44 protein-coding genes and 1 pseudogene are annotated in these 51,893 nt (G+C 62.5%); 32 read left to right on the top strand and 13 right to left on the bottom strand.

All coding sequences use genetic code 11. The features are described 5' to 3' along the window. The first annotated feature begins 23 nt into the window (after positions 1-23). The 13 genes from VKR55_RS30885 to VKR55_RS30945 all read left to right on the top strand — a co-directional run bounded on the left by VKR55_RS30885 (position 24) and on the right by VKR55_RS30945 (position 12,204). A complete protein-coding gene (locus tag VKR55_RS30885; RefSeq protein ID WP_324409185.1) occupies positions 24-827 on the top strand; it encodes an FAD binding domain-containing protein in 804 nt (267 codons plus the stop codon). 76 nt (positions 828-903) lie between these two features. After that, positions 904-1,812, top strand: coding sequence for an AAA family ATPase (locus VKR55_RS30890; RefSeq protein WP_324409186.1), 909 nt, complete (start codon positions 904-906; stop codon positions 1,810-1,812). Positions 1,813-1,943: 131 nt separating this feature from the next. After that, on the top strand, positions 1,944-3,143 hold the full coding sequence (locus VKR55_RS30895; RefSeq protein WP_324409187.1) for a vWA domain-containing protein: 1,200 nt from the start codon (positions 1,944-1,946) through the stop codon (positions 3,141-3,143). 36 nt (positions 3,144-3,179) lie between these two features. Then, positions 3,180-3,503 carry an XdhC family protein gene (locus VKR55_RS30900; protein WP_324409188.1) on the top strand — a complete coding sequence of 108 codons (324 nt, stop codon included), beginning with the start codon at positions 3,180-3,182 and terminating at the stop codon, positions 3,501-3,503. Positions 3,504-3,507: 4 nt separating this feature from the next. Next, entirely contained in the window at positions 3,508-4,209 is a 702-nt protein-coding gene (locus VKR55_RS30905; protein ID WP_324409189.1) for an XdhC family protein, read from the top strand. Continuing rightward, positions 4,206-5,810: a molybdopterin-binding/glycosyltransferase family 2 protein gene (locus VKR55_RS30910; RefSeq protein ID WP_324409190.1), complete on the top strand. Its 1,605-nt coding sequence runs from the start codon at positions 4,206-4,208 to the stop codon at positions 5,808-5,810. Before VKR55_RS30905 ends, VKR55_RS30910 begins: the two co-directional genes overlap by 4 nt. 256 nt (positions 5,811-6,066) lie before the next feature. Next, positions 6,067-6,456, top strand: a complete 390-nt coding sequence (locus VKR55_RS30915; protein ID WP_324409224.1) for a DUF4189 domain-containing protein — start codon at positions 6,067-6,069, stop codon at positions 6,454-6,456. A 156-nt stretch (positions 6,457-6,612) separates the two neighbouring features. Continuing rightward, the gene (locus tag VKR55_RS30920; protein WP_324409191.1) at positions 6,613-7,023 is read left to right on the top strand and encodes a DUF2000 family protein; all 411 of its coding nucleotides are present in this window, start codon (positions 6,613-6,615) and stop codon (positions 7,021-7,023) included. 283 nt (positions 7,024-7,306) lie between these two features. Beyond that, positions 7,307-7,987, top strand: a complete 681-nt coding sequence (locus tag VKR55_RS30925) for a TetR/AcrR family transcriptional regulator (RefSeq protein ID WP_324409192.1) — start codon at positions 7,307-7,309, stop codon at positions 7,985-7,987. Next, positions 7,984-8,769, top strand: coding sequence for an HlyD family secretion protein (locus tag VKR55_RS30930; RefSeq protein ID WP_324409193.1), 786 nt, complete (start codon positions 7,984-7,986; stop codon positions 8,767-8,769). Before VKR55_RS30925 ends, VKR55_RS30930 begins: the two co-directional genes overlap by 4 nt. Further along, a complete protein-coding gene (locus tag VKR55_RS30935) occupies positions 8,766-9,698 on the top strand; it encodes an ABC transporter ATP-binding protein (RefSeq protein ID WP_324409194.1) in 933 nt (310 codons plus the stop codon). The genes VKR55_RS30930 and VKR55_RS30935 overlap by 4 nt, the downstream gene beginning before the upstream one ends. Before the next feature lie 2 nt (positions 9,699-9,700). Further along, positions 9,701-10,864: an ABC transporter permease gene (locus VKR55_RS30940; RefSeq protein ID WP_324409225.1), complete on the top strand. Its 1,164-nt coding sequence runs from the start codon at positions 9,701-9,703 to the stop codon at positions 10,862-10,864. A gap of 29 nt (positions 10,865-10,893) precedes the next feature. After that, a complete protein-coding gene (locus tag VKR55_RS30945) occupies positions 10,894-12,204 on the top strand; it encodes an adenylate/guanylate cyclase domain-containing protein (protein WP_324409195.1) in 1,311 nt (436 codons plus the stop codon). A gap of 90 nt (positions 12,205-12,294) precedes the next feature. Here VKR55_RS30945 and VKR55_RS30950 read toward each other — a convergent pair whose 3' ends face one another. Beyond that, on the bottom strand, positions 12,295-12,801 hold the full coding sequence (locus tag VKR55_RS30950; RefSeq protein ID WP_324409196.1) for a DUF488 domain-containing protein: 507 nt from the start codon (positions 12,799-12,801) through the stop codon (positions 12,295-12,297). Positions 12,802-12,863: 62 nt separating this feature from the next. Then, positions 12,864-13,688 (bottom strand): DUF72 domain-containing protein, encoded by an 825-nt coding sequence (locus tag VKR55_RS30955; RefSeq protein ID WP_324409197.1) that lies wholly within the window; start codon positions 13,686-13,688, stop codon positions 12,864-12,866. 282 nt (positions 13,689-13,970) lie between these two features. Here VKR55_RS30955 and VKR55_RS30960 point away from each other — a divergent pair, with 282 nt between their 5' ends. The 4 genes from VKR55_RS30960 (at position 13,971) to VKR55_RS30975 (ending at position 17,622) form a co-directional block, all read left to right on the top strand. Then, a complete protein-coding gene (locus VKR55_RS30960) occupies positions 13,971-14,324 on the top strand; it encodes a hypothetical protein (RefSeq protein WP_324409198.1) in 354 nt (117 codons plus the stop codon). Positions 14,325-14,517: 193 nt separating this feature from the next. Continuing rightward, positions 14,518-14,703, top strand: a complete 186-nt coding sequence (locus VKR55_RS30965; protein WP_324409199.1) for a hypothetical protein — start codon at positions 14,518-14,520, stop codon at positions 14,701-14,703. Between the two features lie 256 nt (positions 14,704-14,959). Continuing rightward, complete coding sequence (locus VKR55_RS30970) at positions 14,960-16,105, top strand: glycosyltransferase family 2 protein (protein WP_324409200.1); 1,146 nt, start codon at positions 14,960-14,962, stop codon at positions 16,103-16,105. 8 nt (positions 16,106-16,113) lie between these two features. Beyond that, positions 16,114-17,622, top strand: coding sequence for a glycosyltransferase family 39 protein (locus tag VKR55_RS30975; RefSeq protein ID WP_324409201.1), 1,509 nt, complete (start codon positions 16,114-16,116; stop codon positions 17,620-17,622). Positions 17,623-17,684: 62 nt separating this feature from the next. On the opposite strand, the gene VKR55_RS30980 is transcribed toward VKR55_RS30975, so the two are convergent. Beyond that, positions 17,685-18,503 (bottom strand): FkbM family methyltransferase, encoded by an 819-nt coding sequence (locus tag VKR55_RS30980; RefSeq protein WP_324409202.1) that lies wholly within the window; start codon positions 18,501-18,503, stop codon positions 17,685-17,687. A 386-nt stretch (positions 18,504-18,889) separates the two neighbouring features. On the opposite strand from VKR55_RS30980, the gene VKR55_RS30985 reads away from it, so the two are divergent. Continuing rightward, positions 18,890-20,023, top strand: coding sequence for a DUF2778 domain-containing protein (locus tag VKR55_RS30985; RefSeq protein WP_324409203.1), 1,134 nt, complete (start codon positions 18,890-18,892; stop codon positions 20,021-20,023). Between the two features lie 112 nt (positions 20,024-20,135). Here the strand turns inward: VKR55_RS30985 and VKR55_RS30990 are convergent, their stop codons facing one another. Beyond that, positions 20,136-20,765, bottom strand: a complete 630-nt coding sequence (locus tag VKR55_RS30990) for a glutathione binding-like protein (protein ID WP_324409204.1) — start codon at positions 20,763-20,765, stop codon at positions 20,136-20,138. 122 nt (positions 20,766-20,887) lie between these two features. Here VKR55_RS30990 and VKR55_RS30995 point away from each other — a divergent pair, with 122 nt between their 5' ends. The 7 genes from VKR55_RS30995 to VKR55_RS31025 all read left to right on the top strand — a co-directional run bounded on the left by VKR55_RS30995 (position 20,888) and on the right by VKR55_RS31025 (position 28,496). After that, positions 20,888-21,730, top strand: coding sequence for a LysR family transcriptional regulator (locus VKR55_RS30995; RefSeq protein WP_324409226.1), 843 nt, complete (start codon positions 20,888-20,890; stop codon positions 21,728-21,730). A gap of 151 nt (positions 21,731-21,881) precedes the next feature. Next, complete coding sequence (gene lepB, locus VKR55_RS31000) at positions 21,882-23,051, top strand: signal peptidase I (RefSeq protein ID WP_324409227.1); 1,170 nt, start codon at positions 21,882-21,884, stop codon at positions 23,049-23,051. A gap of 396 nt (positions 23,052-23,447) precedes the next feature. After that, positions 23,448-24,821 carry an ABC transporter substrate-binding protein gene (locus VKR55_RS31005; RefSeq protein ID WP_324409205.1) on the top strand — a complete coding sequence of 458 codons (1,374 nt, stop codon included), beginning with the start codon at positions 23,448-23,450 and terminating at the stop codon, positions 24,819-24,821. Between the two features lie 18 nt (positions 24,822-24,839). Then, positions 24,840-25,757 (top strand): carbohydrate ABC transporter permease, encoded by a 918-nt coding sequence (locus VKR55_RS31010; RefSeq protein WP_324409206.1) that lies wholly within the window; start codon positions 24,840-24,842, stop codon positions 25,755-25,757. Positions 25,758-25,828: 71 nt separating this feature from the next. Then, positions 25,829-26,635 carry a carbohydrate ABC transporter permease gene (locus tag VKR55_RS31015; RefSeq protein WP_324409207.1) on the top strand — a complete coding sequence of 269 codons (807 nt, stop codon included), beginning with the start codon at positions 25,829-25,831 and terminating at the stop codon, positions 26,633-26,635. Positions 26,636-26,676: 41 nt separating this feature from the next. Then, complete coding sequence (locus VKR55_RS31020; protein WP_324409208.1) at positions 26,677-27,594, top strand: carbohydrate ABC transporter permease; 918 nt, start codon at positions 26,677-26,679, stop codon at positions 27,592-27,594. After that, the gene (locus VKR55_RS31025; RefSeq protein WP_324409209.1) at positions 27,591-28,496 is read left to right on the top strand and encodes a carbohydrate ABC transporter permease; all 906 of its coding nucleotides are present in this window, start codon (positions 27,591-27,593) and stop codon (positions 28,494-28,496) included. Before VKR55_RS31020 ends, VKR55_RS31025 begins: the two co-directional genes overlap by 4 nt. Before the next feature lie 54 nt (positions 28,497-28,550). On the opposite strand, the gene VKR55_RS31030 is transcribed toward VKR55_RS31025, so the two are convergent. Together VKR55_RS31030 and VKR55_RS31035 are read right to left on the bottom strand one after the other, a co-directional pair. Further along, on the bottom strand, positions 28,551-30,161 hold the full coding sequence (locus VKR55_RS31030; protein WP_324409210.1) for an acyltransferase family protein: 1,611 nt from the start codon (positions 30,159-30,161) through the stop codon (positions 28,551-28,553). Between the two features lie 5 nt (positions 30,162-30,166). Then, positions 30,167-30,787, bottom strand: coding sequence for a TetR/AcrR family transcriptional regulator (locus VKR55_RS31035; protein ID WP_324409211.1), 621 nt, complete (start codon positions 30,785-30,787; stop codon positions 30,167-30,169). Positions 30,788-31,882: 1,095 nt separating this feature from the next. On the opposite strand from VKR55_RS31035, the gene VKR55_RS31040 reads away from it, so the two are divergent. Then, complete coding sequence (locus VKR55_RS31040) at positions 31,883-34,849, top strand: adenylate/guanylate cyclase domain-containing protein (protein WP_324409212.1); 2,967 nt, start codon at positions 31,883-31,885, stop codon at positions 34,847-34,849. A gap of 68 nt (positions 34,850-34,917) precedes the next feature. Here the strand turns inward: VKR55_RS31040 and VKR55_RS31045 are convergent, their stop codons facing one another. From VKR55_RS31045 to VKR55_RS31065, 5 genes are all read right to left on the bottom strand, one after another. Further along, positions 34,918-35,889 carry a hypothetical protein gene (locus VKR55_RS31045; RefSeq protein ID WP_324409213.1) on the bottom strand — a complete coding sequence of 324 codons (972 nt, stop codon included), beginning with the start codon at positions 35,887-35,889 and terminating at the stop codon, positions 34,918-34,920. Positions 35,890-35,927: 38 nt separating this feature from the next. Then, positions 35,928-38,168, bottom strand: coding sequence for an NAD(P)-binding protein (locus VKR55_RS31050; RefSeq protein WP_324409214.1), 2,241 nt, complete (start codon positions 38,166-38,168; stop codon positions 35,928-35,930). A 39-nt stretch (positions 38,169-38,207) separates the two neighbouring features. Then, positions 38,208-39,200 carry an ABC transporter substrate-binding protein gene (locus VKR55_RS31055; RefSeq protein WP_324409215.1) on the bottom strand — a complete coding sequence of 331 codons (993 nt, stop codon included), beginning with the start codon at positions 39,198-39,200 and terminating at the stop codon, positions 38,208-38,210. A 252-nt stretch (positions 39,201-39,452) separates the two neighbouring features. Then, positions 39,453-39,644, bottom strand: coding sequence for a hypothetical protein (locus VKR55_RS31060; protein WP_324409228.1), 192 nt, complete (start codon positions 39,642-39,644; stop codon positions 39,453-39,455). Then, a complete protein-coding gene (locus tag VKR55_RS31065) occupies positions 39,641-42,988 on the bottom strand; it encodes a HEAT repeat domain-containing protein (RefSeq protein ID WP_324409216.1) in 3,348 nt (1,115 codons plus the stop codon). The genes VKR55_RS31060 and VKR55_RS31065 overlap by 4 nt, the downstream gene beginning before the upstream one ends. 164 nt (positions 42,989-43,152) lie before the next feature. On the opposite strand from VKR55_RS31065, the gene VKR55_RS31070 reads away from it, so the two are divergent. Then, a complete protein-coding gene (locus VKR55_RS31070; RefSeq protein WP_324409217.1) occupies positions 43,153-43,320 on the top strand; it encodes a hypothetical protein in 168 nt (55 codons plus the stop codon). 8 nt (positions 43,321-43,328) lie between these two features. Here VKR55_RS31070 and VKR55_RS31075 read toward each other — a convergent pair. Further along, positions 43,329-43,758: pseudogene (locus VKR55_RS31075) on the bottom strand (TCP-1/cpn60 chaperonin family protein); the annotation flags it as partial. Between the two features lie 1,432 nt (positions 43,759-45,190). Here VKR55_RS31075 and VKR55_RS31080 point away from each other — a divergent pair. From VKR55_RS31080 to VKR55_RS31100, 5 genes are all read left to right on the top strand, one after another. Continuing rightward, the gene (locus VKR55_RS31080; protein WP_324409218.1) at positions 45,191-46,576 is read left to right on the top strand and encodes an ABC transporter substrate-binding protein; all 1,386 of its coding nucleotides are present in this window, start codon (positions 45,191-45,193) and stop codon (positions 46,574-46,576) included. A 10-nt stretch (positions 46,577-46,586) separates the two neighbouring features. Beyond that, positions 46,587-47,513: a carbohydrate ABC transporter permease gene (locus tag VKR55_RS31085; protein WP_324409219.1), complete on the top strand. Its 927-nt coding sequence runs from the start codon at positions 46,587-46,589 to the stop codon at positions 47,511-47,513. Positions 47,514-47,575: 62 nt separating this feature from the next. Then, positions 47,576-48,400 carry a carbohydrate ABC transporter permease gene (locus VKR55_RS31090; protein ID WP_324409220.1) on the top strand — a complete coding sequence of 275 codons (825 nt, stop codon included), beginning with the start codon at positions 47,576-47,578 and terminating at the stop codon, positions 48,398-48,400. 82 nt (positions 48,401-48,482) lie between these two features. Further along, a complete protein-coding gene (locus tag VKR55_RS31095) occupies positions 48,483-49,343 on the top strand; it encodes a carbohydrate ABC transporter permease (RefSeq protein ID WP_324409221.1) in 861 nt (286 codons plus the stop codon). Beyond that, positions 49,340-50,230 (top strand): carbohydrate ABC transporter permease, encoded by an 891-nt coding sequence (locus VKR55_RS31100; protein ID WP_324409222.1) that lies wholly within the window; start codon positions 49,340-49,342, stop codon positions 50,228-50,230. The genes VKR55_RS31095 and VKR55_RS31100 overlap by 4 nt, the downstream gene beginning before the upstream one ends. Before the next feature lie 103 nt (positions 50,231-50,333). On the opposite strand, the gene groL is transcribed toward VKR55_RS31100, so the two are convergent. Beyond that, positions 50,334-51,893, bottom strand: a 1,560-nt coding sequence (gene groL, locus VKR55_RS31105; protein ID WP_324409223.1) for a chaperonin GroEL, incomplete at its 5' end; no start/stop codon positions are given.

A 51,893-nucleotide genomic window follows, 5' to 3' on the forward strand; every position in this document is an offset into this window, starting at 1 on the left:
CTTCACGCGCGCGAGGGAACCTCATGTACGAATTCAAATATCATCGTCCGGGCACGGTGCGGCAGGCCGCCAATCTGCTCGCCAAGAACGAGGACGCCAAGCTGATCGCGGGCGGGCACACGCTGGTGCCGGTCATGAAGCAGCGCCTTGCCAGCCCGCCGCATCTGGTCGACCTCTCCCACATCGAAGGCCTCGACACGATCGAGATGAAGGGCCGCTCGCTCGTGATCGGCGCGACCGCGAAGCACGCCGACGTCGCGAGCTCCGCTGTCGTCGGCGAGGCGATCCCGGCGCTGGCCGAGCTCGCCGGCGGGATCGGCGATCCCGCCGTGCGTCATCGCGGCACGATCGGCGGCTCGCTCGCCAACAACGATCCGACCGCGGACTATCCGGCCGCGGTGATGGCGCTGGGCGCCACTATCGTCACCAACAAGCGCAAGCTGAAGCCGGAAGAATATTTTCAGGGCCTGTTCACGACCGCGCTGGAAGCGGATGAGATCATCACCAAGGTGATGTTCCCGCTGCCGAAGAAGGCGGCCTATATCAAATTCCGCAACCAGGCCTCGCGTTACGCGTTGGTCGGTGTGTTTGTCGCCAAGCGCCCCTCCGACGTGCGCGTCGCCGTGACCGGCGCGGGCTCGGGCGGCGTGTTCCGCGTCACCGCGTTCGAGGAGGCGCTAAAGAAGCGTTTCTCGCACAAGGTGCTCGACGGCATGACGGTGCCGGCGGATGGGCTGAACAGCGACCTGCACGGCAGCGCCGAATATCGCGCCCATCTGATCGCGGTGCTGGCGCAGCGCGCGGTGGAGGCCGCAACCGCCAAGTAGGCCGCTACGAGTGAGCCGCTACATGTGAACCGCCACAAATCGGCGGTCAAGTGAGCGTACCAGGACTGGATCCTTCATGACTGCATCGGCACTGCCTGCATCGGTCGATGCGCTGCTTGAACTTCTTGCCTCGCGTGGCTATCTCGCGGAGCGGTCGCTTGCGACCGTGACCTATCTGGCGCTGCGCATGGGGCGGCCGCTGTTCCTGGAAGGCGAGGCCGGCGTCGGCAAGACCGAGATCGCAAAGGTGCTGGCGGCGGCGCTGGGACGGAAGCTGATCCGCCTGCAATGCTATGAAGGCCTCGATGTCGCTTCCGCCGTCTATGAGTGGAACAGCGCCGCGCAGATGATCGCCATTCGCCTGGCGGAAGCCGCCGGCGAGACTGACCGCGAGCAGATTTCGGCCGACATCTTCGCCGACCGCTATCTGATCAAGCGTCCGCTCTTGCAGGCGCTGGAGCCGGACGTCGGCGGCAGCCCCGTGCTTCTGATCGACGAGCTCGACCGCGCCGACGAAGCGTTCGAAGCGTATCTCCTCGAAATCCTCTCCGACTTCCAGATCACGATCTCGGAATTCGGCACCGTGAAGGCGCCGAAGCCGCCGATCGTCATCATCACCTCAAACCGCACCCGCGAGATCCACGACGCGCTGAAGCGCCGCTGTCTCTATCACTGGGTCGATTATCCTTCCGCCGAGCGCGAGCTTGCGATCGTCAAGAACCGCGTGCCCGGCATCTCGGCAAAGCTCTCGCAGCAGGTGGTGCGCTTCGTACAGGCGCTGCGCGACCAGGATTTCTACAAGTCGCCGGGTGTTGCCGAGACCATTGATTGGGCGACCGCGCTCTCCGAGCTCGACGCGCGCTCGCTGACTGCGGAGGTGGTCGGCGACACGCTTGGCGCGCTCTTGAAATACCAGGACGACATCGCGCGAATGCAGGGCGAGGGGTTGCAGAAGGTCTTGAAGGAAGCGACGAGCGAGGTGTGATCGATAATAACAACGCTCGTCATTCCGGGGCGCGCGAAGCGCGAGCCCGGAATCCATAACCCCCAACCGTGGCTATAGATTCCGGGCGTGGCCCTTCGGGCCATCCCGGAATGACGAAAGGTGCGGTACCGATGGCCATCAATCATCTTGCACCTCCGACCGGCAATATCGCCGACAATGTCGTGGGCTTTGCCCGTGCGCTGCGCGCGGCCGGCCTTCCCGTGGGGCCGGGTGCCGTGATCGACGCGATGAATGCGCTGCAGCTGATCGAGATCGGCAGCCGCAGCGAGGTCTTCACCACGCTGGAATCGATCTTCGTCAAGCGCCGCGAGCATGCGCTGATCTTCAAGCAGGCGTTCGACCTGTTCTTCCGCGCCGCGGAGGAGTGGAAGAGCATGCTCGACTCGGTGCCGCTGCCGGCTCATGCCCGCAAAAAGCCGCCGCCCGCAGCGCGCCGCGTGCAGGAGGCGATGTCGCAACCCTCCTACCATGAGGAGCCGCAGGCCCAGGAGCAGGAGCTGCGGCTTGCGGTCTCCGACAAGGAAATCCTGCAGAAGAAAGATTTTGCCCAGATGACCGCGGCGGAAATCGCCGAGGTCACCCGCGCCATCGAGAAGATGCGGCTGCCGCAGGCGGAGCTCGAAACCCGGCGCTACCAGCCGGATGCGCGAGGCCTCAAGCTCGACATGCGCCGCACCATTCGCGGCTCGCTACGCACCGGCGGCGAGATCATCGATATCAGAAAACTCGGCCGGATCGAGAAACCCGCGCCGATCGTGGCGCTCCTCGATATCTCGGGCTCGATGAGCGAATATACCCGCCTGTTCCTGCATTTCCTGCATGCCATCACCGACGCCCGCAAGCGCGTCTCGGTCTTCCTGTTCGGCACCCGCCTCACCAATGTGACAAGAGCACTGCGCCAGCGCGATCCGGACGAGGCGCTGGCGAGCTGCTCGGCCTCGGTCGAGGACTGGGCCGGGGGCACCAGGATCGCGACCTCGCTGCACACGTTCAACAAATTGTGGGCGCGGCGGGTGCTGGGGCAGGGCGCAGTCGTGCTCCTGATCTCGGACGGGCTGGAGCGCGAGGCCGACGCCAAGCTCGCTTTCGAGATGGACCGGCTGCACCGGTCCTGTCGCCGGCTGATCTGGCTCAACCCCCTGTTGCGGTATGACGGCTTCGAACCCAAGGCTCAGGGCATCAAAATGATGCTGCCGCACGTTGACGAATTTCGTCCGGTGCATAATTTGAGTTCGATCGAGGGGCTGATCAAGGCGCTGTCCGTGCCGTTGCCGGTGCATCATCTGAGCCTGATCCGCTCCGTGGCCTGAGAACAATAAGTGGCCTGAGAACAATAAGAGGCGCCCATGCTCAATCGCGACGAGGATATCCTGAAGGCGGCCGAGGACTGGCAGAACGCGGGTCGCGGCGTGGCGCTGGCGACCGTGGTCGAGACATGGGGCTCCGCACCGCGCCCGGCCGGCTCAAGCCTCGTCATCAACGATGAGGGCACGTTTCTGGGCTCGGTCTCCGGCGGCTGCGTCGAGGGCGCGGTCGTCACCGAGGCCATGGACGTGATCGAGACCGGCAAGCCGAAGATGCTGGAGTTCGGCGTTGCCGACGAGACCGCCTGGAATGTCGGGCTGTCCTGCGGCGGCACGATTCGCGTCTTCGTCGAGAAGGTGGGGTAAGCCAGTGAAGCTGCAAACCCTCGCAGAGCTCAATGCCGAACGCGCCGCGCGGCGGCCAGCCATCGTCGTCACCGATACGGCGAGCGGCGAGCAGCGGCTGGTGAAGGCCAAGGACTTTGCCACCGATCCCTTGCGCGCCGAGCTCGACAAGGCGCTGCGCATGGGAAAGAGCGCCACTATCGAGGTTGGCGGCAAGAAGCTCTTCCTCAACGTCTATGCCCCGACCGCCAAGCTCGTCATCGTCGGCGCGGTTCACATCAGCCAGGCGCTGGCCCCGATCGCGCAGGCGCTGGGTTATGACGTCACTATCGTCGACCCGCGCACGGCCTTTGCTAGCCCCGAGCGTTTTCCCGACGTGCCGCTGGTGGCGGAATGGCCTGACGTCGCGCTGCCGCCGCTCAATGTCGATCACTACACGGCCTTTGTCGCGGTGACGCACGATCCCAAGATCGACGATCCGGCGCTCATGCACGCGTTTGAACGCGGCTGCTTCTATATCGGCGCGCTCGGTTCGCGGAAGACCCACGGCAAACGTGCCGAGCGGTTGCGCGCGCAAGGTGCGAAGGAAACCGACATCGCGCGCATCCACGCGCCGATTGGTCTGCCGATCGGCGCGGTATCGCCGTCGGAGATTGCGGTCGCGATCATGGCGGAGATCACCGCAGAGTTGCGGCTGCCTCCCAAAGAAAAAGAAGCAGCGGCATGAAGTTCGGTCCTGCCAGTCCGGCCGAAGCGGTTGGCGGGGTGACCGTCCATACCCTGCGCCAGGGATCGCTGGTTTTGAAGAAGGGCACGACGGTCGGTCCGGCCGAGGTCGAGGCGCTGCAAGACGCCGGCGTCAAAGAGATCGTCGTGGTGCGGCTGGAGGAGGGCGACGTCTCCGAGGATGCCGCGGCTGCCTCGATCGCCGAGGCCATCACCGGCGAGGGCGTCATGCCCGAGCGCGCCTTCACCGGCCGCGCCAATCTGTTTGCCGCTCGTCCCGGCGTGCTGGTGATCGACCGCGCCGCGGTCGACCGCATCAATGGCGTCGACGAGGCGATCACGCTTGCGACGCTGCCGGCCTTCAAGCCGGTGGTCGAAGGCGAGATGATCGCGACGGTGAAACTCATTCCCTTTGGCGTCGAGGGCAAGCTGCGGAACGCCGCGGTGAAAGCCGCCGGTCACGGCGCGCTGCGGGTTGCGCCCTACGTCATCAAGCGCGTCGGCGTGGTCTCGACGATGTTGCCGGGGCTCGCATCAAAGGTGATCGACAAGACGCTGCGCGTCACCGCCGAGCGGCTGGCGCCAGCCGGCGCCGCCATCATCGCGGAGCGCCGTGTGCCGCATGACGAGAAGGTGCTCGCCACCGCCATCAACGAAATGCTCGCGCTCGGCGCCGAGCTCGTGATCGTGTTCGGCGCCTCCGCCATCGCCGACCGCCGCGATGTGATCCCGGCTGCGATCTCCGGCATCGGTGGCGCGATCGAGCATTTCGGCATGCCGGTCGACCCCGGCAATCTGCTTCTGATCGGCAATGCCAAGGGCGTGCCGGTGCTGGGCGCGCCGGGCTGCGCGCGTTCGCCGGTTGAGAACGGCTTCGACTGGGTGCTGATGCGGCTCCTCGCGGGATTGAAGGTCACCCGCGCCGAGCTGATGGGCATGGGCGTCGGCGGGCTCTTGATGGAGATCGTCACGCGGCCGCAGCCGCGCGCCAAGCCCGAGGTCGAGGACAACCGCACCGTTGCCGCGATCATCCTGGCCGCCGGCCGCTCGACCCGGATGGGCGGGCCCAACAAGTTGCTCGCCGAGATCGAGGGCAAGAAGCTGGTGCGGATCGCAGCCGAGCAGGCGATTGCCTCGAAGGCGAGCGAGGTCATCGTCGTCACCGGTCATCAGGCCGAACTGGTCGAGCAGGCGCTCGAAGGGTTGAACGTTAAATTCGTGCGCAATCCCGACTTCGCCGGTGGTCTGGCAGGCTCGGTCAAGGCCGGCATCTCGGCCGTGCCGGCCAATGCCGACGGCGCCATCATATGCCTCGGCGACATGCCGCTGATCGATGCCCATCTGATCGACCGCCTGATCGAGGCGTTTGCGCCGGATCGCGGCAATCTGATCGTGGTTCCGGTCGCCGACGGCCGGCGCGGCAATCCGGTGCTGTGGTCGCGCCGCTTCTTCAGCGAGTTGATGACGCTCGACGGCGACACCGGCGCGCGGCACCTGATCACCAAGCACGGCGAGGCAGTCGCCGAAGTTCCGGTAGAGGGCGACAGCGCCTTCCTCGACATCGACACGCCGCAGGCACTGGAAGCGGCGCGGCGGGGATAACAGCGCTCTCGTAGGGTGGGCAAAGCCAACGGGTCCGCGCGAGCGCGCGGCCCGATGACAGGCTGCGCGTGCCCACCATTCTTCTTCACGAATGAGAGACCTGGATGGTGGGCACGGCGCAAGCGCGCCTTTGCCCACCCTACAAACGTCCCTGTTGTCACCGTTTTCTCGACTTCGATTTTCAAACCACCGTTCACCAAGTCTCAACGGCCTCTCGGATACAGTCCTTTGCGTTGACCCTGGGGAGGGGCTGTTGATCGTTTCCACCGTTGTCGCGCGGCGTCGCGCGCTGTTTGTGTTTGCCCTGGCGCTTGCGATTGCGGGCACGCACTTTGTCACGCAAGCCTGGGGCGCGGGCGCATTTGCGATCGGTAAATGCGGCGCCTATGGCCAGGCTTACGACTATTCTGGCGAGAGCGAGGCGCGCGCCGCGGCGCTGAAGCAGTGCAAGGGCGATTGCACGGCGATCACGATGAAGCGCGCCTGCGCGTCTCTTTCGATCGACCTGACCAATCCGTGCGGCGCGCACGGTTATGCGGTGCGGCCGCAGATTTCGAGCTCCCTCAACGAAGCGACGCGCGAATGCTACAAATATGGCGGCAAGGAATGCGTGATCCGCGCCTGGGCCTGCGACGCGAAGGGTTAGTCATTCCGGGGCGTGCGTCAGCACGAGCCCGGAATCCATAACCACGGGTGGTGATGATCTAACGCGGTGGTCGACGACTTTACTCAACATGCCGGTCCGTGATTATGGATTCCGGGCTCGCGACTTCGTCGCGCCCCGGAATGACACGGAGCCTTCATGCAATTCGACACCAAGATTGCGGTCATCGTCAGGACCGATCTCGAAGTCTGGCAGAAGCTGAACGTTGCTTCGTTTCTCGCCGGTGGCATCGCCGCCGCGTTTCCGGCGTGCATCGGCGACACCTACGAAGACGGCTCCGGCACCAAATATCTCGCACTGATCGGCCAGCCGATCCTGATCTATGGCGCCGATCGGACCGCACTGACGCGGGCGCTCGATCGGGCCCTGGCGCGGGGCGTCACGCCTGCGCTCTATACCGAGGACATGTTCAGAACCGGCCATGACGCGGCCAATCGCGAGGTGGTGAAGGCGGTCACCCGCGCCGACCTCAATCTGGTCGGGATCGCCATGCGGGCCGAACGCAAGTTGATCGACAAGATTGCGGATGGGCTGAAGCTTCACAGCTAGCCCGCTCGGTTCATCGACGAGTCATTGTCGAGCAATTTGACCCCGATCAAAGGCCGAGGGACTGCGGCTTGCTAAGTTGCGGGGCGAGGTGAGCAAGGCGCCGCTCGCCGATGTCAATGCGATCCTCAACGGGTCGCAGGGTGCTTGATTTGAGCCAGCCGCCTTGAGGCGGGGGGAGATCGCCGGACGGGTCTTTCTGACCGTCCGGCAGCACCGTTCCCAGGCGTCCATCCATGCGAACAACTCGCTTGACAATGACTGACCAGTCAGTCATATTGGAACCATGGCAAAGACACACAAACCATCCACACCCATCGAGCCCGCCAGCAGTGGTGAAGGCCGCGGGGCGCCGCCGGCCGCCTCCTACCGCGCCGAGCGGGCGGCGGAGCGGCGTGCGGCCATCGTGGACGCGGCCATGGACGAGTTCATCGCCCGCGGCTTCACCGCAACCAGGCTCGACGACATCGCCAAGCGCGCGGGCGTCGCCAAAGGCACGATCTACCTGCACTTCAAGGACAAGGAATCGATGTTCGAGGAGCTGATCCGCACCGCGATCGTGCCGCTGGTCGGACGGCTGACCGGGCCGCCGCCGCCGGGCCGATCGGTCCGCGATGCGATCGAGGGATTTGCCCTGACCTTCATCGCGGAGGTCGCGAACACTCGCCGGGCCGACATCGTCCGGCTCATCATCTCCGAGGGGCCGCGTTTTCCGGCGATCGCCGATTTCTACTACCGCGAGGTGATCTCGCGTGGACTTAACGGCATGCGGGCGCTGATCGAGCTTGCGATCGCGCGCGGCGAGATCCGCCAGCCCGAGCTTGCGCGCTATCCGCAAATCCTGGTCGCGCCGGCGATCGTCGCTGTGATCTGGAAAAGCCTGTTCGAACGCCATTCTCCGCTGGATGCGATCGCAATGTTCCGCGTCCATCTCGACCTGATTTTTGGTGAACGGAGCAAGTCATGACTTCGTCACAAACTTTGCTGCGAATATTGGCAGTCTCGCTCATTGCCGTCGCGCTCGCCGGCTGCAATGACAAGCGTGATCCTGGCTTTCAGGGCTGGGTCGAGGCCGACATGATCTTCGTCAGCCCGGATGAATCCGGGCGGGTAACCAAGCTCGACGTGCGCGAGGGCGACGAGGTCAAGCAAGGCGAGCAGCTCTATTCGGTCGATGACGACCTGCAGAAGGCCGACCTCAACCAGAACAAGGCGACGCTCGCCAACGCGCAGCAGACCTATGACCGCGCCGCTTCGCTCAGGGGCACCGGCGCCGGCACGCAGGCCAACCTTGATGCGGCGGTTTCGGCGCTGCGGGTCGCGGAAGCGCGTGTCGCCACCTCGGAAACGCGGCTCTCGCGGCGCCAGGGCTTTGCGCCGGTCGCGGGCACCATCCAGCAGATCTATTTCCGCGAGGGCGAGATGGTGCCGGCGCAACGTCCGGTGCTGTCGATCATGCCGCCCGGCAACATGAAGATCCGCTTCTTCGTGCCGGAGACCGAGCTGCCGAAGCTTGCGATCGGCGACGAGGTGCGCGTCACCTGCGACAATTGCTCAAGTGACCTCACCGCAAAGATCTATTTCATCGCCACCACGGCCGAATACACCCCGCCGGTGATCTACAGCCTCGAAGAGCGCAACAAGCTCGTCTACCTGATCCAGGCACGGCCCTCGCGGCCCGATGCGTTGCGCGTGGGCCAGCCGATCTCGGTCTATCTCAATCCCAAGAACGTTGCGGAACAGCGATGAACCAGGCGTCTCCCATAGCCATCGACGTCAAGGGCCTGACAAAATCCTTCGACGGCCGCGAGGTGGTGCACGAGCTGTCGATGCAGGTGAAGCGCGGCAGCATTTACGGCTTCCTCGGCCCCAACGGAAGCGGCAAGACCACGACCATCCGCATGCTCTGCGGCCTGCTGACGCCCGACCGCGGCGAGGGCACCTGTCTCGGCTACGACATCCGCCGCGACGCCGACAAGATCAAACGCCTGGTCGGATACATGACGCAGCGCTTTTCGCTGTACCAGGACCTCTCGGTGCGGGAGAACCTGGAATTCGTGGCACGGCTCTATGGCGTGCGCGATCCGCGCGGCACCGCGCGCGAGATGATCGATCGCCTCGGGCTTTCCGGCCGCGAGGAGCAGCTTGCCGGCGAGCTCTCCGGCGGCTGGAAGCAGCGGCTCGCGCTCGGGGCCTGCACGCTGCCCAATCCGCAATTGCTGTTGCTCGACGAGCCGACCGCCGGCGTCGATCCCAAGGCGCGGCGCGACTTCTGGAACGAGATTCATGCGCTCGCAGGCCAGGGGCTGACCGTGCTGGTCTCGACCCATTACATGGACGAGGCCGAGCGCTGTCACGAGATCGCCTATATCGCCTATGGCCATCTGCTCGCGCATGGCACGGTCGAGGAGGTGATCGCGAACTCTGCGCTGACCACCTACACGGTGACCGGTGAGGACCTGCAGTCGCTCGGCGAGCAGCTTTCCGGCAAGCCCGGCGTCGACATGGTGGCGCCGTTCGGCACCTCGCTGCACGTCTCCGGCCGCGACCAGCAGGCGTTGGAAGCAACCATCGCGCCCTTCCGCGACCGGCCCGGCCTGCATTGGCAGAAGGGCGCGCCATCGCTGGAGGACGTGTTCATCGAACTGATGGGCCGCTCGAGGGACAATTTCCAATGAGCATGACGCTGGCAGCGAATCAACCGCGCGAGGAGGTGCAGCAATCCCGATTCGGATTCTGGCGGCGTTCGTATGCCATGGTGGTGAAGGAGTTCATCCAGCTTCGCCGCGACCGCGTGTCGTTCGCGATGATCGTGATGATCCCTGTGATGCAGCTCCTCTTGTTCGGCTACGCCATCAACACCACGCCGCACCATCTGCCGACCGCGGTGCTGTTGCAGGAGGACACCGATCTCGGCCGCTCGATCCTGAAAGCGTTGGAGAATACCCAATATTTCAAGTTTACGTACCAGGTTCACGATGTCCACGAGTTCGACGATCTGCTCAAGTCGGGCAAGGTGTTGTTCGGCGTCGAGATCCCGCGCGGCTTCGAGCGCGCGGTCAGGCGCGGCGATCATCCGGCGCTGCTGGTCGCCGCCGACGCCACTGATCCGATTGCGGCATCATCCGGGCTGTCATCGCTCTCGGTCCTGGTGCAGACCGCACTCGCGCACGATCTCTTCACCGGCGATCCGCCGTCGCTGCCGTTCGAGATCCGCGCGCATGCGCGCTATAATCCGGCGGCGTCCTCGCGGCTCAACATCGTGCCCGGCCTGGTCGGCACCATCCTCACCATGACGATGCTGATCTTCACCGCGCTTTCGGTGACGCGCGAGATCGAACGCGGCACCATGGAAAGCCTGTTGTCGATGCCGATCAAGCCGGTCGAGGTCATGTTCGGCAAGATCATCCCCTACGTCCTGGTCGGCTTCATCCAGACCACGATCATCATCGCAATCGGCGTCTTGCTGTTCGGCGTGCCCGTGTACGGCAGCCTCACGCTGCTGGCCGTCCTGTCGACCCTGTTCATCACCACGAACCTGTCGATTGGCTACACCTTTTCGACGTTAGCGCAGAATCAGCTTCAGGCCATGCAACTGTCGATCATGTTCTTCCTGCCCAGCATCCTGTTGTCGGGTTTCATGTTTCCATTCCTGGGCATGCCGGCCTGGGCGCAATATGTCGGCGAGTGCCTGCCGCTGACGCATTATCTGCGCATCGTGCGCGCGATCATGCTGAAGGGCGCCACCGTGCAGAACCTGGAATACGACATGCTCGCGCTGATCGGTCTGATGCTGGTCGCGATGACGATCGCCGTGACGCGCTTCCGCCGTACGCTCGATTGAGGCTATAAGAGGCCCGCAAGGAGCGGGCGATGACGGCAATCACTCAGTTTTGGCACGAAATGTTCGGACCGCGCGAAGCGGTGTCGAAGGAATTCGAGCACTTGCTGATGCGCGAGGTGATGCGCGAGGAGAGGGTGCGGGTTCGCGCGCTGATCATCGTTGCGCTCGTGATCATGCTCAACATCTCGCTTGTCCACCTTTTCTTCCCCGATGTGGTCGAGCACATCTGGCAGGGCGTCAATCCGAACTGGATCTACCTGATCCTGACCTGCTTCGTCCTGTTCGAAATGATGGTCCATCGACTCATCGACCGTCAGCTCAAGCTCGACCGGGACCTCCCGGTCTACCGGCGCTACGTCGGCGTCCTGATCGAGACCAGCGTTCCGACTCTCATTCTTTCGCTGCAGATTCAAAGCATGGGACCGGTGCGCGCGCTCGGCTTCGTCATGCCGCTGGTCTACTTCATTTTCATCGTCCTCTCGACCCTGCGGCTCGATTTCTGGCTGTCGGCTTTCACCGGCTTCGTCGCCGGCGCCGAGCTGTTTGCGATGGCGATGCATTACAAGCCGCTGGCCGATCCCGAACCGGAGGTTTACTTCCATCTCACGCGCAGCCTGGTGCTGTTCTCCTGCGGCCTGCTGGCGGGCGCCGTCGGCCTGCAATTGCGCCGCAGCTTTGCCGCCAGTATCAGCGCTGCGACCGCCCGCGATCGCGTCACCAATCTGTTCGGCCAGCACGTCTCGCCGCAGGTGGTCGAGCGGCTCCTGCTCGAAGGCGCCTCAACCGAAAGCGACATCCGGAAGGTCGCGGTGATGTTCGTCGATTTCCGCAGTTTTACCGCGGGCGCACGCTTGCGCTCGCCGCAGGACGTCGTCGAACGGCTCGACGGCGCGTTCGCGGTGCTGGTCGAAATCCTCGACCGCCATGGCGGCATCGTGAACAAGTTCCTCGGCGACGGCTTCCTGGCGCTGTTCGGCGCGCCGTTCGAGGCCGAGGATCCCGCCCATCGGGCGGTGGCTGCCGCGCGCGACATGCTCGCGGCGATGGAGCGCATCAACGACGGCTCGAGCTGGCCGCTCCGAATCGGCATCGGCATTCACTTCGGCGACGTGGTCGCCGGCAATGTCGGCTCGCCGCGGCGCAAGGAATATACCGTGATCGGCGACACCGTGAATTTCGCGTCAAGGCTCGAGGCGTTGAACAAGGAGTTCGGCTCGCAGCTCCTGATCTCGTCCGCCGTGCGCGACGTGCTGGGCACGGATTGCGCCGATGCGGTCGCACTCGGCGAAGTGCCGATCCGCGGCTACGAACAGCCGATGGCGATCTGGCAGTTGGGGTAGGGCGGGGGTGGTAAGCGCGGATCGTGCCTCTTGGTCATTCCGGGGCGCGCCACTTGGCGCGAACCCGGAATCCATAAGCCCGGGCCGTGGTTATGGATTCCGGGCTCGACGCTTCGCGTCGCCCCGGAATGACGACGGTTGGAGTTGCGGCGCTTCCAAATTCTCCACTTTCACCCCATCCCGCTCCGCGATGATCTCGGCAATCCAGCGGCGGTGGCAGTGCTCGTGGTTGCGCTCGTAGCAGAGCAGGCAGACCGGGCCGGCCTTCTTCACCAGCGCCGAGAGCTCGTCCAGCGCTTCTTTCGCCTGTGGCGTCTTCAGGTGCTTGGAAAAGACCTTTTCCAGCACGTCGTATTGACCGCTCCGAGCCGCCAGGCGCCCTTCCTTCGGCGTGCCGAGACCGGCCAGATGCACATAGGCGATGCCGTGCTCATCAAGCCCGGCCGCGAGCTGGTTCTTGGAAAAGCCGGGCCGGCGCGAGGAGGTGACCGCACGCACGTCGACCAGAAGTTTTACGCCGGCATTCTCGAGTTCATCCAGCACCGCTTTCGACGGTGTCTGCTCGTAGCCGATGGTGAAGAGTTTCTTCGCCTTCATTGCTCTCTTTTGACGCGTTTTCTTCACGCGAACCGGTATCCACTTCGCTTGAAAACGCTACACTACTTTACACGCTCGATCAGCTCCATCGCCCCCGCTGGCGCGCGGATCTTGCCCTCGTGGATGACGTAGGCAAACACGTCGCGCGGCTCCTTCTTGGGCTTGGTCTTGTCGACCCGCGGCAGGTCGTCGGGCTCGCCGCCTTCTGCCCAGAGCTGCAGTCGTTTGGCCCACGCATCAAGCTGCCTCGGCGGGTAGCAGGTCTTGAGGTTGTCGTCGCCTTTCTGCAGCCGGGCATAGACGAAATCGGCGGCAACGTCCGCGATCGCGGGATAGGTGCCGTGCTCGGCGAACACCACCGGCGTCTCGAACTGGCGCAGCAGCGCGATAAAGGAGGGGTTCCGGAAACTGTCGTGCCGCACCTCGACGACATGGCGCAGCTTGCGGCCGTCGATCTCGCGCGGCAAGAGTTCCAGGAATTTGCCGAAATCGGCCTCGTCGAATTTTTTCGTCGGCGCGAATTGCCAGAGCACCGGGCCGAGCCGGTCGCCGAGCTCGAGCACGCCGGTGTTGTAGAAGTGCTTGATGGAATCGCCGGCTTCGGCCAGCACGCGGCGGTTGGTGGTGAAGCGCGAACCCTTGAGCGAAAACACAAAGCCATCCGGCACCTCGCGCGCCCATTTGCGAAAACTCTCCGGCTTCTGCGAGCCGTAATAGGTGCCGTTGATCTCGATCGAGGTCAGCTTCGAGGCGGCGTATTGCAGCTCCTTGGATTGCGCGAGCTTCTCCGGATAAAACACCCCGCGCCAGGGCGCGAAGGTCCAGCCGCCAACGCCGATATAGATATGGCCTGACTTCTTCGAAGCGGATGCGGGGGCTTTGGTCACGCGGCACTCTCTTGTTCCGAAAACGGGAATGCTTTCGGAGCAAGACTATTCAAATCGGCGCCGCGACGCCAGTTGGCGCATGGTGCTGTCCGCCGCCAACTGCTGCCAGCGGCACGGCGCCCACGATTGCGTATCTGTTCACGACCGGCTTCCTCGAAGCCCCATTGGGGAAGAACACCCGCAATTTCGGGCTCTGTTCCGCTCGCATGCTGCCATAAGTTGTGAGGCGCTTAACTCGTCCGCGTGTTGGGGTTAGGGTGGGTTCAAGATGGAGAACCAACGATGCGGATGATCGTGGCGGTGGCGCTGGTAGTGACCGCCTCGGGCGCGCTGGCCGATGAGACCGGCGACGCCCATCGCCTGGCTCTGCAGCGGCGTGATTCCTACTGGAATTGCCTGGCGCGCGAGTACTCGCGCGAGGGCGCCCAGGGGATGTCGGCCGCCGACTTCACCGCCGATATCGCCAGCGTCTGTCCGTCCGAGCGGCAGAATTTCCGGGTGACGCTGATCGGCTATCTCTTGTTGCAATATCCCGATGCGGATTCAAATAGCCACCTGTCGACCGCCAACCGCGCGATCGAGCTCGCGCAAAAGGACATCATTACCGCCTTCATCCGCCACAAGGCCGCGAAGTAGCATTCCCGCCGCCATGCTGAGTCGGCTTGAGCGAACCGGAATGGCCGCCGCGGCGCGGGCGTCCCTGATGCGGGCTTTGGCCGCGCGAGGAACGGAAGCCGGAGGTGACGCGTTAAGCTGCCTCGTTACCCTATTCCCGCAACGGCAACTTCCGTGATATTCATCGCGCACGCAAATGCAAGGAACTGCCGGTATGACATCGCACTCCCTCGCCAATGTGTTGGGCTGGATCGTGCTTGTGGTCGTATTGGCAGCCGCCGTGTTCTATGGGCCGCTTGGCCAGTTCGGCAAACCGCAGCCCGCTCAGGTCGCACAGCCCGCGCAGCCGGCGCCTAGCCCGACCCCAAGGGGGCCGGTGATCAGGGACGTCCCGAACTAGCAATCCGCCGGCCGCCCCTTGCGGAATGTGACGACCGTGCCCATTTCACCGGGGACGGCGATGTCGAGCCTTCCTCCCAGCTCCGTCGCCTGAGGACGACCACGTTAACGACAAGGCAGCGCCGGATGTACGCGCGCCTGTTGTTCGTGGTCGTTGCCATTTCTGCCGGCTCCTTTGGCTGGATTTCCGCTCCGTTCGGTACCTGTTCCTGAACTGTGCCTTGGCAGGTGAGGAGGCGGCGGATATACGCTTGCCCATGAACGAAGCGATCCGGCTTGGCTCTGAAACTGCGTCCCAAAATCCTCAGCAAACCAAGGGTTTGCCGGAGCTTTCGATTGTCGTGCCGACGTTCAATGAGCGCGACAATGTCGCCAGGCTTTACCGCAAGCTGGAAGCGGCATTGACCGGCATTGCCTGGGAGGTCGTGTTCGTCGACGACAACTCGCCTGACGGCACCTGGAATGTCGTGCGCGAGCTCGCCAGGCAGGACAACCGCGTCCGCTGCATCCGCCGGATCGGGCGGCGTGGGCTGTCGGGGGCCTGTATCGAGGGTATCCTGGCTTCCAGCGCGGCCTATGCAGCCGTGATGGACGCCGACCTGCAGCACGACGAGACCCAACTGCCGAAAATGCTGTCGCTGCTTCAGGGAGGGCAGGCCGAGCTCGTGGTCGGCAGCCGCTATATCGAGGGCGGCAGCGCCGACAGCTTTGACAGGCAGCGCGCCGGCTTCAGCGCGCTAGCGACCTCCATCGCCAGGCGCGTGCTCGGCGTCGCCATCGCCGATCCCATGAGCGGCTTCTTCATGATCCGCCGCGACCGCTTCGAGCAGCTCGCGCCAAAACTGTCCACGCAGGGCTTCAAGATCCTGCTCGACATCGTCGCAACCGCGCATGGCGAGCTCAAGACCGTTGAGGTGCCGTTCACTTTCGGTACCCGGCTGCATGGCGAGAGCAAGCTCGATTCCATGGTTGCGCTCGATTTCCTCGGGCTGGTGCTCGCGAAATTCAGCAATGACACGGTGTCGCTGCGCTTCCTTCTGTTCGCGATGGTCGGCGGCACCGGGCTCTTCGTCCATCTCGCCACCTTGTTCGTCGCGCTCGCCTGGCTCGGCTGGTCGTTCCCGGAGGCGCAGACTGCCGGGGCCTTCGTTGCGATGACCTCGAATTTCATCCTGAACAATTTCCTGACCTATCGTGACCATCGGCTGAAGGGCGTCGCGATTCTGCGCGGCCTGTTCGCTTTCTATCTCGTCTGCAGCGTCGGCCTGTTCGCCAATGTCGGCGTCGCCTTCTCGCTCTATGACCAGGAGCCGATCTGGTGGCTCGCGGGTGCGGCGGGCGCACTGATGGGCGTGGTGTGGAACTACGCGATGTCCGGGCTGTTTGTCTGGCGCAAGCGATGAAATTGGCGATGAGCCCTGCAGACGTTAGGCTCGTCCGCAACACCTCCCTCATCATCATGGCGCTGGTGGCGTTGCGGATGGTGGCGGCCGCCTTTACGCCGCTGACCTTCGATGAAGCCTATTACTGGATGTGGTCGAGGCATCTGGCCTTCGGCTATTACGATCATCCGCCGATGGTCGCCCTTGTGATCCGCGCCGGCACGATGATCGCCGGCCGCACCGAGCTCGGCGTCCGCCTGGTATCGATCCTGCTCGCTCTGCCGATGAGCTTTGCGGTCTACCGGACCGCGGCGATCCTGTTCGGCGGCCGGCAAGTCGCGGCGACTGCCGCGATCCTGCTCAACGCTACGCTGATGACGGCGATCGGCACGCTGATCGTCACGCCCGACTCGCCCTCGCTGGCGGCGGCGAGCTTTGTGCTGTTCTTTCTCGCGAAAGTGCTGGAGACGGGGCAGGGGGCATGGTGGCTCGCCACAGGCGTCGCGGTCGGCTGCGCGCTGCTATCGAAATACACCGCGCTGTTCTTCGGGCCGGCGATCCTGATCTGGCTCATCCTCGTGCCTAAGCAGCGACGCTGGCTGCTGACGCCCTGGCCTTATCTTGGCGCGGTGATCGCGTTTGCGATGTTCTCGCCGGTCATCATCTGGAACGCCGAGCATCACTGGGTCTCGTTCCTGAAGCAGATCTCCGGACGCATCCGCATCGAGGATTTCCGCCCCGCCTTCATGGGCGAGCTGATTCCGACCCAGATCGCGTTCGCGACCCCGCTTGTCTTCATTCTCGGCGCCATGGGCCTGCATGCGCTGGCGCGGCGCAAGGTGGGCGCGATGCCGGTGCGCGTCCTGATCAACGCGATGTTCTGGACCATCACCGGCTATTTCATCTGGCATTCACTACACGCGCGCGTCGAGGCGGACTGGTTCGCGCCGGTCTATCCGCCGCTTGTGATCGCGGCCGCCGTCGCCGCCCATCTCGTGCGCTGGGAGAGGGGATCGCAGCGGCTTGCGGATTTCTGCCGGCGCTGGGCGCCGGCGGTCGGCATCCTGATGTTCGTGGGCCTGATCGTGCAGGCCAATACCGGCGTGCTTACCGGCTACCGGCGCGATGCGACCGTCCGCAGCGTCGGCGTCGGCTGGCGCGAGCTGGCCGACGAAATCGAGGCCGTCCGCCAGCGCACCGCTGCCACGTGCGTGCTGGTGCCGGACTACGGCACCACGAGCTGGCTTGCCTTCTATCTGCCGCCTGGCACCTGCGTCGAGCAGCAGAGCCAGCGCATCCGCTGGGTCAACATGGGCGAGCCTGATCCGGTCAAGCTCGCAGGGCCACTGCTCTATCTCGACGAGATCAAGCCGCGCGCGCAGGCGATCTTCAAGGACCGCTTCGGGCAGATCGAGGAGGTCGCTGAGCTCTCGCGCAAGCGCGGACCGCTCATCATCGAGACCTATACGGTCACATTGCTCAGCGATCGGAAAGGCGACGTGTTCGACCGCTCGCCGCCGCCGGAGCTTTTACCTTAGCGCGATGATTTGTTTGCGCATGATCTTCTCGGAAACCGCTTCACACTTTTCCGGATCATGCGCTAGGCAGCCGGCTGCGCCGCTGGACGGACCATCGGCAGCACATCGGCGAGCACGCTGTCGCTGGAATGAATCACCAGCAGATTGATTCCCGCCTCGATGATGGTGTAGCCGCGCGCCTCCAGCCACGCCCGCAACTGCGTGGCATCGGCCTTGATCTTCTCGATCAGCATGATCGGACGGCTGCGCTCGATCGCCTTCGCGGCGCCCGCGAGCACTTCCATCTCCATGCCCTCGACATCGATCTTGATCAGGTCGACGCGCGGCAGGCCGAACTCGTCGAGCGCAAGCCTGCGGACGTTGACGAGGTTCTTGTAGTCGATCTTTTGGCCGATGAACTCGTTGCCGCTTCGCTCGCGCAGCTCCAGGCTGCCGAAGCTGGAGGGCACGAGATAGTTCGGGCTCGGAATCTGCATGACGCCGCTTTCCGAGGACACGGCGCCGTGCACGGCGATCGCGTTGAAGCAATTGTTGATCGCGATATTGCCGGCGAGCGCATAGTAGATGCGCTCCTGCGCCTCGATCGACAGCACGGAGCCCCAGCCCGTCATCAGCTTGGCCCATTCGATGGTGTGAACTCCGATGTTGGCGCCGCAATCGATACCGATGACGCCGTCGCCATGGTGCTTGCGCCGAAGCTGGAGCATGTCGAGCGCGAGCTTGACCTCGTTTTGATCGAAGGAAGAGGTCTCCAGGATCTGGAAGCCGACCCCGTAGCCGCGGTTCTGATCGAGCATCCGGTAGTCGAACCGGTTGACGATCATGGTGCCGTGACTGGATGAAGCGAGCACGAAGGCCAGCTTGCGTCCCACGCTCTGCATCGAAGTCTCCCGAAGGGTGCAAAAAATGAGCGATGGACCGCAATACGAATCGCTTCGCTCCAAGCTTACTGCGACTTGCGCCTCTGAACCATCTGAGGAGGCTCTGTTGACTGTCCGAATTCGAAGCAGATGGCCGAAATTCCCGGAGAACAAACAGCGAGCATTCCGGCAATGTTCGCTGTTATCCCGGAGCACTACGGACAGTTGTGCCGAAATGAGACCATATTTCGGACCATATTCGACTGCCTTACATCCGCCCGAACTTAATTGGCATTTAACGAAAAGTCGCCTTAATGACGCTCCGCCCCTCTGCGAGATGCATCGCCTTGAATCCTGGTTGGCGCGGCATCGAGAGGAAAAGTTGGGGTCGTCCTGGGCGCGGGTGGATGAGTAAGAGTAGCGTTGCGTTAGTGGCGGGGCGGGTCCGCGGGAAATCTTCTGGCAAGGCCGTGGCCAACCGTTTGTTCGGTGGGGCCGCGATCGCGTGTCTCGTGATCGGTTGCGGCTATGTCGTCTACAACAACATCATCGCCGCGAGTGTCTATCCGACACTCGGAAGCGCGGGTTATGACGAGCCCGTCGCCAGGCATCCCGAAGTCGCCTCACGCTCCGCTGCAGAGATGATCGGCGAGGTCTTCGCCGCGCTGCCGGAGCAGAAAAGCGTGATCGCGAAGCCCACATCGGTGGCCGCGATCTCGCCCACGGAGTTCAACGAGCGGTTTGGGGCGGCCGAGCCGGAGAGCGTGGCGTCGAATGCGGCGAGCGCTGCGCCGCCGCCGGAAGTACCGAAACTTGCGGAAGCGCCGAAGCCGGCCGCCGCGCCGAAACTTGCCGAAGCGAAGCCGGCGCAGGCGCCCAAGCTCGCGGAGGCAGCGAAGACAAAACCCGCACCGCAGCAGGTCGCGCTGAACGTGCCGCCGCCATCGCGGTCGGGCATGTCCGTGCGTGCCATGGCCGAGCGCGCCAAGGCCGCGGTGATGTCGATCACGGGCGCCGGTAGAAGGAGCATGGTCGAGAAGCTGTGGGGCAAGCCGGCTTCGCAAGGCGCGCTGCTCGCCTATGCCTCGGCCGATGCGAGCATCACCGCCAGCATCCCGCATGAGCAGAACCCCATGATGGGCGGCTCGCCGCCCTATGATCGCGACACCGCGGTCTATGACATCACCGCGCACGCGGTGTATCTGCCCGACGGCACCAAGCTCGAGGCGCATTCCGGCCTCGGCTCCTATCTCGACGATCCCCGTTCGGCGCGCATCCGCATGCGCGGCGTGACGCCGCCGCACATCTATGAGCTCAAGCCGCGCGAGGCGCTGTTCCACGGCGTGCCGGCGTTGCGGCTGACACCGATCGGCGGCGAGGAGACGATCTACGGGCGCGAAGGCCTGCTCGCGCACACCTTCATGCTCGGGCCGAACGGCGATTCAAACGGCTGCGTGTCGTTCCGCGACTACTACGCCTTCCTCGAAGCCTATCGCAACAAGGGTATCCGCAAGCTGGCCGTGGTCGCGCGGATCGACTGATCAGCGCTTGATCCGGAAAAGTGTGCAGCGGTTTTCCCCGCGACAAACGCGAAGCGTTTGTGCGGAGATCATGCGCGGACAAGAAGCTGAAGCGCGATGATGATATCGCGCTTCAGGCCGCGAGCTTCTTGCGTAAGGCCATCTCGTGATCGATCGCGGCTTTGACATGCGGGCGCGCCTGCATCCGCGCAACGTAATCGACCAGCGACGGCCAAGCCGCGATATCGACGCCGCCGCGTTTCAGGAGCAGCAGTGACCAGGTGAGATAGCCGTCCGCGACCGTGAAGCGGTCGCCGACGAGATAGTCCCTGCTCGCCAGATGGGCGGCTGCGATTGACGCGCTGTGTCCGATCCGCTCGCGCGCGGCGGCCTTCGCGGCGTCGTCCTTGTACCAGAAGGTCGGAAACAGGAACGCCTTGTGGATCTCCGTGCCGACGAAGCTCAGCCATTCCTGCAAGCGGTAGCGGTCGGGATTGCCTGCCGGCGGAGCGAGCTCGAGCTCCGGCTTGAGGTCAGCGATATATTGCAATACGGCAGCGCTCTCCGTAAGCCGCTCGCCGTTCTCGGTCACCAGCACCGGCACGGCTCCCTTGGGCGAGACCGCAAAGAAGTCGCTGCCATCCTCGACGATCTTTTTCTGCCAGATATCCGCCAGGTGGTAGCGCGCCTCGAGGCCGGCTTCCATCAGCGCGATGCGGCTCGCAAGCGAGCAGGCCATCGGCCAGAAATAAAGCTGCAGCATGATTGTCTCCCGATTGATGCGGCGCAGGATAGGGCAGGCGCAGGCTGCCTTCTTGCAGGGATATTGCAGCTAGGGGCTGCATGATTGCAGGCATTGCGTCCAGCGTGATAAAGCTCAAGCGTATGAACTGGGACGATCTGCGCATCGTGGCGGCGATCCGGGACGAGGGCACCTTTGCCGGCGCCGCGATGCGGCTGCGCATGGACGAGACCACCGTAGGGCGCCGGCTCAAGCGGATCGAGCGGGCGCTCGGCGTCCGGCTGTTCGAGGCCATCGACGGCTTGCGCAAGCCGACCGAGCCCGGTGAGCGCCTGCTCGCGCATGTCGAGGCGATGGCGGGCCATGTCGGCGAAATTTCACGCCTGCGCGAGAAGCTGCCCGGGCTTTCCGGCCGGTTTCGCATCGCCGCCACCAATGCGGTCGCCGAAGAAATCCTCTCTCCGCGCGCCTCCGAGCTGCTGGCGCAGCATCAGGGGCTTTTGCTGCGATTCCTGACCTCCAGCGAGAACGTCAAATTCTCGCGCTGGCAGGCCGATTTTGCCGTGCGGCTGAAGAAGCCGGAAAAGGGCGACTTCACCATCACCAAGCTCGGCGAGCTCGCGCTCTATTTCTTCGAGCCCGCAGGCGCCACCGAGGCCGATCCGCTCATCTGCGCCTATCCGGAGGAGCTCGGCCCCATTCCGGAAACGCAATTTCTGAAAGCGCGCGGACTGCACCAACGTTCGCGCTTTTCGAGCGACAATATCCGCGTGATCCGCACGCTCATCCAAAGTCACCGGGCGGTCGGCGTCTTGCCCGAGTATCTCTGCGGCGAGCTGCTTTCTGACCGGCGGCTGCGCGCAACACCGTTGCCGCGCAGCCGCGACGTCTGGCTGCTCGTGCAAAACCATCTGCGGCGCGATGCGGCCGCGCGCGTTGTGATCGACTGGATCCGCGGCTGTTTTCAGGAATTTGCGAAGGGGTAGGAGAGGTAGTGCCGGCTTGTTTTGACCTTCGGAGACAAGTCGCTACCTCCCTGCGTTTTCTGCCGACTGTGACATACCCCACGTTGCTGTCATTGTCGGTCGATGAAATATTGTCGTCCGCCTTTTCAATTCGGGGCTTTCCATGAGCGCGATGCAAGATGCCGGCGCCGCTTCCCCTTTTGCCACGCTGTGGCTGAGCCCACGGCAAACCATCGAGCGGATCGTCGCGGGGCGGCCGACCTATCTGGTTCTCCCGTTGGCGATCGTTGGCACCATCGCCAGCTTCTATGCCGAACTGGTGTTGATGGGTCTGGCTGACTCATTGATCAGTTGGCGGCTCTGGCTCTTCTTTGTCGCCGCAAGCGCCATCTTCGGCATCGTCTCGCTCTATGTGTTCGCCTTGATCCTGAAATGGATCGGGCGGCTGTTGCGCGGCGGCGCCTCGGCACAGCAGATGCGCGCAGTTGTGGCCTGGAGCCTGGTGCCCGTCATTCTGGGTGCAGCGATCGCGCTCGTGGTCACCGCTGCCTTCAAGGAATCCGGCGTTGGCAGCCGCCTCCTGGTTCTCGTCTTCCTGCTCTGGACCATCGTCGTGTTCCTGCTGATGCTGGCACGCGTCCAGCATTTCGGTGTCTTTCGGACGATCGCGGCCTATGTATTGACCTGTCTCTTTGCGATCCTGCTCGCGGCGACCCTCCGCAGCGTCCTCTATCAGCCGTTCAGCATTCCGGCGTCTTCGATGATGCCGAATTTGCTGGTCGGTGATTACGCCATCGCCGCGAAATTCCCCTACGGCTATAGCCGGTTCTCGCTGCCGTTCTCTCCGCCGCTGTTGTCGGGGCGCATCCTTGCATCCGGACCCAAGCGCGGCGATGTCGTTGTCTTCCGCTCGGGCCAGTATGACTACGTCAAGCGCGTGGTCGGACTGCCCGGCGAGCGCATCCAGATGAACAACGGCATGCTCTTGATCAACGACAAGCCGGTGAAGCACGAGCCGGTTGCCGATTTTGTCGGCGACGCCTGCGGCTCGGGTTCGGCCAAGGTGAAGCGCTGGCGCGAGACGCTGCCGAACGGCGTGAGCTACGAGACGCTCGACTGCACCGATAGCGGCTTCCTGGACAACACCAATGTCTACACCGTTCCAGCCGGCCATTATTTCATGCTCGGCGACAACCGTGACAATTCCAGCGACAGCCGCGTGTCGTCCATGGGCACTATCCCGCTCGAAAACCTTATCGGCCGCATGGACATGATCTTCTACTCGCGCGCGCCGGACACGCACAAGGCGCGCAGCGAGCGGATCGGGACGATGGTGCGGTGAGGGGCGCTTATTGCAAACCTTGGACAGTCTATCCGTCGTCACTCCGGGGCGGCGCGAAAGGGCCAAGCCCGGAATCACGGAGGGAGAGAGAACTCGCTTGGCTAGGGTGCGTGCTCACAAAGCCTGTCCTGTGACCTCACCGAGCTCACGTCCGCTTGTCTTCGTTTGCGACCAGCATGATACGGCGGCGCAACATGTCGCGATGGGCCAAACCGGACTTCCGTGTAGCCCAAAACCTGCGGCCGATTTCTGCTGTGCTGAGCGTCGATCGGGATCACAGTCATTGACATCACATAGGCCGTTTGCGAACATCAATGCTGGCCGGTTGCCTGCATCATACCAAGAAAATTGGGCGCTTTCGAAAGAGTTGCGCTCCGGACGGGAGGGTGATGGACAATGGACAAGTATAGCCGGAGATCGGTACTGCGCGGCTCTCTTGGACTCGCTGCCGCGACCGCACTGAGTAAACCGTATATTGCCAATGCTGCCGCTACGACGGCGACCGTCTGGGTCAACCAGGGGTTCGTGCCGGCGGAGGACGATGCGTTCAAGCAATTGGCCGCGGACTACATGAAGACAAGCGGCAATACGCTCGACTACAGCATCATGCCGTTCATGGCGCAGAATCAAAAGACAGTGTCTGCGCTGACCAGCGGCGACGTCCCCGATCTGGTTTTCATGGACGCGCCCCAGTCCATCATTCCGCAGAACGCGTGGGACGATAAGCTGGTCGATGTCAGTGACATCGTTAAGCCGTACGAAGCGCAGCTTTCGAAGACGGCAAAGGAATGCTCGACTTTCTATAACAAGACTGCAAAAGCCCACAGCTACTATCTCGCGCCGATCAAGCAGGCCTGCATCCCGTTTCACATTTGGGGCAGCCTGGTCGAGAAGGCTGGCCTGAAACTGTCCGATGCGCCAAAGACGTGGGATGCATACTGGGATTTCTTCAAGCCGGCGCAGAAGGAGCTCCGCGGCAAGGGCATGCGCAAGATTTACGCGCTTGGCCTGCAAATCACCACGGTCGGGCCAAACGACGGTAACGGACTGTTCACGCACTTCGTGATCGCCAACGGCGCCAATATGGTCACGCCGGATGGTCGGCTGCACACCGACGATCCGAAGGTGCGCGAGGCGGCGATCAAGTCCGTCGCCTATCTGACCGACGCCTACAAGCAAGGCTACGTACCGCCCGAAGCGTTGAGCTGGAACGATGCGGACGACAATAACGCCTTCCACGAAAGGGTGTTCCTCGCCGACTTCGACGGCACGATCTCGACTGAGCTGGCGATGATCAAGGACACGCAGGCGTATATGCATGAAGTGGTCACTGCGGGCCTGCCTAACGGTAACGATGGCAAGCCGATGGCAGCCCAGATGAATGCCGGTGGCGGCTTCATTCCGAAGGGAGCGAAAAACGTCGAGGTCGCCAAGGATCTCATGAAGTACTGGATGCAACCCAAGGTCATGGGCGCCAACCTGAAGATGGGCCTTGGACGGTGGGTGCCGGCCATCCCGCAGGTCGTCAAGGATGACCCGTGGTGGCTCGATCCCGCGGACCCGCATCGCGCCCCCTATGTGCGCGAGGCCGTCCTCGGGCCGACGACTTCGGGCTACGAAGGGTTCAACCCCGCCTGGGGCCAGGTGACTGCCGAGCAGCTCTGGGGACAGGCGCATGCCGACGTCATCAAGAACGGCATGACGCCGGAACAAGCGATCGACAAGGCATTTAAACGAGCGGAGGCGATCTTCTCGGCTGTCACGTTCTGACAGCATCGCGAGGGCCACATGAGTGTAACCCTGCAGGCGCTTCCGCGCGGACAGCGCCTGACGACCGTTGCGATCAGGCGGCGCGCTCGGCGCGGCGGGCTCTATGGCTCTGACCGTGTGTGGGTCATTGCCTTTGTGCTGCCCTACGTTGCCATCTTCTTTGCCTTTGTCCTCTATCCGATTGTCTACGGGCTGTGGATGGGCAGCGATCCGGCGCTGTATCGCCAGCTCTTTGACGATCCGCGCTATATGACGGCGGTCATCAATACGCTGTTGTACGTTGGCATCGGTGTAAACGTGAAGATGGCGTTGGCCTTCCTGCTGTCCGGTTTCTTCATGCGCAAGGGATGGTGGGTCAAAGCGGTTCTGGTCTTCTTCATCCTGCCCTGGGCGACGCCGGCGCTTCCCGCCTATATGTCGATACACTGGTTCCTGAACGGGCAGTGGGGAATGCTGAACAATGTGCTGTGGTTGCTGACCGGCATCGACGGGCCCGTCTATTTGAACTCGCACTGGATGGGGCTGGCCGCCAACATCGGCGCATATATCTGGAAGAACCTGCCGTTCTGGACCTTGATCCTGCTTGCCGGTCGTATGGCGATCCCGCAGGAGCTCTACGAAGCCGCTAAGGTCGACGGCGCGAACGGCCTGCGTCTCCTGACCCATGTGACCGTGCCGCTGATGGCGAACCTGTACATCGTCTGCGTGCTGCTCGATACCGTCTTCGCGCTTGGCGATTTCAATGCCACCTACTTTGTCTCCGGCGGGGGCCCGGCAATGTCGACCGAGGTGCTCGCCACGCTTGGCATCCGCTATGCCTATACGGTATCCCTCCCCCGTCTCGGGGTGGCGGAGGTCATGACCGCACTGCCGGTGTTGATCCCCCTGATCTTCATCCTGATGCGTAAGCTGCGCATGTCGGAGGGGCAGCTATGAGAGTCGCTCGCACCCGGCCTCTTTCGCCGTGGCGCTACCGCGCGGGTCGCCGCGTTGGGGAAGCCGCCTCCATGTTGCTCGGCGTCGTGCTGATCGTTTGGTCGCTGGCGCCGATTTACAATATGGCAGTCATCGCGCTTTCAGCCCACGATGACATCTTTGCGGGCACTATCTGGCCGGTCAGTCCAACTCTGAACAGCTTCTACGTCGTCTTCACCGAAGGCTTCTGGTACCTCGAACATTTCTGGCAGCAGTTCGGCAACAGCTTTTTCGTGGGACTGATGACGATGTTCCTCACATTGCTGATCGGCTCTCTCGCCAGCTTCACCGTCGGACGGATGCACTTTCGCAACGGCTGGCTGCTGACGAATGCAGCGCTGATGACCTATGTCATTCCCGCGTCATTCCTGGCGATCCCGTTCTATCGGATCATGCAAATTTATGGACTCACCAACCACCTGTGGGCCGTGATCGCGGCCATCACCACGTTCGCCACGCCGTACGCGATCTTCATCTTCTCGCAGTATGGCAAATCGATCCCGATGGAGCTTGACGAGTCGGCGCGGATCGACGGGGCGAACCCGCTCCAGATCTATCTGTACGTTTACTTGCCGCTCATGGCACCCGCGCTGGTCGCAGTCGGCACCTATGCCTTGCTGCTCGCCTGGAACGAATATCTGTACAATTTCCTGATGCTCTCCACGCCAGACAGCATGACAGTCGCGGTCGCCCTGGCGCAGTTCCTGAACAGCGACGAATCGCCCTGGAACCTCATGATGGCGACAGCGATCGTGTATGCGCTGCCGCCGATCATGCTCTACTACATGTTCCGCCGGAATATGACGGCCGGCCTGACCATGGGCGGCGTGAAGGGATGATTTGAAGGGATAAACTTGGGTCCGATGCTCTGCGGGGCACGATGAGCAGCGCGCAGCAGGTTCTGCCGCTCCAGACTCCCATACCCGCCGGCCGGGCGCGCCGTCCCCGCTGGCATTTCCGCCTGCAAGGTTCGGACACCGCCTGGGCGATCGCTTTCGTTGTTCCCTATGCGGCCGTATTCGCTGCCTTCGTCGCTTACCCCGTCGTGTTCGGCCTGTGGATGGGCAGCCGGCCGACGCTTTACACCTTGCTGTTCTCCGACCCGCGCTACATCGACGCACTCGTCAACACGCTGCTGTTCGTTTGCATCGGCGTGAACGTGAAGATGTTTCTTGCCTTTCTGGTCTCTGGCTTCTTTATGCAGCGAAGCTGGTGGGTCCGCGCGCTCTTGGCCGTGTTCCTGCTACCCTGGGCGCTGCCGGCGCTGTCCGTCTTCCTGTCGATCCATTACATGCTGGTGTCCCAATGGGGGCTCCTTGACAGCCTGTGGTCCGTCGTGACCGGCGCAGACGGCCCTCTGTTCCTGGTGTCACGAGGCTCGGCAATGGCGGCCAACATTCTCGCCTATATCTGGAAGTGGCTGCCGTTCTGGACACTGATATTCCTGAGCGCGCGGATGGCGATCCCGCACGAAATCTATGAAGCGGCTGCGATCGATGGCGCCACCGGCATCCGGCAGACGGTCCACGTCACATTCCCATTGATGGCCAATGTCTATCTCGTGGCGACGCTGCTCTCCACGGTCTGGACGCTCGGTGATTTTCCGACCGTCTATTTCGTGTCTTCGGGTGCGCCCGCGCGCACCACGGACGTGCTGGCAACCTACGGCTTTCACGAGACGTTCGAGTTTGGTCATCCGGACCTGGGGGCGGCAGCGATGATGTCGGCTTTGCCGCTCGTCATCCCTGTCGTCATCCTCCTGATGCGGCGCCTGCACAGGACCGGCGTGCAACTATGAGCGGCCGACCCGCCAATGAATCAGTAACGAGCCGCGTGGCCGCCGCAGATCGCACCGCGCGCCGTCGTTACCGCCACGGACGGCGATTGGCCGGCGGCATCGCAGGTAGCGCCCTGGGCGTCGCACTGCTGATCTGGACACTGCTCCCAGTCTACAACATGGTGCTCATTGCGCTCGATGAAGAGGGCGACGAGTTCACTGGCAGCCTCTGGCCGCCGAACCCGTCGTTCAGCAGCTTCCGTGCGGTCTGGACGCAAGATCATTGGTATCTGCAACATTTCTGGCATCAGTTCGGCAACAGCATATTCCTCGGCCTGGCCACCATGCTGCTCACCGTGGTCATCGGCTCGCTCGCCAGCTTTGCGATCGGACGGATGCAGCTTCGCCGTGGTCAGCTCATTGGTGACGCCGCGCTCCTGACCTACATCCTGCCGACGGCCATCCTGATCATACCGTTCGTCCATATCATGCATGTTTACGGGCTCTCCGACAGCCTCTGGGCGGCGATTGCTGCCTATGTCGCCTTCGCCACGCCGTACGCCGTCTTGATCCTGCACCAATACGGCAAGCTACTGCCGATGGAACTCGACGAGTGCGCCAGGGTAGATGGTGCTTCACCTGTCCAGATCTATCTGCGCATTTACATGCCACTGATGACGCCGGCGCTCGTGGCGGTGGGCGTCTATGCGTTGTTGCTGGCGTGGAACGACTACCTCTATCAGTTCATGCTGCTTTCATCGACGCGCAACATGACCGTGGCGGCGGCCATCGATCAGTTCTTCGACAGCGACGAGGCGCCTTGGAATTATATGATGGCGGTCGCTCTGGTCTATTCCCTGCCGCCGATCGCGATTTACTTTGCGTTGCGGCGGTTCATGTCCTTTGACCGAGTGCATAGCTAGCTCCGATGCGCTGCGACGCTGATATGACGCCGGGGTTTTCCGCGCTTGCACAAGTTAGAGCACGCGCGCGATGATGGGAACGCGACGGAGCACAAGCGTTATGCCCCAGCTCAGGGCCACTGAGCCGACATAGACGATGGCACCCTTGGCTATTGGGCCCAGCGCGACCGCAAGCAGGGCGAACTGAAGCCAGACCACTATGGGGTAATGAACAAGATACATCCCGTAGGAACTGGCGCTGAGGCTGTCGAAGACAGGTCGGTGCGCGATGGCGAACCGACGAAAGAGTGCGATGAAGGCAAGGCTGATTGTGCCGCAGCACAGGACGACGGTGAAGTCACCAAGAAGGCGCAAGCTGAGAGGCAGGGGCTGATGACCCTTGGCGACTGGCAGGATGAGCGTCAAGATGACGGCAAGCCGTAACGCATAAGCGACAAGCCCGGCCGTTAGCCAGATCGGCCATCTCCGCGCCAACTCGGCATTCGGCGCAAGAACGCCGGACACTGCGATGGAGGCGCCCATCTGCAGACCGACCAGAAAATAGACCGCATAGAGCAACAGACGGCTCGCCTGAAATGAAAAGGGACCGAGCGTGAGCCAACCATCCGCCCCGAAGTTCAATTCCATTGGGACGTAGACCAGCGCTGAAGCGACGAGCAGCATGGCAAGGAAGGCCGTCGGACGGCGATACGCGCCGAGATGCTGCGGCGCCTGCGGTTTCGCCGTCCAGCGGCGCCGGAGCACATAAATCCCGGCTGCGACGGCATCGAAGGCGAGCAGCAGCCAGATGAACCAACCGGGACCGCTGGGCCAAAAGCCAAGCGATAGCCAGGTGCGAGCGTAAGCGGGCAAGCCCGGATCGGCGCCGGTTACGGCATAAGATGGATAGTAGGCGAGCGGCATCAGGATCGCCGCGGCGGCCAGGAACGGGATGCCCAATCGCAAAGTCCGGTCGCGCAGGAACCTCGCGGCTCCCTTCCGCTTCAGGCCGGGCCAGACAAAGAGGCCTGATACCAGGAACAACAAAGCCATGAAGAACGTGTCATTGAAGATCGCAAGCAGGTCGAACCCGGCCCAACGTCGGGGATCAACAATCGGCGCGGGCAGAATGCTGAAAGTGTGCGGTTGCGCCGGCCACATGACCGCGTATGCCAGCACCGAATGATGGAGCAGCACGAGAAGGACGATGAAGGTGCGCAGATAGTCGAAACTCGCATCGCGGGCGCCGGGCAGGGGAAGAGGATTGGCCTTGGCGGTCTCGATCCGAGCCTCGACACGCGGGAAGAACAACGCAAGCGCCGGCCGCGTCAGCATCCAGATGAGCGCCAGGAACACCAGTGCCTGGGCGCCCCGTTCGACGCGCATCCAGGCAGGAAAGGGGCCAGGCAGCGCCGCGACGCCGACAAAGCCGATGCTGCCAAGGGCTGCAATCCACTTCGCCCGCACATAGGCCGAGCGCCGGCCGCGGCGCATCTGCTTGCCGCACAACAGCAAGAACAGGCTCACGATCAGGATAATCGTCGACCGGACCCAGACCGCCGGCGGAATGCCATGTCGCAGAGCGAAGGCTACCGAAAGCAGCGCGACGCAAAGGCCGACATTGATCCACTGTGCGCCGATCACGGGCCGAAGCTGCGCATGAAGTGCGGGTGAGGGGGCTGTCATGAGGATTACTTTCGTGTGCCGAGGGCGAAAACTGTGACCAACTCCTTCGCATGCAGCTTGATGTCAAGATTTGGCTCGCGCGCCAGCAAGACCGGGACGGCGTCGATGGCCTGGATGATTGTCAGCGCCATCACGCCCGTATTGAAGCGGCGGAATTCACCGGACCGCTGACCGGCGCGCAGCAGTTCTTCGAGGTTCGCGGCGCGCTGCGCGAGCGACTCGGGACCGATGACCAGGCTGCCGTCGGCATGACGCGCGCTCATCGCGATCTCAACGAGGGCGATCAGTGGTTTGCGATGGGCGTCGATAAATTCCAGATTGGATTCGATGTAGGCGTGCAATCGCGCGGCCGCTGACGTCTCGGCCATGATGCGCGGCTCCATATGGTCGCGCCCTGCGGCAACCACCTTCTCGATCACTGCGTCCACGATCTCCTCCTTGCTTGGGAAGTGATAGGTGATGACGCCCTTGCTGACGCCGGCCCGCCTGGCGATTTGGTCAACCGAGGCCTTGGCAAACCCCACTTCGGCGATCGTGTCGATCGCACAGTCGACGATCTGTGCGCGGCGTGCCGTCTCCGCGAGCGACCGCTTCTCTGCTGGAACAATCTTGATCTTAGTACGCATGTACTAAAGTTAGTACGATCGAGCTAAATTGTCAATTCCGCCGCAGACGCAAAACCTGGCTGCGCCAACCTCGCGCCAAGCTACGGCGGATGAGCCGCTCGCAATGACGAGCATCCCCATTCCCGCGGCATGAAAATGCCTGAGTGATGCATCGTCGTTGCCCTCGAAGAGAAGGGCGCAGGGAATGCCGGGCGCCTGATGCACCCGCAGCTCTTGCGTGCAAAACGAAGTAAAGCACGCACGCAAGTCACACAGGTACACCGGAACGATCCGGCATTCCCTGCGCAATGGTTTTAACGGCCTATCCTCGCGCTCCCCGGGGTGCCGGGCTTGATAGCCCCCGTCGCCTGCAGGATCGCTTGCAGGCTTGACACCAGCGTCGGGGTGCCAGGACCACGCGACTTACCCGTCCGCATCGGCGCCGCTCGTCTCGCGACACCAAAGCGTCCATCGCATCCCGCGCCCAACACTCGTGACGATCGCGAAGCGCCCCCTCTCGAGGGTGCGGGACGCGCACAGACAATCATCTTTTCCGGAAAACGGAAGCACAATATTTTTGGTGGCAGGACTTGACATTGATTCTGATAAACGGAAGTGGTCGGAGCCCGATTTGCCCGGACGGGCAGCTTGTGGGTCAACAACGCCGCGCCGCGCTCGCCGCTGTGACCTGCCCGAGTTAATGTCAGCTTCTCTCCGTTTGCGACCAGCATGAGATGGCTGCGCAACATGTCGCAACGGGCCGTAACCGGACGTGCCCTCTGGTAGATCAAAATCCAACAGGCGTGTTCGATGAGCGCGTGCTTCGGCGTCACGGTCGCGGGCCTCCAGAACCGTCTACGAACACGTCAATTGGAAGAGGGTGATTGATCACGTACGCGCCGTAGTTCTGGTCGTGCTTGTCAGGTTGGATCAGGCCGTCCGCGTCCTTGGCACGAGACCATTTCTTGGCTAAATTCTCGTTGCACGCTAAGAAAACGGGGGCTCGTCGATTGGGATAACCCGATGGCTCGCGCCAAGTGCCCGAATTGCGCAGCGGAGACGGATTTCGAATCCGCCTTTTGTCAGGCTTGCGGCACGCCCCTCGCGGTCCCTGCAATGCCGAGACGGCCGTCGGCTGCCTTGCCGCGCCGCGCGGAGCGGCGGCCGATAACCGTCCTGTTTTGCGACATCGTCGGTTCGGTTGCGCTGGCCAATACGCTGGATCCCGAGGACATGATGCACGTCCTCGATGTGTTTCGGACGTCCTGCGATGACATTATCGCGCGTCACAATGGCTACGTCGCCAGATACCTGGGCGACGGCGTGCTCGCCTATTTCGGATATCCAAGCGCCGACGAAGAGGAAGCTTCGCGTGCCGTTCGGGCTGCTCTCGCGCTGCAGGCCGCGATGGGAAGCTTGCCCTTGCCGAACGGAATCAAATGTCAGGTGAGAATCGGCGTCGCCACCGGCCTCGTGGTGATTGGCGACCTTGTCAGCCGCGGTGAAATCCGGGAGGTCGATGTCGTTGGGGAGGTGCCGAACCTCGCCGCGCGGCTGCAGAGCGCGGCGCCGGCGGGAGGCGTCATCGTCTCCGAGGCTACGCAGCGGATCACGGCGGGGCTGTTCACGTATCGACCACTGGGGCCATTGACGCTGAAGGGGTTCGACGCTCCCGTGCAGGCCTTCGAGGCGCTCGGTGCGACCGAGTCCGGCAGCCGTTCCCGGGCCAGGGCCGAAAGCGCGCACACACCCACTTTCGGCAGGGACCATGAGCTGCGGATCCTCATCGATCGCTGGTCGAAGGTTCGCGCCGGCGAGGGTCAGGTCGTCCTGATCCGGGGAGAGGCCGGTATCGGCAAATCGCATCTCGTCGAAGCCCTGCGGCGCCACGTCGCCGATGCGCCGCACGTGCAAACGACCTGGAACTGTGGACCCAACACCACCGATTCCGCGCTTTATCCGGTCGCCGAGCAGCTTGCGCGAACGGCCGGCTTTGAGCGTGGCGAATCTGTCGAGGAGCGACGCGCCAAACTCACACGACTGGTGACGCGCTTTGGACTGACGTCGCCGCTCAGCACGGCTGCGCTCGCTGATTTCCTCGGTCTCCCGCCGGCGCCTTCGTCGCCGCTCGAGGGCTTGACCCCGGACAAGCTCAAGGCGGTGACGCTCGACGCGCTGCTCGCCAGTCTGGACGCATGGGCGGGCCAGGAGACCGTGCTGTTGGCGGTGGAGGATCTGCACTGGAGCGATTCGACGACGCTCGAGCTTCTCGATCGCGTTGCAGCGAAGGCCAAGGGTCGTCGCTGGATGATCCTGGCAACCGCCCGGCCCGAATTTTCGAACCGCTGGACCGACACTGCCGATCTCCTGCATATCGAATTGACGCGCCTCGACCGCGGCGCCGCCGAGCGCATCTGCGCGCATTTTGACGCGGCCGCCGCGCTTCCGCCGGAAGCCTCACGGCAGATCGTCGCCCGCTGCGACGGCATTCCGCTGTTCATCGAGGAGATGACGAAATCGGTCCTCGAAGGCATGGCGGCGGCGCCGACGCGCCAAGGCGATGCCAGGGTCTTTATTCCGGCCACGTTGCACGATTCGCTGGTGGCGCGGCTCGATCGCCTGGGCCCCGCGCGGCGGATCGCCAACGTCGGCGCGACGATCGGCCGGCACTTCAGCTACGACCTTCTGGCCGAGGTCATGAATGCGCCGGAAGCCGAGCTGAGACAGGGATTGCTGGAGCTGACCCGGTCGGGCCTGGTCGAAAGTCACGGGCTGCCGCCGCAAAGCGAATACCTGTTCAAGCACGCGCTCATTCGCGATGCCGCCTATGAGTCGGTCCTGAAGCGCGAGCGCGACGCGCTGCATCGGCAGATCGCGACCGTGTTGCGCGAACATTTTTCTGATTTGCAGAAGAAAGAGCCCGAGCTACTGGCTCATCATTTGACCGAGAGCGGTGCCGCCTCCGAGGCGATCCCGCTCTGGGCGGCAGCCGGCCAACGCGCCGCGTCCCGAGCCGCGCATGTGGAGGCGGTCGGGCATTTGGAGACAGCGGTCGAGTTGCTGCGGCGTCAACCGCCCGGCGCCGAGCGTGCCGCAGCCGAACTCCCGCTGCTGCTGGGACTGGCTGTGAGCCTTTCGGCCTCGCGCGGCTATGCGGCGCCCGAAGTCGGTCGGGTGCTCGCGGAAGCGCGGGTGATTTGCGACGCCATGGGCAACGTCCCCGAGCTGTTCGCAGTGCTCAGGAACGCCTGCAGCTTCTACATCGTCGCGGTCGAGATGGGCCCCGCCTCGGAAACCGCGCGCCTATGCCTGGAAATGGCGAGCAAGACGGATCTGCCGGAACAACGAATCGAAAGCCAATACGCGCAGGGCTATCTGCTGTACATGCGCGGCGAGCTCACAGAGGCGCGGAAGTATCTTGAGAATGCCGGAGAGCTCTACCGGCGGCATGGTGGGGCGCAGCTTGTGTTTCCCAGCCCGCAGGACCCGTTGGTCGGAAGCCTCTGCGCTCTCATGCAGGTTATCGACGCGCTGGGCGACGAGGCCGGCGCCGATCGGATCGAGGAAGAGTTGGAAGCCCACGTCCTGCGGCTGGGGCGCGACTACGATCGCGCTTACAGCCTCTGCTTTCGAGCTCTCCTCGCCAGCGCGCGACGCAGCTACGTTCGGCTGCGCACTCTTGCCGACGAGGCCCTGACAGTCTGCAACGAACGATCCTATCCTCTCTATGGTGCGATCGCCTCATTCTACAAAGGCGTCGCGATCGGGCATCTCGAAGATGCGGACGCCGGCTTGCACATAGCAATGTCGGCTTTCGACGCTTTGGACCGGATCGGATGCAAGCTGGCGCGAGCGGATCGGCTCAATGACATCGGGCGCGTGCGGATGGCGATGGGCGATTTCGGCGACGCCTTGTCTGTCATCGACGTCGCTATCGCCGACTCGATTTCTTGCGGCGAAACCTTCCCGCTTCCGAAGCTTCGCCGGACGCGAGCGGAACTCCTCGAGGGCGCCGGGCGGCTCACGCCTGACATGGCGACGAAGGACCGCGCTGGCGCTCTTCCGGGCGCGCTGCCGAAATAGGCCTGCCAAGGACGGCGCCAAGGGACGGCGCCAAGGGTGGACCTATCAGGCTCTGAAGTGAACCTGGTTCACGCGAGCGGGACTGCGGTTCCGGACACGTAGTCGCAACTTGCCCAGAACCCGTATTGGGTCGTCAGCGTCACCTTGCCGGCCTTGGGCGGGCCGAGCCCAAGCTCCCTGACAACAGGCAGACTGTCGAACACCCCAAGCTCGAGTGTCCAATCGCCCTCAAGGAATCGCATCTCGCGCAGCGTCGTCAGGGTGAGCGGTCCCTCGAGCAGGGTTTGGTAGACGGCGGCGTCCGAACCGTCGGCCGAGCGGAATTGCTTGAGATACCAGACCGGGACGGGAATTCCCGGACTGAACAGGAATTTCGACCCGTACCGACCTTCGACGATCGGTTTCAAAAGCTCCGGGCTTGCGGCGGCGCCGACTCGCGCAAAGACCTCTGCGGGGAAATTTGTCGATGCAGAGGTATTTTGCAGCCGCGTGGCGACGAGATTGCTTCCGGTCAGTGACAGGAACTCGTGCTGATGTGCGATGGCGTCCGGCGCAAACGTCCTGATGAGCATCGCCGAGGCGATAAACGGCCCGGTCGATGGAGAGGTGGCGGGCGCGACGATGTTCGAAAAATATTTGGGATACCCCATGATCTCGCGGCCAACCGCAACGGCCAAACCGGAATCAACGAACAAATAGGCGGGGACCCACGCGACCTCTGTGGGCAAGATTGCGTCGCCGTCGAAGCTTCCAACAAGCAGCCAAAAGCCGATGTCGATCTCGGGCATGCCGCCCTGATCGGAAAATGGCGGAGTCGTTGCGACGATGGCGGCATTCTTCACGTAGGCCAGGAACACCATGTCCAACAGAACACGAAATCGCTGCCGCCCCGCGATGACATTGTAGGTCTTGTCCAGATAGTCTTGAAGGGCTGCCAGATCGGCGCTGAACCCAAAACCATAGAAATCGGCACCGTTGGCATTGAAGGGCGGCGGAGGAAGGGTGATCCAGCCACTGTGATTGATGTATTTTTGCGACAATTCGTTCTCCTTTGTCCGAGAGCAGTGTTTGTCCTGGATCAGGATTGGCGGGTTTCTCGGGCGACGTCGGCTCTGCCGGCAGCCAGCGGTCCATAAAGCGTGTTGGCGTAGACGATCGGGATCTTCACTCCAGACAATGCCGAGGCGGCCGCGAGGCCGGACATCGCAGCCACCTCGACTGCGCCGACATTCACCTCCGGGACTTTGGTCCAGTCGCCAGCGAGGAAGAGGTTGGCATAACCCGAGTTGCCAGGGTCCAATCTGTACTGAAGCGTGTTGGGCAGGCTCAGCACATAGCGTTCGCTCGGACTGATGTTGGCCCGCCAGAATTGCTGATCGAACCGGTCCTGACCCGTCGCGGGGTACACAACATGCAGCAGATTCCACTGGAAGGCCGCGCCCTTTCCGGCGTTTGACCAGAGCCCCTGCAGCTGCGACGTCGTCCAGACGAGACCATCCTGCTTTGCCCTCTCTGTCGCAAGCTTGTCGTCGTTGGGCGCGGCCGAGTCAGCCATGACGCCGCAGAAATACGCCACCGAAAGCGGTTTTGGACTTGGCCAGTCCTCGGCCGGAAGCAGTTGGGACATGTCCGAATAGGTGTCGAGCGGCGACACATATCCGGTCGCGATCGGGCCGAGCGCTTCCGGCGGCGTCTGGGGCGCCACGAAAGGACCGCCAAGGTCCTGCACCGCGCGGTCGACCCAGAATTGCAGCGCCTCAGTGCGCACCGTCGCGAGATTCGAGACCATGTCGGCCCAGTCTTGCCGCTGATCGACCAGCGCCTTGCAGATCGTTCCGAGCGCGCCGACCGGGATGCCAAGGATCACCTGATCGAAGTCGCGCCCCTGTTGAAGGGGAAGCGTGGCGCAAGGCGGGGGCTGGGGACTGTAGTAATTCTCAAAATTGACGCCCTCGGATGCAAGCTTCTTTCCGTTCAGGATCTGGTCCCACAGCGGCGCGTTTGGCCAGCTGTGGATTCCCGCCACCGGCGGCCCGAACGGATCGTATTCCGGCACGCCGGGAGCAAGCTCTGCCTGCTGCTCGATGATGATGGTTTCGATCACGCTACCGTCGGCGCTCGGCAAAAGCGCCGTGACATTGTGGAAGAAGCAGAACGTTACGCCGCGGCTTTTCAGCAACTGGTAGATCGGCGTGAAGATGGTGTCGCCGAAGCCCGCAGTCGCCTTGAAGAAAAAAGCGCCCTTGTAAGTGAGGCCGAGGCGAAGCAGGGACTGTACGGCTGTGCAGGCTGACAGACTTGGTTTCGTCCTCTCCCCGGCTTCATAGGCAAAACAATAGTCGTACAACGCCCTCAACAAGACGGTGCTGGACAGGAACGTTCGAATGTCGTCCTTCAGCAAGTCGGGCGACGACTGCAGCAGGAACTCGCGGAAATCGAATGCGTCCAGTGTATGGAAACCCTGTTTGATGCAATCATTGTCGATCGCTCCAATCGCGATCAAAATTCCAACAAGGGCTTGCTCGAAGATTCTCCCATCAGGCCGACCCTGGAATGCAAGATAGGCGGCGAAGACGACGTAGAGAGCGCGGCGGAGCATGTCGGCGACATCAGCCCAATCCAGCCCTGGCACCGACTTGTCGCCGTTTTCCAGCAACTCCGCAGCTCGTCGCGACGCACGCAGCAATGCAGTTGCGTCCACGGCCGGACGGCCATTGGAGACGGAAGCGATCAGGGACTGCACATGCGGCGGCAAGTCCGAAATCCCGGGCATCGCCGCCCCTTGCCGACCGGCCGGCGAGGCCAATTCCAGATGGTCCCCGATCAGGCGCTCGAACCATGCGATCATCCGGCGGATCAGGGTCTCGATAGACGGCATGACCGGATCGTTGGCCCAGAGGCAGTCAGCCCCGGGGAAAACGTTCGGGCCATCCGGATCGAACCAGAAGGACCAGGGCGCGTACGTGCCGTTCTCGTCGGAGGTCAGAAAGAATTCGTTTTGGCGCTTGAACGCGTCGCCGATCGTCGCGAGCGGATCGCCGCGCGGGCGCTTCAGCGCTTTGAACGTGAGCCGCATGAGGGTAAAGGCGTTGTCATAGGCTCCCGACCAGATGTGAAGACCGTGCTCCTCGATCCGCTGTCCATAGGTCGGATTGCGTCCGCTCGCGGTCTTGCCCCCAAGGCGCCAGCCGAGCTGGTGCACCGTGATCTCGTATTTTTCTCTGTTGGGATCGATTTCGGTCAGCGCGAGGGCAGCGCTCATGGCGCCCATGCCGCCACCCAGGATCGCAATCTTTACCTTGCCGTCCGCCATGGCCATCGTCCCTGTCCATTTTGTGCCGGTAGCACGCGACCTCCTTTATTCGATCACGTCGTCGGCGAGCGCGAGCAGTTTTGGCGGCACGGTGAGGCCCTGCGCCTTGGCTGCTTTCAGGTTGATGACCAACTCGAACTTGGTCGGCGCCTGAACCGGAAGCTCGGCGGGTTTATTGCCTTTCAAAACGCGGTCCACATAGTCAGCCGCGCGTCGGAACAAATCATCCAGGTCGACCCCATAGGACACAAGGCCGCCCTCTGCCGCATAGGTGCGAAACGGATAGACGGCAGGTACGCGATAGCGCGCGGCCAATTCGATGATCTGTGGAATGTGAACAGTGATCGGAGCTGAGGGCAGCACAATCAGGCCTCCGCCCGCTTCGCGCCCGAGCGCCACAATCACGGCCTCGATCTCGCGCGCGTCGCGAACTGGAGTCAGGGTTGCCTGAACCGCAGATGCGACGGCAACGCTCTCGACCGAATGCAGGTAGTTCACGTAGTAGGAACCCGTATCGGGGTTCAACATGAGCGAAACGCGCCGGGTGCCTGGCGCAATCTGCCTAAGGATTTCCAGCCACTTTGCCCCCATCCCGAATTCGTAGTTGGTGAAGCCGGTGATGTTGCCCCCTGGCCGGGCAAGGCTGGTGACAAAGCCGTTGGCGACCGGGTCGGTAACCGACACGAGGATGACCGGAATCGTGTGCGTTGCCTGCTGAAGAGCCGCAGCGACCGGAGTGGTATGACCCACGATCAGATCTGGTTGCTGTCCAACCAATTCTCTCGCCAAAACCCGAGCCTGGTCGATATCACCGGCCGCATAGCGTATTGTGAGCTGCAGATTTTGTCCCTCAATCCACCCGAGCTTCTCGAGCGCAAGGCGGAACTCTTGGATGTTGCGCGCGATGCTCGGCTCGCTTTCCGCGAGTCCCGTCAGCAATCCGATCCGTCGCGCGCGCTCGACCTGCTGGGCGCGCGCGGCGACCGGCCACGCGACGGCCGCACTACCGATGAGTACGATGAAGTTGCGCCGCTTCATGCGAAAAATGCTCGTCGCGCGCAAAGCCTACCAGAAGATAGTGTCCTGCGTCGCAGCAAAATGCGGCTGCCGATGTCGCAGTCGGGTCATTTTCGACCGAGTATGCCGAAATCGTCGACCGGGCGCCTTCCGCTCAAGCCCGAAAGAGGACACTTAGTGAGCGCCGGCATCTAGGAGTACGCGCCCAAGCAAAAACCCCGGCATCGCTGCCGGGGTTTTGCATTTCGTATCTTCGCCTGAGCGGAGCGCGGATCAGAAGTCCATGCCGCCCATGCCGCCGCCCGGAGGCATGGCAGGGCCGGCGGCCGGCTTCTTCGGCAGCTCGGCGACCATGACTTCCGTGGTGATCAGCAGCGCGGCCACGGAGGCTGTGTTCTGGATCGCGATGAAGTTGGTGAAACCGGTAGCATTGCCGCGCTGGCCGTTCCAAAGGCTGCGGTTCATGCTTCCTCGGCCGCAAGCGCGGTAGGCTGAGCATCATCGGTTTCGGTGACGTCTTCCGGCTCCGCGTCAAGCCGCTGTTCATTGATTTTGATCTCGGTGAACCGTTCACGGATGGAGGGCTCGATTACATCGCCCTTTATCGCGAGCGCGGTAGCCACCACCCGTTCGGCAAACAACCGATTCTTCTTGCGTCGGCGGTCGACCAGTGCCTTCAGCAGCCCGTTCAGGTCGTGTCTCTCTTCCGCTCCCTCGATTACGAACGCGAAAACCTCCTCCCAGCGCTGATCGAATGTCATGGACGCAATGGCGGAAATCTTTTCTCCGGCGTCCGGTCTGCTGATCTGACTAAGAACATGTTGTGCGGTAAGATACTTGCCGATGACTTCATGTTTGAAGGACAGCAGCTCAATGCTCAAGGGAGCGGCGCTTGTCTCGGTCTTGAACAGGCTCGACCCCTTGGTCGCCTCGAGGACTTCCTCGACGTCGTCGTCTGTTGGCTCCAGGTCCTGGCTGACGAGACATTCGCGAATACGAGACCCGATCTCGCCAATTGGCGTTACGGGCGGCTCCTTTTGGAAGAGATCGTATGCCAACCTGAACAACGCCCGTATTTTGGGGCTGTCAAGCTCCACCCACTCATGCAGCGCCGTGTCGGTTTCAAGCAGCTTTCGATAGAGGGCTGCTCGCCGTGTCGGCACCAGCTCCGGTCCGCTCTTGGCGATCAGGGACGCCAGCACGGCGAGGTCCTGAGGGCTGGTCGCCAGCTTACGCGCTTCTTCGGGCAATTGCGGCCAGAGATCGGCGCCGAGTTCGCGCGCGAGATAATCTCGGGCCTGCGCGGGAGTAACCGATTCGAGCTGAAACACAGGCACGTCGCGTCGCTTGAGAAGATCCTCTTGCCCCGCCATGACCATTCGATTGCGCGCGTCGCGATTGATGAAGTCGTTTAGCTGCGCCTTGAGCTCATCTTTGGGAGCCTCGTTCAACGAATCCGCCAAGATGAGAAAGCCGCCGTCCTGGATCAGGTGATCGAGCGCGCCATCCGAAAGCCGTACTTCCCCTTTTCTGAGCCGATTCTTGAGGAGGCCCGGCAGGCTGCTGCCGGTGATCGATGTCGTGCGGAAGTCGATCAACACGGGCAGTTCGTTGCTTCGTCCGGCAAGAAACGACTCGGCGCTTTTGCGGGCGATGCATTGCAGCAGCACGCTCTTTCCGGTGCCGCTCCGCCCTTTGATCATGACATAGCCGCCCGCGGCAAAGAGTTCGGCAACGGCTTGTGGAACGTCCTCGAAGCGAATCCCTGACTGGCCGCCGGCACCGACAGGATAGACCGACTGCTGAATGTACGACGTCGGCGCAGCGCCGGCGTCGTCACGCACGAGAGATGCAACGTCGTGGAAGATTTTTCGCCGTGCCCAGGGGGCGGTCAGGATGCTGCGGTGAAGCAGCGGAAAGCGAAAGAATCCGCTGTTCACCGCCGTTCGTGCATATCGGGAATATGGATAGAGCACGATGAGCACCGGAAGCAGCACTCCATACAACAGGACCCCGCCAAGCAGGACGCTCAAGATGTTCGACACGTATTTGCTGACAGGTGAACGCTGGCGCAGCTCGCCCTTGAGCGCGGCCTCCGCACGATCGAGTGCGTTGTGAACATCCGTCGAAACGCCATCCTGCAGCAGGAGGGCATGGACGCGGGCCAAATCCGCGGTCGCCTGCTTTAGTTGCGCTTCGGTTCGGTCGCCCAGTCCGTTCTGCAGCGCTTCAGCGATCCCTCGAATTGACTCCTCCACGTCTCGGCGGATTCTTTGGTCACGATGCGCGATCGCCAGCGTGTCGAGAGCTGATTCGGCGGGAGCGCCTATTGCTGCGAGCGCCTTAGCGGCCGCGACGGCCACGCTTGTATCGGGATCGCGCAGCGCGGCCGTCAACGCCTTGACCGCGCTCGGATCGCCGATTGCACCCAAGGCATCGGCCGATTCCTGCCGAACCTCTGGGTCCGAATCTCGAAGGGTGGTCTTGAGACCGGACACGCCGGCAACGGCGTGAGGCCCGATCGCCCACAGGGTGGTTGCCGCGGCCTTTCGCACCGCAGCCTGCTTATCATTCAGCAGCGGAACGATCCCGTCGACGGCGCTTCGCGCACCATCGCCATAGCGCGCTAAGGCCTCGAGCGCGTATTCGCGCACGAACGCATCCGGATCGTCGAGCCGCTTCGTCAGGGCCGGGACAGCCTGCTCGGGCTTCGGTGCGACCGCGAGGACGAGGCCGCGCGCCGCGCCCCGACGAACGAACGTGTTGGGGTTGTCGAGGGCGGCGACCAACTCTGGAACGGCCGCCGCACCGTAATATTCGAAGACGTGCGAGCCCCACAATGTGATGTCCGGGTCGGGCGACTCCAGGATGGTCAACAAACGGGGGATCAGGGACTTGTCGAGCGGCCGGCAATCGTTGAGCAGGGAGGCAGCGGAGCGATGCATATGCTCATCCGGATCTCCGAGTGCGTCAACGAACTGTGCGCAGGGAAGTGGCCGCAGCTTCGTCAACGCATTTACGGCATGTGCTCGCACTCCTTCGTCCGGGTCTTTGAGGAGCCCCATCAATGCCGGAACGGTGGCTGCAGCATGGTTTGTGAAATGTCCCAGGGCGGTGGCCGCATCGGCGCGAATATCTTCCTCGGGGTCCTTCAGAGCCTTGAGGAGCGGTTCCACAAGTCTCTGTGAATCCATGCTGGGTTTGGAACGGCCTTTGTTGCCGGCCTGGCCGGTCTTCTTCGCCGTAGCGCTCTCAAGCGCCTCAACCTCTGGATCGGGAATCAGGATTTCGATGGCCTCGATTGCTCCGCGCCGAATCAAATGATCGGGGCTGGACATGGCGTCGATCAGCGCGGGCAGCGCAGCGTCACCGACGCCGGCGACGGCCGACGGCGCGACGCGACGCAGGTAAGGATCGTCAAACTTGCTCACCAATGCGGGAACGGCGCTCGCTGCATCCGGGCCGATTACCCCGAGTTCCTTGGCAGCCAACTTTCGTACTTCGGCAACCGGGCTGTCGAGCGCGTGGACGAAGATCGGAATGACCTCGTCCCTGGCTGTGGTGAACTTGACCAGTGCCTCTGCGGCGTCGCCTGTGGACGGACCGCCGGATGTGAAGGCATCGGCCAGAAGCGGTATCGCGTCACGACCTGCTTTGGCGAGCTCATCGATCGCCTGCTGCCGCACTTTTGGATCCGCATCGGCCAGCCGTGTGACGAGTACCTTTAGCTGTTGCTCGACCGCGGCGGGAGCCGCTCGCGCTTCAGCAGCGAAGGCGCACGCCAGCGCCAGGATGATACCGATCGACAAAGATCGATGCATATGCGGAGCGGTTCCAATGAGGCCGATGGTACGCGAAGTTGTACCATTATCATGCCTCAATCGGAACCGCTGCTCCCGTTCGCGGGCGCCTCCGGCTTGCGCCACATCATCAATTAGGAGCCCGTTGTGCATGACAGAAAAGCAGGCCGCCGATGGCAGAGATGGGTCGTTTTCAACCGAGCAAGCCGAAATCGTCGGCGGACCGCCTTCCGCTCAACCCCGAAGGCGAACACCTGGTGAGCGCCGGCCTTTATCAGTACGCGCCCAAACAAAAACCCCGGCATCGCTGCCGGGGTCTTGCATTTCGTATCTTCGCCTGAGCGTCGGATCAGAAATCCATGCCGCCCATGCCTCCGCCCGGAGGCATCGCGGGGCCGGCGGCCTGCTTCTTCGGTATCTCGGCGACCAGGGCTTCCGTGGTGATCAGGAGCGCGACCACGGAGGCTGCGTTCTGGATCGCGGTGCGGACCACCTTGGTCGGGTCGATGATGCCCTTGGAGACGAGGTTCACGTCGCCGGTCTGGCTGTCGAAGCCGTACGCGTACTGGTCCTTCTTCAGGATCTTGCCGACGATAACGGAGCCGTCCTCACCGGCATTGATCGCGATCTGGCGGGCCGGAGCCGACAGGGCCTTACGCACGATCTCGACGCCGGTCTTCTGGTCGTCGTTTCTTGGTGCGGATGCCCTTGAGCTGCTCGGTGGCACGCAGCAGAGCGACACCGCCGCCCGGCAGGATGCCTTCCTCGACGGCCGCGCGGGCGCGGCGGGTCCGTCGCGTCAGCGTCGCTGGTTCTCCTATTCAAGATGTCAAACAGCCTATTGGCCCGCAATGACGACGCGGACAGCACCCCACATTCCCGCGGCACGAAAATGCCCGAGTGATGCATCGTCTCGTGGCCCTCATTGGGAAGAGGGCGCAGGGAATGCCGGGTGCCGTTGCACCCGCGCGCCTCGTGTGCAGAAAATGCGCAAAAAACGCACACGGGCAGTCCACAGGTACAACCGAACACACTCCGGCATTCCCGGCGCAATGGTTTTAACGGCCTATCCTCGCGCTCTCCCCGAGGTACCGGGCTTGATAGCCCCCGTCGCCTGCAGGATCGCTTGCAGGCTTGACACCAGCGTCGGGGTGCCAGGACCACACGACTTAGCCGTCCGCAACGGCCGCGCTCGTCTGGCGCAGCCATTGCGTCCATCGCATCCCGCTCCCAACGTCCGTGACGATCGCGAAGCGCCCCTCTTGTGGGGGCGGGATGCGGGGAGATAATCACAGTCTTCTGGAAAACGTAAGCGGAATATTTTTCGCGAGGAGGCTTGACTTAAGGGAAGATATTTCCGGTAAACAGAAGTGATTTGCCCGGACGGGCACTTTGAGCGCTGTCTCGGAAAGGTCCTATCCTGATCGTCACTCCGAGCCTGGAATGACGAAGGGAGAGAGAACTCGGCTGTGTGCTCTCAAAGCCCGTCCTGTGACCTGCTCGAGTCAATGTTCGCTTCGCTCCGTTTGCGACCGCTTGATACGGCGGCGCAACATGTCGCGATGGCCAATTTTGGACGAGGTGCGCCGCAAAATATCAACGGCCCAGCGCATAGATCGCGACGTGCACAGATTGGTCAAGTTCGTATGGGGCGATCATGACCGCGATTTAAATTAGTCGGTACCGCTGACCCCTGACCGCTTCGCGTTTTCGTTAATCCGTGAGTGCACCATCATTTGCAGTCCAGCCTCCGCCGACCAAGGGGGCGGTGCAGAACGGTACGAGTCCTGCCGCAACCTCTTCCGCCTCGATGGCAAGATTGCGCTGGATTTCGGCGCCGCATCCACACCCCATCCCGCCCCTGGCTGCCCCGCTCCGCATGACACGCGGCCAGAATCCAGCGCAGCGAGTTTATGAATCACCAAGGTGGCGTCTGGAAAAAATAGCATTTCAGGCGGGCGTCCGAGTTAGTTGCAGTGCGGAACCGAGTGCGACGCCATGGTGTTAGCCTTCGCCCTATTGATGCATGACAGTTCAGCGTCAACGGCATATAGTGTATTCAGTGCTTTAGCGGACTGCCAAAGACTTGGTCGGTCCTGTCTTCAGGACGAAACGCGCACCCCTATTTGGAGCGGTCAGTTAAGACGGGAAACCGTCTGTGGCGGGGCTGCTGATTCAAGGAGGAATGTAGACCAGGGAGGTTTTTTAATCATGAGCAAGCTCAGCAGGCGTCAGGTTGTTGGTGGTTCGTTAGGCCTTGCCGTTGCCGGAACCATTGCTCGACCCTTCATCGCCAACGCCGCGGCCACAACCGCGTCCGTGTGGTGGACGCAGGGCTTCGTCCCGGAAGAGGACGCTGCATTCCGGGCCATGGTTGCCGATTATCAGAAGCAAAGCGGGAACACGATCGACTACAGTCTCATCCCGTTTGCGCCGCTGATGCAGAAGATTGTTTCCTCGCTAACCAGCGGCGACGTTCCTGATGTGATCTCGCACGACATTCAGGACGCGCAGGTCATTCCGCAGAACGCCTGGCATGACAAGCTTGAAGATCTAACAGAGATCGTGGAGCCGCTGAAATCGCAGTTGCTTCCGACCGCCTATCTCGGCTCGCACTTCTATAACAGCGTAACCAAGAAGCGCGCCGCGTATCAGGCGCCGTATAAGACCGCAGTCTTGCCGTTCCATGTCTGGGGTTCGCTTGTCGAGAAGGCCGGATTGAAGCTGGCGGATGCGCCCAAGACCTGGGACGCCTTTTGGGATTATTTCAAGCCGGCGCAGCAGAAGTTGCGCGCCCAGGGACTGCGCGGGGTTTATTCCTTAGGCCTGCAAGCCACAACCAACGGGCCGGCCGACGGCAACAACCTGTTTGAATACTTCCTCGCGGCTTACCATGGAATGGGCATTGTCACTCCTGATGGGCAACCGCATCTGGATGATCCAGCAGTCAAAGAAGCGGTGATCAAGGCGATCACCTACATCACAACGGCCTACAAGCAGGGCTATGTCCCCCCGGGCGCGCTCGACTGGAGCGATGCCGATGATAACAACGCTTTCCATGCTGGACAGATCGTGATGGACCTCGACGGTACGATCTCGACCGAAGTGGCGATGATCCATGATCCGGAGAAGTACAACGACGCGGTCACGCTGGGTTTGCCCAACGACAATCAAGGTAAGCCAATCGCGTCGCCGGTCGGGGTTAGCGGAGCGTTCATCCCGAAAGGGGCAAAGAACCTGGGAGTCGCCAAGGAGTTCGTCAAGTATGTCGTTCAGCCGAAGGTGGCGGGCGCGTATCTGAAAGCCGGGCTCGGGCGGTGGCTGCCCGCGATTCCGGATATCGTCAAGAATGATCCCTGGTGGACTGATCCCAAGGACCCGCACCGCCTGGCCTACGTTAACCAGGGCGTGCTGGGCAAGACGGTGCCCTACCACTACGCCTATAATCCCGGCTGGGCTGAAGCAAACGCTGCGCAGATTTGGGGTTCGGCGCACGCGAACGTCATTCGCGAGAATATGACGCCGCAAGCGGCGGCTGAAGCCGCTTTGAAGCGGATCGGCGACATCCTCGCGAAGTATCCCATCGCGCAGACGTGAGGCGGCAACGATGAGCAGCACGACGCTTATAGCCGCTCGCCGTACGCTCCCGGCATTATCGCACGGGCAGCGGGGCCGCCGTGTCTGGCGAGGAGGCCGGCAAAGTTCGGAATTCACTTGGGCAGTCGCCTTTGTCATTCCTTACGTCGCCGTGTTCGCGGCGTTTGTCGCATACCCCGTCGTTTACGGCTTGTGGATGGGCCACAAGCCGAGCCTCTACGCCGAGCTTTTTTCCGATCCGATCTATGTGAGCACCGTTGTCAACACGGTGATCTATCTCGGCGTCGGCGTGAACCTGAAGATGTTCGGCGCGCTGCTGTTATCGGGCTTCTTCATGCGGCGCAGCTGGTGGACGAAGGGCTTACTGCTCGTCTACGTGCTGCCGTGGGCAGTACCGGCACTGCCGGCCTTCCTCTCAATACACTGGATGCTGAACGGCCAATGGGGCCTTCTTAACAATACGCTGTGGGACCTTTTTCACATCGACGGGCCGGGCTGGCTCGAGACCTCGCGGTGGCTGGCACTCGGTTCGGTCATCGCCTCGCATATCTGGAAATGGATGCCGTTCTGGACCGTGATCCTGCTGGCGGGACGCATGGCAATCCCGCAGGAGGTGTACGATGCCGCCGCAATCGACGGCGCAACAGGCCTCCAACGCTTTTTCTATGTTACCTTTCCCCTGCTTGCTAACCTCTATCTCATCTGCACGCTGCTCTCGACAGTCTTCACCCTAGGCGACTTCAACTCAGTCTTCTTCGTTTCAGGCGGCGGCCCTGCGCTTTCAACCCATGTGCTGGCCACGCTTGGTATCCGCGATGCTTTCCAGATTGCTCGGCCTGATCTTGGCGTTGCCACGGTGATGTCGGCGCTGCCGCTGATGATTCCACTTATCATTCTCCTCATGCGCAAATTGAGCAGGACGGAGATACAGCTGTGAGCGCGCTCTCGATCAACAGAACGATAACACGGCGACAGCCAAACTATCGGCTGCGGCGGACGATGAAAGAGGCAGCCGCGGTGGCGTTCGTACCTGTGCTCCTCATCTGGACGCTTACGCCGATCTACAACATCGTCATGGTATCTCTCGATTCAAAGGGCGACGTTTTCAGCAACGACATCTGGCCTCCCCATCCCTCGCTCGATAGCTTCTGGATCGTGCTCAGTGAGGGCTATTGGTATCTTCAGTACTTCTGGCAGCAATTCGGCAACAGCGTCTACATCGGTGCGGCTACTACGTTCCTCACTCTTTTGATTGGCTCGCTGGCAAGCTTCTCGATTGGCCGTATGCGGCTCAAGTATGGTTGGCTGGTGAGCAACGCCGCGCTTCTGACCTACGCCATCCCGGCCTCGTTTCTCGCGATCCCATTCTACAGCATCATGCTGAAATACGGCCTTGCCGACAATCTATGGTCGGTCATCTTCGCCGAGGTCACCTTTGCCACGCCCTACGCAATTTTCATTTTCCGGCAATATGCGGTCAGCATTCCGATCGAACTTGACGAAGCCGCGCGCATCGATGGCGCCTCGCCTGTCCAGATTTATCTGCGCGTCTACCTGCCGCTGATGGCGCCGGCGCTTGTCGCGGTTGGCACCTACGCGTTGCTGCTGGCTTGGAACGAGTATCTGTATCAGTTCATGTTGCTATCGTCGAAGCAGAGTATGACGGTCCCGGTAGCGCTGGCGCAATTCCTCAACAGCGATGAAGCGCCTTGGAATTATATGATGGCGACCGCGATCATTTACGCGATACCGCCTGTGGCGATCTATTACGCGTTCCGCGGACGCATGACCGCCGGCCTTACGATGGGCGGCGTGAAGGGCTGAGCGGCGTCTCGCCGGGAAAGTCATGAACGGCATCTCGGGGGTTCTCGCAGTGAAAGGGCCTGTCGCGGCGGGCCGGCCGCGGATGCCGGCGTGGCGCGGTCACCTGCACGGCTCAGACCTCACCTGGTCAATCCTCTTCATAGTTCCTTACGCGGCGCTATTCGCTGCCTTTGTCATTTACCCGATAGGCTATGCGCTGTGGATGGGAAGCGATCCCGCGCTTTACGCCGAATTGTTGTCCGATCCGCGCTACCTGCGGGCTGCCGTCAACACCGTGCTCTTCGTCGGCCTCGCGGTGAACCTGCAGATGATTCTGGCCTTGTTGCTGTCCGGCTTTTTTATGCGCCGACGCCGATGGATCAGAGCGCTGCTGGTGATCTATATCCTGCCATGGACGCTCCCGGCGGTCCCCGCCTATCTGTCTTTCCACTGGATGTTCGTCGCCTATCCGCAGGGCTTGCCCAACAACTTGCTGGAAAGGTTGTTCGGAATAGAGGGACCGTTCTGGTTTGATCAGAGGTGGCTCGCGCTTGCTTGCGACATCGCTGCCAATGTCTGGAAATGGATGCCGCTGTGGACTCTGGCCTTGCTCGGCGGCCGCATGTCGATACCGCAGGACCTCTACGACGCGGCCGACGTTGATGGAGCTTCATTGTATCAGCGATTTGCGTATATCACGGTGCCGCTCCTTGCGAACCTTTACCTGATCAGCACGCTGGTCTCGACGATCTGGACCTTCGGCGATTATGCGCCGGTGCTGTTCGTGTCGGGCGGCTCACCCGCGTTCGGCTCGGAGGTCGTTTCCACGCTCGGGTTTCACTATGCGCTTGATTACGCCAACCCGCCGCTTGCCGTAGCCGCTGGCCTTTCGGTCCTGCCGCTGCTGATCCCCGCTGTAATCCTCCTGATGCACCGATTGAAGAGCACGGAGGTGCAGTTGTGATTCCGGCCCTGTTTCCGACGCGGCAGCAGCGCCCGGCCCGTTACCGGATCCGGCGGATCGCGATCGAAGCGGGCTCGGTGGTGCTCGGAGCGACGATCCTGATCTGGTCGCTTATCCCGGTTTACAACATGTTTCTGATCGCGGTCGATCCGACGGGCCACAACGAATTTACCTGGGAGATTTGGCCGTCGCAGGCAACGCTCCACGCTTTCATCGCACTCTGGACGGGAGACGTTGAGGACGTCCGCGATGTTTGGCCCCAGTTCGGCAACAGCATCTATATCGGTGTGTTTGTGATGGGGTTTACCGTTCTGATTAGCTCGCTCGTCAGCTTTGCGATCGGCCGAATGCATCTCGCCAGGAGTTGGATGCTTACCAACACCGCGCTCCTCACCTACATATTGCCATCTTCGACCCTGATAATTCCTTTCCAGCGGGTCATGCACGCGTATGGACTTTTGGACAATCCCTGGGCGGCAATCGCGGCGGAAGTGACCTTCGCAACTCCTTACGCAATTCTTGTTCTGCTACACACGGCAAAACTTATCCCAATCGAACTCGACGACGCCGCGCGCATCGATGGCGCCTCAGTCGTGCAGCTATATCTGCGCATTTACGTGCCCTTGATGGCGCCGGCACTCGCCGCCGTGGGCGCCTACGCACTATTGTTTGCGTGGAATGATTATTTCTATCAGTACATGCTCCTCATGTCTGAAAGAAACACGACGGTCGCTATGGCGTTGGAGCAATTCTTCGACGATGACGACGCGCCGTGGAACTACATGATGGCGATCGCGATCCTCTATTCGCTGCCGCCGATTGCGATCTTTTATGCGTTGCGCCGCTATATGGCGGCGGGATTAACAGCCGGCGGCACCAGCGGCTGAGCGACCCGATGGTCAGCGGTATTTCTGGAAGTGCCCCCAAAAAAACCCCGGCATCGCTGCCGGGGCTTTGCATTTCGTGTCTTCGCCTGAGCGGAGCGTCGGATCAGAAGTCCATGCCGCCCATGCCGCCGCCCGGAGGCATCGCGGGGCCGGCGGCCTGCTTCTTCGGCATCTCGGCGACCAGGGCTTCCGTGGTGATCAGCAGCGCGGCCACGGAGGCTGCGTTCTGGATCGCGGTGCGGACCACCTTGGTCGGGTCGATGATGCCCTTGGAGACGAGGTTCACGTACTCGCCGGTCTGGCTGTCGAAGCCGTACGCGTACTGGTCCTTCTCCAGGATCTTTCCGACGATAACGGAGCCGTCCTCACCGGCATTGATCGCGATCTGGCGCGCCGGAGCCGACAGGGCCTTACGCACGATCTCGACGCCGGTCTTCTGGTCGTCGTTCTTGGTGCGGATGCCCTTGAGCTGCTCGGTGGCACGGAGCAGGGCGACACCGCCGCCCGGCAGGATGCCTTCCTCGACGGCCGCGCGGGTCGCATGCATCGCGTCATCCACGCGATCCTTGCGCTCCTTCACCTCGACCTCGGTCGCGCCGCCGACGCGGATCACCGCGACGCCGCCCGCGAGCTTGGCCAGACGCTCCTGCAGCTTCTCGCGGTCGTAGTCCGAGGTGGTCTCCTCGATCTGCGCCTTGATCTGCTGAACGCGCGCCTCGATGTCGGCCTTCTTGCCGGCGCCGTTGACGATCGTGGTGTTCTCCTTGTCGATCATCACCTTCTTGGCGCGGCCGAGCATGGAGAGGTTGACGTTCTCGAGCTTGATGCCGAGGTCTTCCGAGATCGCCTGGCCGCCGGTCAGGATCGCGATGTCCTGCAGCATGGCCTTGCGGCGGTCGCCGAAGCCCGGCGCCTTGACGGCAGCGACCTTCAGGCCACCACGCAGACGGTTGACGACGAGCGTGGCGAGCGCTTCGCCTTCGACGTCTTCAGCGACGATGATGAGCGGCTTGCCGGTCTGCACCACGGCCTCGAGCAGCGGCAGCAGCTCGTTCAGCGAGGAGAGCTTCTTCTCGTTGATCAGGATGTAGGCGTCTTCCATCTCGACGCGCATCTTGTCGGCGTTGGTGACGAAGTAGGGCGAGATGTAGCCGCGGTCGAACTGCATGCCCTCGACGACGTCGAGCTCGGTCTCGAGCGACTTGGCTTCCTCGACGGTGATCACGCCCTCGTTGCCGACCTTCTTCATGGCATCCGAGAGGAACTTGCCGATCTCGGCATCGCCGTTGGCCGAAATGGTGCCGACCTGGGCGATCTCCTCGTTCGAGGTGACCTTCTTGGAGTTCTTGCCGAGGTCCGCAACGACGGCTTCGACGGCGAGGTCGATACCGCGCTTGAGGTCCATCGGGTTCATGCCGGCGGCAACCGCCTTGGCGCCCTCACGGACGATCGCGGCCGCGAGCACAGTCGCGGTGGTGGTGCCGTCGCCGGCCGCGTCGGCCGACTTGGAGGCGACTTCGCGGACCATCTGCGCGCCCATGTTCTCGAACTTGTCCTCGAGCTCGATCTCCTTGGCGACGGTGACGCCGTCCTTGGTGATGCGGGGAGCGCCGAACGACTTGTCGAGCACCACGTTGCGGCCCTTCGGGCCGAGGGTGACCTT

It is taken from the genome of Bradyrhizobium sp., from assembly GCF_035309285.1.
Taxonomy (GTDB): domain Bacteria; phylum Pseudomonadota; class Alphaproteobacteria; order Rhizobiales; family Xanthobacteraceae; genus Bradyrhizobium.

What these genes read in the sequence shown, in the direction of transcription:
- VKR55_RS30885 (WP_324409185.1), top strand. Translation starts at nt 24, where the DNA reads ATGTACGAATTCAAATATCATCGTCCGGGCACGGTGCGGCAGGCCGCC.
- VKR55_RS30890 (WP_324409186.1), top strand. Translation starts at nt 904, where the DNA reads ATGACTGCATCGGCACTGCCTGCATCGGTCGATGCGCTGCTTGAACTT.
- VKR55_RS30895 (WP_324409187.1), top strand. Translation starts at nt 1,944, where the DNA reads ATGGCCATCAATCATCTTGCACCTCCGACCGGCAATATCGCCGACAAT.
- VKR55_RS30900 (WP_324409188.1), top strand. Translation starts at nt 3,180, where the DNA reads ATGCTCAATCGCGACGAGGATATCCTGAAGGCGGCCGAGGACTGGCAG.
- VKR55_RS30910 (WP_324409190.1), top strand. Translation starts at nt 4,206, where the DNA reads ATGAAGTTCGGTCCTGCCAGTCCGGCCGAAGCGGTTGGCGGGGTGACC.
- VKR55_RS30920 (WP_324409191.1), top strand. Translation starts at nt 6,613, where the DNA reads ATGCAATTCGACACCAAGATTGCGGTCATCGTCAGGACCGATCTCGAA.
- VKR55_RS30925 (WP_324409192.1), top strand. Translation starts at nt 7,307, where the DNA reads ATGGCAAAGACACACAAACCATCCACACCCATCGAGCCCGCCAGCAGT.
- VKR55_RS30930 (WP_324409193.1), top strand. Translation starts at nt 7,984, where the DNA reads ATGACTTCGTCACAAACTTTGCTGCGAATATTGGCAGTCTCGCTCATT.
- VKR55_RS30935 (WP_324409194.1), top strand. Translation starts at nt 8,766, where the DNA reads ATGAACCAGGCGTCTCCCATAGCCATCGACGTCAAGGGCCTGACAAAA.
- VKR55_RS30940 (WP_324409225.1), top strand. Translation starts at nt 9,701, where the DNA reads ATGACGCTGGCAGCGAATCAACCGCGCGAGGAGGTGCAGCAATCCCGA.
- VKR55_RS30945 (WP_324409195.1), top strand. Translation starts at nt 10,894, where the DNA reads ATGACGGCAATCACTCAGTTTTGGCACGAAATGTTCGGACCGCGCGAA.
- VKR55_RS30950 (WP_324409196.1), bottom strand. Translation starts at nt 12,801, where the DNA reads ATGAAGGCGAAGAAACTCTTCACCATCGGCTACGAGCAGACACCGTCG.
- VKR55_RS30960 (WP_324409198.1), top strand. Translation starts at nt 13,971, where the DNA reads ATGCGGATGATCGTGGCGGTGGCGCTGGTAGTGACCGCCTCGGGCGCG.
- VKR55_RS30965 (WP_324409199.1), top strand. Translation starts at nt 14,518, where the DNA reads ATGACATCGCACTCCCTCGCCAATGTGTTGGGCTGGATCGTGCTTGTG.
- VKR55_RS30970 (WP_324409200.1), top strand. Translation starts at nt 14,960, where the DNA reads ATGAACGAAGCGATCCGGCTTGGCTCTGAAACTGCGTCCCAAAATCCT.
- VKR55_RS30975 (WP_324409201.1), top strand. Translation starts at nt 16,114, where the DNA reads ATGAGCCCTGCAGACGTTAGGCTCGTCCGCAACACCTCCCTCATCATC.
- VKR55_RS30980 (WP_324409202.1), bottom strand. Translation starts at nt 18,503, where the DNA reads ATGCAGAGCGTGGGACGCAAGCTGGCCTTCGTGCTCGCTTCATCCAGT.
- VKR55_RS30985 (WP_324409203.1), top strand. Translation starts at nt 18,890, where the DNA reads ATGAGTAAGAGTAGCGTTGCGTTAGTGGCGGGGCGGGTCCGCGGGAAA.
- VKR55_RS30990 (WP_324409204.1), bottom strand. Translation starts at nt 20,765, where the DNA reads ATGCTGCAGCTTTATTTCTGGCCGATGGCCTGCTCGCTTGCGAGCCGC.
- VKR55_RS30995 (WP_324409226.1), top strand. Translation starts at nt 20,888, where the DNA reads ATGAACTGGGACGATCTGCGCATCGTGGCGGCGATCCGGGACGAGGGC.
- lepB (WP_324409227.1), top strand. Translation starts at nt 21,882, where the DNA reads ATGCAAGATGCCGGCGCCGCTTCCCCTTTTGCCACGCTGTGGCTGAGC.
- VKR55_RS31005 (WP_324409205.1), top strand. Translation starts at nt 23,448, where the DNA reads ATGGACAAGTATAGCCGGAGATCGGTACTGCGCGGCTCTCTTGGACTC.
- VKR55_RS31010 (WP_324409206.1), top strand. Translation starts at nt 24,840, where the DNA reads ATGAGTGTAACCCTGCAGGCGCTTCCGCGCGGACAGCGCCTGACGACC.
- VKR55_RS31015 (WP_324409207.1), top strand. Translation starts at nt 25,829, where the DNA reads ATGTTGCTCGGCGTCGTGCTGATCGTTTGGTCGCTGGCGCCGATTTAC.
- VKR55_RS31020 (WP_324409208.1), top strand. Translation starts at nt 26,677, where the DNA reads ATGAGCAGCGCGCAGCAGGTTCTGCCGCTCCAGACTCCCATACCCGCC.
- VKR55_RS31025 (WP_324409209.1), top strand. Translation starts at nt 27,591, where the DNA reads ATGAGCGGCCGACCCGCCAATGAATCAGTAACGAGCCGCGTGGCCGCC.
- VKR55_RS31030 (WP_324409210.1), bottom strand. Translation starts at nt 30,161, where the DNA reads ATGACAGCCCCCTCACCCGCACTTCATGCGCAGCTTCGGCCCGTGATC.
- VKR55_RS31035 (WP_324409211.1), bottom strand. Translation starts at nt 30,787, where the DNA reads ATGCGTACTAAGATCAAGATTGTTCCAGCAGAGAAGCGGTCGCTCGCG.
- VKR55_RS31040 (WP_324409212.1), top strand. Translation starts at nt 31,883, where the DNA reads ATGCCGAGACGGCCGTCGGCTGCCTTGCCGCGCCGCGCGGAGCGGCGG.
- VKR55_RS31050 (WP_324409214.1), bottom strand. Translation starts at nt 38,168, where the DNA reads ATGGCCATGGCGGACGGCAAGGTAAAGATTGCGATCCTGGGTGGCGGC.
- VKR55_RS31055 (WP_324409215.1), bottom strand. Translation starts at nt 39,200, where the DNA reads ATGAAGCGGCGCAACTTCATCGTACTCATCGGTAGTGCGGCCGTCGCG.
- VKR55_RS31060 (WP_324409228.1), bottom strand. Translation starts at nt 39,644, where the DNA reads ATGAACCGCAGCCTTTGGAACGGCCAGCGCGGCAATGCTACCGGTTTC.
- VKR55_RS31070 (WP_324409217.1), top strand. Translation starts at nt 43,153, where the DNA reads ATGGCAGAGATGGGTCGTTTTCAACCGAGCAAGCCGAAATCGTCGGCG.
- VKR55_RS31080 (WP_324409218.1), top strand. Translation starts at nt 45,191, where the DNA reads ATGAGCAAGCTCAGCAGGCGTCAGGTTGTTGGTGGTTCGTTAGGCCTT.
- VKR55_RS31085 (WP_324409219.1), top strand. Translation starts at nt 46,587, where the DNA reads ATGAGCAGCACGACGCTTATAGCCGCTCGCCGTACGCTCCCGGCATTA.
- VKR55_RS31090 (WP_324409220.1), top strand. Translation starts at nt 47,576, where the DNA reads ATGAAAGAGGCAGCCGCGGTGGCGTTCGTACCTGTGCTCCTCATCTGG.
- VKR55_RS31095 (WP_324409221.1), top strand. Translation starts at nt 48,483, where the DNA reads ATGCCGGCGTGGCGCGGTCACCTGCACGGCTCAGACCTCACCTGGTCA.